Source organism: Ramlibacter sp. WS9 (genome assembly GCF_003797765.1).
Classification (GTDB): Bacteria; Pseudomonadota; Gammaproteobacteria; order Burkholderiales; family Burkholderiaceae_C; genus Ramlibacter.
Genome location: NZ_RKMB01000027.1, coordinates 1 through 55,400 on the forward strand (window position 1 = coordinate 1; position 55,400 = coordinate 55,400).

55 protein-coding genes and 1 pseudogene (1 of these 56 running past the window's edge) are annotated in these 55,400 nt (G+C 66.5%); 43 read left to right on the forward strand and 13 right to left on the reverse strand.

The features are described 5' to 3' along the window. From EEB15_RS27175 to EEB15_RS27185, 3 genes and pseudogenes are all read right to left on the reverse strand, one after another. A pseudogene (locus EEB15_RS27175) lies at window positions 1-211 on the reverse strand (electron transfer flavoprotein subunit beta/FixA family protein); the annotation flags it as partial. Between the two features lie 126 nt (window positions 212-337). Continuing rightward, window positions 338-1,387, reverse strand: coding sequence for a lysophospholipase (locus EEB15_RS27180; RefSeq protein WP_141513101.1), 1,050 nt, complete (start codon window positions 1,385-1,387; stop codon window positions 338-340). A gap of 75 nt (window positions 1,388-1,462) precedes the next feature. Further along, on the reverse strand, window positions 1,463-2,359 hold the full coding sequence (locus EEB15_RS27185; RefSeq protein WP_141513102.1) for a LysR family transcriptional regulator: 897 nt from the start codon (window positions 2,357-2,359) through the stop codon (window positions 1,463-1,465). 86 nt (window positions 2,360-2,445) lie between these two features. Between EEB15_RS27185 and EEB15_RS27190 the strand changes: the two genes are divergently transcribed. The 6 genes from EEB15_RS27190 to dmpG all read left to right on the forward strand — a co-directional run bounded on the left by EEB15_RS27190 (window position 2,446) and on the right by dmpG (window position 7,648). Continuing rightward, window positions 2,446-3,420, forward strand: coding sequence for a tripartite tricarboxylate transporter substrate binding protein (locus EEB15_RS27190; protein ID WP_141513103.1), 975 nt, complete (start codon window positions 2,446-2,448; stop codon window positions 3,418-3,420). A gap of 26 nt (window positions 3,421-3,446) precedes the next feature. Then, window positions 3,447-3,971: a heme-binding protein gene (locus EEB15_RS27195; RefSeq protein WP_141513104.1), complete on the forward strand. Its 525-nt coding sequence runs from the start codon at window positions 3,447-3,449 to the stop codon at window positions 3,969-3,971. A gap of 86 nt (window positions 3,972-4,057) precedes the next feature. Continuing rightward, complete coding sequence (gene mhpD / locus EEB15_RS27200; protein WP_141513105.1) at window positions 4,058-4,870, forward strand: 2-keto-4-pentenoate hydratase; 813 nt, start codon at window positions 4,058-4,060, stop codon at window positions 4,868-4,870. Further along, entirely contained in the window at window positions 4,867-5,643 is a 777-nt protein-coding gene (locus EEB15_RS27205; protein ID WP_141513106.1) for a 2-keto-4-pentenoate hydratase, read from the forward strand. The genes mhpD and EEB15_RS27205 overlap by 4 nt, the downstream gene beginning before the upstream one ends. Beyond that, complete coding sequence (locus EEB15_RS27210) at window positions 5,640-6,596, forward strand: acetaldehyde dehydrogenase (acetylating) (protein ID WP_141513107.1); 957 nt, start codon at window positions 5,640-5,642, stop codon at window positions 6,594-6,596. Before EEB15_RS27205 ends, EEB15_RS27210 begins: the two co-directional genes overlap by 4 nt. Next, the gene (gene dmpG, locus EEB15_RS27215; RefSeq protein WP_141513108.1) at window positions 6,593-7,648 is read left to right on the forward strand and encodes a 4-hydroxy-2-oxovalerate aldolase; all 1,056 of its coding nucleotides are present in this window, start codon (window positions 6,593-6,595) and stop codon (window positions 7,646-7,648) included. The genes EEB15_RS27210 and dmpG overlap by 4 nt, the downstream gene beginning before the upstream one ends. A 15-nt stretch (window positions 7,649-7,663) precedes the next feature. Here dmpG and EEB15_RS27220 read toward each other — a convergent pair whose 3' ends face one another. Further along, the gene (locus EEB15_RS27220) at window positions 7,664-8,458 is read right to left on the reverse strand and encodes a fumarylacetoacetate hydrolase family protein (protein WP_141513109.1); all 795 of its coding nucleotides are present in this window, start codon (window positions 8,456-8,458) and stop codon (window positions 7,664-7,666) included. Window positions 8,459-8,676: 218 nt separating this feature from the next. Here EEB15_RS27220 and EEB15_RS27225 point away from each other — a divergent pair, with 218 nt between their 5' ends. From EEB15_RS27225 to EEB15_RS27290, 14 genes are read left to right on the forward strand one after another with little or no spacing between them, the layout of a single operon-like run. Beyond that, window positions 8,677-9,525, forward strand: a complete 849-nt coding sequence (locus EEB15_RS27225) for a branched-chain amino acid ABC transporter permease (protein WP_199236647.1) — start codon at window positions 8,677-8,679, stop codon at window positions 9,523-9,525. Further along, complete coding sequence (locus EEB15_RS27230; RefSeq protein ID WP_141513110.1) at window positions 9,516-11,270, forward strand: ATP-binding cassette domain-containing protein; 1,755 nt, start codon at window positions 9,516-9,518, stop codon at window positions 11,268-11,270. Before EEB15_RS27225 ends, EEB15_RS27230 begins: the two co-directional genes overlap by 10 nt. After that, the gene (locus tag EEB15_RS27235) at window positions 11,260-11,964 is read left to right on the forward strand and encodes an ABC transporter ATP-binding protein (RefSeq protein ID WP_141513111.1); all 705 of its coding nucleotides are present in this window, start codon (window positions 11,260-11,262) and stop codon (window positions 11,962-11,964) included. Before EEB15_RS27230 ends, EEB15_RS27235 begins: the two co-directional genes overlap by 11 nt. Further along, complete coding sequence (locus EEB15_RS27240; protein ID WP_141513112.1) at window positions 11,954-12,523, forward strand: cupin domain-containing protein; 570 nt, start codon at window positions 11,954-11,956, stop codon at window positions 12,521-12,523. Before EEB15_RS27235 ends, EEB15_RS27240 begins: the two co-directional genes overlap by 11 nt. A gap of 23 nt (window positions 12,524-12,546) precedes the next feature. After that, window positions 12,547-13,839, forward strand: a complete 1,293-nt coding sequence (gene eno / locus EEB15_RS27245) for a phosphopyruvate hydratase (protein WP_141513113.1) — start codon at window positions 12,547-12,549, stop codon at window positions 13,837-13,839. 18 nt (window positions 13,840-13,857) lie between these two features. After that, window positions 13,858-14,481, forward strand: a complete 624-nt coding sequence (locus EEB15_RS27250) for an NADPH-dependent FMN reductase (RefSeq protein WP_370283959.1) — start codon at window positions 13,858-13,860, stop codon at window positions 14,479-14,481. Window positions 14,482-14,494: 13 nt separating this feature from the next. After that, a complete protein-coding gene (locus EEB15_RS27255) occupies window positions 14,495-15,505 on the forward strand; it encodes a VOC family protein (protein ID WP_141513114.1) in 1,011 nt (336 codons plus the stop codon). A 21-nt stretch (window positions 15,506-15,526) separates the two neighbouring features. Then, window positions 15,527-16,057, forward strand: a complete 531-nt coding sequence (locus EEB15_RS27260; RefSeq protein WP_141513115.1) for a carboxymuconolactone decarboxylase family protein — start codon at window positions 15,527-15,529, stop codon at window positions 16,055-16,057. A gap of 31 nt (window positions 16,058-16,088) precedes the next feature. Next, window positions 16,089-17,306, forward strand: coding sequence for an amino acid ABC transporter substrate-binding protein (locus EEB15_RS27265; RefSeq protein ID WP_141513116.1), 1,218 nt, complete (start codon window positions 16,089-16,091; stop codon window positions 17,304-17,306). A 60-nt stretch (window positions 17,307-17,366) separates the two neighbouring features. Next, window positions 17,367-18,473, forward strand: a complete 1,107-nt coding sequence (locus EEB15_RS27270) for an alcohol dehydrogenase catalytic domain-containing protein (protein WP_199236648.1) — start codon at window positions 17,367-17,369, stop codon at window positions 18,471-18,473. Beyond that, on the forward strand, window positions 18,470-19,585 hold the full coding sequence (locus EEB15_RS27275; protein WP_141513117.1) for an ABC transporter substrate-binding protein: 1,116 nt from the start codon (window positions 18,470-18,472) through the stop codon (window positions 19,583-19,585). Before EEB15_RS27270 ends, EEB15_RS27275 begins: the two co-directional genes overlap by 4 nt. A gap of 6 nt (window positions 19,586-19,591) precedes the next feature. Further along, window positions 19,592-20,560 (forward strand): C-terminal binding protein, encoded by a 969-nt coding sequence (locus tag EEB15_RS27280; protein ID WP_141513118.1) that lies wholly within the window; start codon window positions 19,592-19,594, stop codon window positions 20,558-20,560. Next, window positions 20,557-21,573, forward strand: a complete 1,017-nt coding sequence (locus tag EEB15_RS27285; protein ID WP_141513119.1) for a phosphotransferase family protein — start codon at window positions 20,557-20,559, stop codon at window positions 21,571-21,573. Before EEB15_RS27280 ends, EEB15_RS27285 begins: the two co-directional genes overlap by 4 nt. Before the next feature lie 30 nt (window positions 21,574-21,603). Next, on the forward strand, window positions 21,604-21,915 hold the full coding sequence (locus EEB15_RS27290; RefSeq protein WP_158290250.1) for a LysR family transcriptional regulator: 312 nt from the start codon (window positions 21,604-21,606) through the stop codon (window positions 21,913-21,915). Here EEB15_RS27290 and EEB15_RS27295 read toward each other — a convergent pair. Then, window positions 21,824-22,888, reverse strand: a complete 1,065-nt coding sequence (locus tag EEB15_RS27295) for a LacI family DNA-binding transcriptional regulator (protein WP_141513121.1) — start codon at window positions 22,886-22,888, stop codon at window positions 21,824-21,826. The genes EEB15_RS27290 and EEB15_RS27295 overlap by 92 nt on opposite strands. A gap of 200 nt (window positions 22,889-23,088) precedes the next feature. Here EEB15_RS27295 and EEB15_RS27300 point away from each other — a divergent pair, with 200 nt between their 5' ends. Beyond that, the gene (locus EEB15_RS27300) at window positions 23,089-24,099 is read left to right on the forward strand and encodes a porin (RefSeq protein WP_141513122.1); all 1,011 of its coding nucleotides are present in this window, start codon (window positions 23,089-23,091) and stop codon (window positions 24,097-24,099) included. 22 nt (window positions 24,100-24,121) lie between these two features. Here EEB15_RS27300 and EEB15_RS27305 read toward each other — a convergent pair whose 3' ends face one another. The 4 genes from EEB15_RS27305 to fdxA all read right to left on the reverse strand — a co-directional run bounded on the left by EEB15_RS27305 (window position 24,122) and on the right by fdxA (window position 27,405). Further along, window positions 24,122-25,309: an amidohydrolase family protein gene (locus tag EEB15_RS27305; RefSeq protein WP_141513123.1), complete on the reverse strand. Its 1,188-nt coding sequence runs from the start codon at window positions 25,307-25,309 to the stop codon at window positions 24,122-24,124. Between the two features lie 279 nt (window positions 25,310-25,588). Then, window positions 25,589-26,269: a TetR/AcrR family transcriptional regulator gene (locus tag EEB15_RS27310; protein ID WP_141513124.1), complete on the reverse strand. Its 681-nt coding sequence runs from the start codon at window positions 26,267-26,269 to the stop codon at window positions 25,589-25,591. Then, window positions 26,266-27,039 (reverse strand): ferredoxin--NADP reductase, encoded by a 774-nt coding sequence (locus tag EEB15_RS27315; protein ID WP_141513125.1) that lies wholly within the window; start codon window positions 27,037-27,039, stop codon window positions 26,266-26,268. The genes EEB15_RS27310 and EEB15_RS27315 overlap by 4 nt, the downstream gene beginning before the upstream one ends. Before the next feature lie 24 nt (window positions 27,040-27,063). Beyond that, window positions 27,064-27,405 (reverse strand): ferredoxin FdxA, encoded by a 342-nt coding sequence (gene fdxA, locus EEB15_RS27320; RefSeq protein ID WP_141513126.1) that lies wholly within the window; start codon window positions 27,403-27,405, stop codon window positions 27,064-27,066. A gap of 174 nt (window positions 27,406-27,579) precedes the next feature. Here fdxA and EEB15_RS27325 point away from each other — a divergent pair, with 174 nt between their 5' ends. From EEB15_RS27325 to EEB15_RS27385, 13 genes are all read left to right on the forward strand, one after another. Further along, window positions 27,580-29,157 (forward strand): 6-hydroxynicotinate reductase, encoded by a 1,578-nt coding sequence (locus EEB15_RS27325; protein ID WP_141513127.1) that lies wholly within the window; start codon window positions 27,580-27,582, stop codon window positions 29,155-29,157. A gap of 14 nt (window positions 29,158-29,171) precedes the next feature. Then, the gene (locus tag EEB15_RS27330; protein WP_141513128.1) at window positions 29,172-30,110 is read left to right on the forward strand and encodes a UPF0280 family protein; all 939 of its coding nucleotides are present in this window, start codon (window positions 29,172-29,174) and stop codon (window positions 30,108-30,110) included. Then, window positions 30,107-30,760, forward strand: a complete 654-nt coding sequence (locus EEB15_RS27335; RefSeq protein ID WP_141513129.1) for an amino acid synthesis family protein — start codon at window positions 30,107-30,109, stop codon at window positions 30,758-30,760. The genes EEB15_RS27330 and EEB15_RS27335 overlap by 4 nt, the downstream gene beginning before the upstream one ends. A gap of 28 nt (window positions 30,761-30,788) precedes the next feature. Beyond that, complete coding sequence (locus tag EEB15_RS27340; protein WP_141513130.1) at window positions 30,789-31,373, forward strand: amino acid synthesis family protein; 585 nt, start codon at window positions 30,789-30,791, stop codon at window positions 31,371-31,373. A gap of 65 nt (window positions 31,374-31,438) precedes the next feature. Then, entirely contained in the window at window positions 31,439-32,665 is a 1,227-nt protein-coding gene (locus EEB15_RS27345; RefSeq protein ID WP_141513131.1) for an ABC transporter substrate-binding protein, read from the forward strand. A gap of 29 nt (window positions 32,666-32,694) precedes the next feature. Beyond that, the gene (locus EEB15_RS27350) at window positions 32,695-34,578 is read left to right on the forward strand and encodes an ABC transporter permease (RefSeq protein ID WP_141513132.1); all 1,884 of its coding nucleotides are present in this window, start codon (window positions 32,695-32,697) and stop codon (window positions 34,576-34,578) included. Then, entirely contained in the window at window positions 34,578-35,357 is a 780-nt protein-coding gene (locus EEB15_RS27355) for an ABC transporter ATP-binding protein (RefSeq protein ID WP_141513133.1), read from the forward strand. Before EEB15_RS27350 ends, EEB15_RS27355 begins: the two co-directional genes overlap by 1 nt. Beyond that, on the forward strand, window positions 35,357-36,115 hold the full coding sequence (locus EEB15_RS27360; RefSeq protein ID WP_141513134.1) for an ABC transporter ATP-binding protein: 759 nt from the start codon (window positions 35,357-35,359) through the stop codon (window positions 36,113-36,115). The genes EEB15_RS27355 and EEB15_RS27360 overlap by 1 nt, the downstream gene beginning before the upstream one ends. A 40-nt stretch (window positions 36,116-36,155) precedes the next feature. Beyond that, a complete protein-coding gene (gene pncA, locus EEB15_RS27365; RefSeq protein ID WP_141513135.1) occupies window positions 36,156-36,881 on the forward strand; it encodes a bifunctional nicotinamidase/pyrazinamidase in 726 nt (241 codons plus the stop codon). Between the two features lie 9 nt (window positions 36,882-36,890). Then, complete coding sequence (locus EEB15_RS27370; protein WP_141513136.1) at window positions 36,891-38,036, forward strand: ABC transporter substrate-binding protein; 1,146 nt, start codon at window positions 36,891-36,893, stop codon at window positions 38,034-38,036. Continuing rightward, window positions 38,033-38,527, forward strand: coding sequence for a (2Fe-2S)-binding protein (locus EEB15_RS27375; RefSeq protein ID WP_141513137.1), 495 nt, complete (start codon window positions 38,033-38,035; stop codon window positions 38,525-38,527). The genes EEB15_RS27370 and EEB15_RS27375 overlap by 4 nt, the downstream gene beginning before the upstream one ends. Beyond that, a complete protein-coding gene (locus EEB15_RS27380; RefSeq protein WP_141513138.1) occupies window positions 38,524-42,165 on the forward strand; it encodes a molybdopterin cofactor-binding domain-containing protein in 3,642 nt (1,213 codons plus the stop codon). Before EEB15_RS27375 ends, EEB15_RS27380 begins: the two co-directional genes overlap by 4 nt. A 97-nt stretch (window positions 42,166-42,262) precedes the next feature. Continuing rightward, complete coding sequence (locus EEB15_RS27385; RefSeq protein ID WP_199236649.1) at window positions 42,263-43,447, forward strand: acyl-CoA dehydrogenase; 1,185 nt, start codon at window positions 42,263-42,265, stop codon at window positions 43,445-43,447. 4 nt (window positions 43,448-43,451) lie between these two features. Here EEB15_RS27385 and dhaK (EEB15_RS27390) read toward each other — a convergent pair whose 3' ends face one another. Both dhaK (EEB15_RS27390) and EEB15_RS27395 read right to left on the reverse strand, forming a co-directional pair. Continuing rightward, window positions 43,452-44,435 (reverse strand): dihydroxyacetone kinase subunit DhaK, encoded by a 984-nt coding sequence (gene dhaK / locus EEB15_RS27390; RefSeq protein ID WP_141513139.1) that lies wholly within the window; start codon window positions 44,433-44,435, stop codon window positions 43,452-43,454. Between the two features lie 49 nt (window positions 44,436-44,484). Beyond that, complete coding sequence (locus EEB15_RS27395; RefSeq protein ID WP_158290251.1) at window positions 44,485-45,513, reverse strand: LacI family DNA-binding transcriptional regulator; 1,029 nt, start codon at window positions 45,511-45,513, stop codon at window positions 44,485-44,487. Window positions 45,514-45,864: 351 nt separating this feature from the next. Here EEB15_RS27395 and EEB15_RS27400 point away from each other — a divergent pair, with 351 nt between their 5' ends. From EEB15_RS27400 to EEB15_RS27440, 9 genes are all read left to right on the forward strand, one after another. Beyond that, entirely contained in the window at window positions 45,865-47,196 is a 1,332-nt protein-coding gene (locus EEB15_RS27400) for an ABC transporter substrate-binding protein (RefSeq protein ID WP_141513141.1), read from the forward strand. Window positions 47,197-47,324: 128 nt separating this feature from the next. Then, complete coding sequence (locus tag EEB15_RS27405) at window positions 47,325-48,332, forward strand: carbohydrate ABC transporter permease (protein ID WP_233259641.1); 1,008 nt, start codon at window positions 47,325-47,327, stop codon at window positions 48,330-48,332. Further along, complete coding sequence (locus EEB15_RS27410) at window positions 48,329-49,276, forward strand: carbohydrate ABC transporter permease (protein ID WP_141513143.1); 948 nt, start codon at window positions 48,329-48,331, stop codon at window positions 49,274-49,276. Before EEB15_RS27405 ends, EEB15_RS27410 begins: the two co-directional genes overlap by 4 nt. Continuing rightward, the gene (locus tag EEB15_RS27415; RefSeq protein ID WP_141513144.1) at window positions 49,273-49,464 is read left to right on the forward strand and encodes a hypothetical protein; all 192 of its coding nucleotides are present in this window, start codon (window positions 49,273-49,275) and stop codon (window positions 49,462-49,464) included. The genes EEB15_RS27410 and EEB15_RS27415 overlap by 4 nt, the downstream gene beginning before the upstream one ends. 87 nt (window positions 49,465-49,551) lie before the next feature. After that, window positions 49,552-50,661 (forward strand): ABC transporter ATP-binding protein, encoded by a 1,110-nt coding sequence (locus tag EEB15_RS27420; RefSeq protein WP_141513145.1) that lies wholly within the window; start codon window positions 49,552-49,554, stop codon window positions 50,659-50,661. After that, window positions 50,654-51,664: an ABC transporter ATP-binding protein gene (locus EEB15_RS27425; protein ID WP_141513146.1), complete on the forward strand. Its 1,011-nt coding sequence runs from the start codon at window positions 50,654-50,656 to the stop codon at window positions 51,662-51,664. The genes EEB15_RS27420 and EEB15_RS27425 overlap by 8 nt, the downstream gene beginning before the upstream one ends. A 25-nt stretch (window positions 51,665-51,689) precedes the next feature. Then, window positions 51,690-52,328, forward strand: a complete 639-nt coding sequence (dhaL, locus tag EEB15_RS27430) for a dihydroxyacetone kinase subunit DhaL (protein ID WP_141513147.1) — start codon at window positions 51,690-51,692, stop codon at window positions 52,326-52,328. After that, entirely contained in the window at window positions 52,325-53,308 is a 984-nt protein-coding gene (dhaK, locus tag EEB15_RS27435; protein ID WP_141513148.1) for a dihydroxyacetone kinase subunit DhaK, read from the forward strand. Before dhaL ends, dhaK (EEB15_RS27435) begins: the two co-directional genes overlap by 4 nt. A gap of 28 nt (window positions 53,309-53,336) precedes the next feature. Then, entirely contained in the window at window positions 53,337-54,482 is a 1,146-nt protein-coding gene (locus tag EEB15_RS27440) for an ABC transporter substrate-binding protein (protein ID WP_141513149.1), read from the forward strand. On the opposite strand, the gene EEB15_RS27445 is transcribed toward EEB15_RS27440, so the two are convergent. Together EEB15_RS27445 and EEB15_RS27450 are read right to left on the reverse strand one after the other, a co-directional pair. Continuing rightward, window positions 54,475-54,753, reverse strand: a complete 279-nt coding sequence (locus EEB15_RS27445; protein WP_141513150.1) for a hypothetical protein — start codon at window positions 54,751-54,753, stop codon at window positions 54,475-54,477. The genes EEB15_RS27440 and EEB15_RS27445 overlap by 8 nt on opposite strands. Before the next feature lie 69 nt (window positions 54,754-54,822). Beyond that, window positions 54,823-55,400 carry the final stretch of a sigma-54-dependent Fis family transcriptional regulator gene (locus EEB15_RS27450; RefSeq protein WP_141513151.1) on the reverse strand. The gene runs 1,315 nt beyond the window's last position, so 578 of the gene's 1,893 nt are visible here — the last part of the coding sequence; its start codon lies beyond the right edge, outside the window; it ends in the stop codon at window positions 54,823-54,825.

Sequence of the window (55,400 nt, forward strand, 5' to 3'; positions counted from 1 at the left end):
TTTCCTGGCATTGGGCCACGCCGCAGGAGACGGCGATGACCTCGGTGACGACGCCTTTTTCTCTGAGGCGCACCGCCTCTTCGACGGCGATTTCGTCAAAGGGGTTCATGCTCATCTTGACGTTGGCAATGTCGACACCCGTGTTGTCCGACTTGACCCGGACTTTCACGTTGAAGTCGACGACACGCTTGACTGGAACCAGGACTTTCATCGGGGACTCGTTTCGGCAGGGAGTGATTGAAGGTGCGCCCTGGAATCTAAGGCGAGAGTCCGTTCGCCGCAACCGATGATTTCTCACCCACTTGTGCACGATCCGCACAAGTGACGGGGTGCGGATCTACTTCAGCGCGCCCCGCAGCCAGTCGAGGATGAAATCGGCGACCTGCAGGTTGTTCTTGTCCTGCATCATCATGTGGGAGTTGCCCTTCATCCCCGCATCGGGCAGATTCTTCAGCACCGCCATCCCCCCGGGCTGGCGATTGATCCGGTCGACCACCGCTTGCCGTGCCTGCAGCCGCGGTCCGGCGGTGAACACCGGCGCGTCGAGGTGGTCGCCGAACAATTCGAGCACGGGCACGCCGCTGTACGCCGCCACTTGCTTGTCCGACGGCACGACGTTCTGCGCGCCCTCGATGTTGACGACGGCGCGGACCAGCTTCGGGCGCAGGTCCACCAGCGCATCCGCGAAAGGGCCGGCCAGGGAATGCACGATGATGATCGAAGGCCCGATGCGATCCAGCAGTTCGGCCAAGGCGCGTGGCACCGACTGCATCGGGCTGCCTTCGTAGAACGCCTCCCCGAATGGCACGACCTGTGCGCCGAATGCGGGCATGGCTTGCACCGGGTATTGGGTGTCGGCGTAGGGCGTCCCATAGCTGGGCCCGAAGCGGAAGAGCGGCCACGCCAGTTCGCCCGTCACCAGCAGGACGTTGGGCGGCAACACACCGGCGTCGTTTTCCTTCCTGGCTCGGTTGACGGCGGTGGAGTCGAAGCCCGCGCGGCCGCGCCCCGGGGTGTCGACCACGTAGACCGGAAAACCCTTGCGCGCGAAGTATGTGGCCCATCCCTCGCGGCCGTCCGGCGTGGTCTCATAGCTGGCACCGGTGAGCCCGCCACCATGCACAAGCACGATGGGCGTCTTGCCGGCACCTGCGGGAATGCGGTAGTGAACGTACATCTGGTCCACCATCACGGTGCCAGGAGGAACGGGTCCCGCTGGTGACGCACCCGGGAACGCGGATGTCTTGGGCCTGGCCCCGACGAAGAAAATGCCTTCGTCTGCCAGTGTCAGCGGGCTTCCGAGCGCGGCGGCGGCAAGGCCGTGGGCCGCGAGCAATCCGAGCAGCAGCGCCATTGCCCCGGTGCGAGAGAATTTCTTCAACAGCATGAGTGTCTCCTGTGTAGTCGTCGTTCCAGTATCGATGGCGATCCTGCCGGCGTCCAACGAAGAGAACTCATGAACTCATAGGCGCGCTTCATCAGTCGCGGCGATGAATTCCGCGAAAGCCTGGGCTGCCGGCGACAAGGACGCCGCTGACCTGTGCACGAGCGACACTTCGCGGTCGATCACGGGCTTTTCCAGGCGCAGCCAGCGGATGCGCGACTTGTCCGTCAGCCGCACGGCGTAGCCTGGGAGGATCGCGACGCCCACGCCGGCATCGACCAAGCCGATGAGCGAGCCCGCGTAGTTGGCTTCCATCGCGGGCTTCAGGGCGACGCCCGCCGATGCAAAGCCGGCCTCGGTCAAGTCCCGGAACACGCTGCCGCGCCGCAAGGCCAGCACGGGTTGCGCCGCCAGGTCCGCCCACGCCAGCCGCCGCTTCGCACTGAACGGATGCGCCGCCGGGAACACCGCGACCATGGCTTCGGTAAAGAGCAGCGTCCGCTGCAGCTCCGCTTCATTCGCGGCAAAGGTGCCGATGCCCACATCGGCCTGGCCGCTCGCCACGAGTGGCAGCACCTGGGCCGGGAGCGTGTCCTGCAGCATCACCTCGATGCCGGGAAATTTGACGCGGAAGGCCGCGAGGATGGGGGGCAGGTACACGCTGGACAGGAGCAGCGGCGCGGCCACGATCACGGTACCGCGCTCCTTGGCAAGGAACTTGTCGACACCGGCAAGCGCGGACTCCAGTTCGCTCAGGATGCGCTGGGCCTGTGGGAAGAACTCGCTGCCGGCAGCCGTCAAGGCCACGGCCCGTGTCGTGCGATCAAACAGGCGTGTATTGACTGCGCCTTCAAGTTCCCGCACCAGCAGGCTCAACGCGGACTGCGTCACGTGCATCGCCTGGGCTGCCCGCGTGAAGCTGCCAAGCCGGGCCACCAGGACGAAGGCCCTCAGCTGGCGTAGCGTCACATTCATGAGCGGGGACTATCAGTTGATTGAAAAGTTTCGTTTGAATGATAACGCCCGGCCCCTTCTAATAACAGCAACCAGAAGGACGAGACATGAACCGACGTGAACTGCTTGCTTGCCTGCCCGTTGCCCTCGGCGCCGTGCTCCCGGCGGCCGCCCTCGCACAGGCCGCCTACCCCGCGGCACCCGTGAAAGTCCTCGTCGGGTTTCCGCCCGGCACCGCCACCGACATTGCGGCCCGCGCCGTCGCCGAACAGATGGCACGCCGCCTGGGCCAGCCCTTCGTGATGGACAACCGCCCCGGCGCGGGAAGCAACATCGCGGCCAAAGCCGTGGCCACGGCGCAACCCGATGGCTACAACCTCTTCGCCATCACGGTGGCGAATTCGATCAACGCCGCCTTCCCGAATTCCACCGCCGTGGACCCGGTGAAGGACTTCACGCCGATCACGCTGATCGGAAACGCGCCGAACGTGCTGGTGGTCCATCCGTCGCTGAACGTGTCGACTGTGGCCGAGCTGATCGCCCATGCCAAGGCCAAGCCGGGCGGCTTGAGCTACGCCTCGTCGGGGATCGGCACCTCGCCCCACCTTTCGGGCGAGCTGTTCGCGCAGATGACGGGCGTGAAGCTCCTTCACATCCCCTATCGGGGCAGCCTGCCCGCCGTGACCGATTTGCTGGGCGGCCAGGTCCAGATGATGTTCTCGCCGACATCCACCGTGCTGCAGCACGTGCGCGCCGGCAAGCTGAAGGCGCTCGCTGTCACCAGTGCCAGACGGACCGCGGCCGCGCCTGAGATCGCGACGCTCGACGAACTGGGCCTCAAGGGTTTCAACACCTCGGTGTGGATCGGCCTGGTGGCGCCCGCCGGTACGCCCGAAGCCGTGGCGGCCAAGCTGCGCGCCGCCGCCCATGCGGCGCTGGACTCCGCCGAAGTGCAGGCGACCTATCGCACCCAGGGCCTGGACGCGATGAAGAACAGCGGCGAGGAGTTCACGCGCTTCCTGCGCGCCGAGTCCACGCACTGGTCCGCGTTCATCCAGGCCGCAGGCATCAAACCCGAATAGACATTTTCAAGAAAAGGATTCAAGACATGGCCAAGCTTCTCGCAACCGAATGCCGCGAGTTCATCAAGGCGGTGACCGAAAAAGCAACCGAAATGGGCGTGCCGGTCTCGATTGCCATCGTCGGGCCGGAAGGCCACCTCATCGCTCTCGAGCGCATGGACGACGCCGGCTTCATCACGCCCGACACCGCGCGCGCCAAGGCCTTTACCGTCGCGGCTTTCCGTTCGATGAGCCCGCGCTTCACGGACGGGCTGGTGATCCAGCAGTGGTTCAAGGAGCGCAACCCGCAGATGCTGGTGAACGCCTCCGTGCTCACGAATGGCCAGGTGACGGCCTCGGGCGGCGGCGCCCCCGTCTTCAAGGGCGATGAGATGGTCGGCGCGTACGGCATCAGCGGCGCGACCGGCGACCAGGACGAGGAAATCGGCCGCTACGCGCGGGCCAAGGTGGGCTGGGCTCACATGCCCGCCAACGACACCACGCCCGAAAGCGTGAAGCAGCACGTGAACGAAATCTACGCGAAGGTCGGGATCAAAGACCGGTCTCTCTAATGCAACCGCGGCGAGTCCTTCCGCCGCGGCGCTAGCCCCCAGCAATCGAATTGACATGCCCGTCCGCGGGCATGAATGGAGAACCCATGCCCACTCATCCCGCCACGCTGGCGGAAGCAGCCAATGCGCTCTGGCGCGCCGGCGAAACCGGCGGCTTCATCCCGCCCCTGCGCGAGACCTATGCCGGCCTCGACTCAGAGGATGCCTATGCGATCCAGCGCATCAACACCGAACGCAAGGTGGCCGCGGGACGCCGCATCGTCGGCTGCAAGATCGGCCTGACGGCGCGTGTCGTCCAGGAGCAGCTCGGCGTCGACCAGCCGGATTTCGGCATGTTGTTCGACGACATGGGCTACGGCGACGGTGAAACCGTCCCTCTGTCGAAGCTGCACCAGGCGAAGGTGGAAGCGGAGGTCGCGTTCGTTCTCGGGCGCGACCTCGACATGTCCCATCCCGGCCATGTGGACGTGCTGAAGGCCGTGGACCATCTGCTGCCGGCGATAGAGATCGTCGGCAGCCGCATCGCCAACTGGAACATCCGCCTCGTCGATACCGTCGCGGACAACGCTTCCTCAGGTGCCTACGTGCTGGGCGGAACGCCCCGCCTGCCGCGCGACATCGACCTGCGGCTCGCCGGCATGGCGATGACGCGAGGCGGAGAGCCCGTGTCGGTGGGCGCGGGTGCTGCATGCCTGGCGCACCCGCTCAACGCGCTGGTCTGGCTGGCCCGCACCATGGCCCGCGTAGGGCGGCCACTGCGAGCCGGCGACCTCGTGCTGTCCGGCGCGCTGGGCCCGATGGTGCCGGTCAACGCCGGTGATGTCTTCGACGCACGCATCAACGGATTGGGCAGCGTGCGCGCCGTTTTCGAAACCACGGCCGCAAAGGCACCTACATGAACCATATTGAAGAAACGGCGGCACGGCTGGACACCGCCGCCCGCGCCGCACACGCCATCGCGCAGGTCGATCCGGACAATCAACTGTCCCTGGAGGAAGCCTATCTGATCCAGTGCGCAGTCGTGCAGCATCGCGTCGCCCGCGGCAACGCGCGCACTGGCGTCAAGATGGGATTCACCAGCCGAAGCAAGATGCTGCAGATGGGGCTTGCCGACGTGATCTGGGGCCGGCTGACCCAGGACATGAACGTCGAGGAGGGCGGCGCCATCTCTTTCGCGCGCTACGTGCACCCGCGCGTTGAGCCCGAACTGGCGTTCATCCTGAAGAAGCCGATCCCGGCCCACGCCACGGCGCCCGAGGCGCTGGCCTGCGTCGAAGCCATCGCACCGGCGCTCGAGATCATCGATTCGCGCTACGTCGATTTCAAGTTCACGCTGACCGACGTCATCGCCGACAACGCTTCGTCCAGTGGGTATGTGATCGGGCCGTGGTGCGATCCCTCGGTGGATTTCAGCAACCTGGGCCTGACGCTGAACATCGACGGCCGCGTGATCCAGGTCGGGTCGACGGCCGCGATTCTCGGCCATCCCCTGCGTTCTCTCGTCGCCGCGGTGCGCCTGTCGGCAGCCTCCGGCGAGCCGCTGCAGGCCGGCGCGGTTGTCATGGCGGGTGGCGCCACGGCGGCCGAGTGGATCAAGCCGGGCAACGCCGTGAGTGTCGAGATCGAGGGCCTGGGTCAGGCCGCCTTCCGCGTGGAAGGAGAAAAACAGTGAGCGAGAAAGTCAAGGCCGCGATCATCGGCCCGGGCAATATCGGCACCGACCTGATGATCAAGGTGATGCGGCACGCCAGGCACCTGGAGATGGGCGCGATGGTGGGTGTCGATCCGGCGTCGGATGGCTTGGCCCGTGCGCAGCGGCTGGGCATTCCCTCGACGGCCGAAGGCGTCGAAGGCCTGCTGAAGATGGACGTGTTCCCATTCATCGACGTCGTCTTCGACGCGACTTCCGCCGGCGCGCACCGGCATCACGACGAGATCCTGCGTGCGCACGGCGTGCAGCTCATCGACCTGACGCCGGCGGCGATCGGCCCCTACGTCATCCCGGCCATCAACTTGGAGGACGAGGACGCGCCGAACATGAACATGGTGACCTGCGGCGGGCAGGCGACCATCCCGATGGTGGCGGCCATCTCGAGCGTGGCGAAGGTCCACTACGCGGAAATCGTCGCTTCGATCTCCAGCAAGTCAGCAGGCCCGGGCACGCGAGCCAACATCGACGAGTTCACCGAGACGACGCGCTCGGCAATCGAGAAATTGGGTGGCGCCGAGCGGGGCAAGGCCATCATCGTCCTGAACCCGGCCGAACCGCCGCTGATCATGCGCGACACGGTGTTCGTCCTGTCGGAGGACGCGGACCAGGAGACTGTGGAGAACAGCATAGCGCGGATGGTGGCGAAAGTGCAGGCCTACGTGCCCGGCTACCGCCTGAAGCAGCGCGTGCAATTCGAACGGATTCCCGCCGATCGGCCGCTCAACGTGCCGAAGCTCGGGCCCCGGCACGGGCTGAAGACCTCGGTGTTCCTGGAGGTCGAAGGCGCAGCGCACTACCTGCCTTCTTATGCCGGCAACCTGGACATCATGACCTCCGCCGCCCTGGCGTGCGGCGACATGATGGCGCGCCGCCGGCTGGCCGCCGGCACCGCACGCGGAGCGAGACTCTCATGAACAAGAAGATCTATATCTCCGACGTCACGCTGCGCGACGGCAGCCATGCCGTGCGGCACCAGTACAGCGTTGCGAACGTGAAGGCGATCGCCGCGGCGCTCGATGCGTCCGGCGTCGACAGCATCGAAGTCGCGCACGGCGACGGCCTGGAAGGCTCCAGTTTCAACTACGGCTTCGGCGCGCATACCGACGTCGAATGGATCGCGGCGGTCGCGCAGACCGTGCGCCATGCCAAGGTCGCAACGCTGCTGCTGCCCGGCATCGGGACGACCCACGACCTGCGCGTCGCCTATGACGCCGGCGCCCGCATCGTGCGCGTGGCGACGCACTGCACGGAAGCCGATGTCTCGAAGCAGCACATCGCGTACGCGCGTGAACTCGGCATGGAAGCGGTCGGCTTCCTCATGATGAGCCACATGATTCCGGCCGCGATGCTCGCGCAGCAGGCCAAGCTGATGGAGAGCTACGGAGCGGCATGCGTGTACGTCGTGGACTCCGGCGGCGCGCTGAACATGAACGACGTGCGCGACCGCTTCCGGGCGTTCAAGGACGTGCTCGATCCGGCCACGGAAACCGGTATTCACGCCCACCACAACCTGAGCCTGGGCGTGGCGAATTCGATCGTGGCGGTGGAGGAGGGATGCGACCGTGTCGATGCCAGCCTGGCGGGCATGGGCGCGGGGGCAGGCAATGCGCCGCTCGAGGTGTTCATCGCGGCCGCGGCCCGCCTGGGCTGGAACCACGGCACCGATCTTCTCAAGCTGATGGATGCCGCTGACGACCTGGTGCGCCCGCTGCAGGACCGCCCCGTCCGCGTGGATCGTGAAACGCTGGCACTCGGCTACGCCGGCGTCTACTCCAGCTTCCTGCGGCATGCGGAAGCCGCCGCCGCGAAGTACGGGCTCAAGACGGTGGACATCCTGGTGGAACTCGGACGCCGTCGCATGGTGGGCGGCCAGGAAGACATGATTGTCGACGTCGCACTGGACCTGCGCAAGGCATGCGAAGCGCAGGAAGCGGTCCACCACTCGGCCGCCTTCGCCAGTTCATGACCGGCGACCCGTATGTCAACGCCCCGGCCGCGACTCGAGCGTCACATCGTTGCTGAGCACGCCGATCCCGGGGATTTCCACTTCCACGGTATCGCCTGGTTGCAGCAGGCCGACGCCGGCCGGCGTGCCGGTCATGATCACGTCGCCCGGCAGCAGCGTCATGAAGCGGCTCAGGTAGGCGATGAGGAAGGGGACGGAGAACACCAAGTCCGCCGTCGACCCATCCTGCCGCATGGCGCCGTTGACGCGCGTGATGACCCGCTGCTTCGATGGATCGAGTCCGGTCACGATGTGAGGCCCGATCGGTGCGAAGGTATCGTAACCCTTGCCGGCCAGCAGGCACCCGAACGCCGATTCGCGGCGCTGCACCACCCGGTCGCTCACGTCGTTGCCGCAGGTGTAGCCCAGCACATAGTCCAGCGCATCCGCTTCGGTCACGTAGCGCGCGGTCTTGCCCATCACGGCGCAGAGCTCGCCCTCGTAATGGACGATCTCGCCGTCCCAGGGGTACACGATGGAGTCGCCCGGCCCCACGGCCGCTGTGCTCGGCTTCATGAAGATCACGGGCGCCTCGGGCTCCTTCTTGCCGGACTCTTTCGTGTGTTCGCGGTAGTTGTAGGCCGCACCGAAGATGCGCGGCCGCTCGATGGGCGCCAGCAGCTTCGCTTGCGCGAGCGGGTCGATATCGCCGGTTTCGACCAGGCCTTCGAACGGCGGTGCCGCCAGCCGGCGCAGCCGGTCGCCTTCGACGATGCCGTAGTGGATGCGGCCCTGCAGCGCGTAACGCGCGATGTGGGTGGTGTTGTTCATCTATGCGGCTCCGTGGCTAAATTAAGGCTAACGTTAGCTCAAATTGACTTCGCATGTCAATCGATTCTGGTTAGTTGCAATAGGGGCTATCAGAGAGCTTGACAGCTATTCGCTTCCACGCCAGAATTGCGCAAACGATAGCACAAAGGAGACGGAAACATGCACAGATCCCCGGCCGCGCCGGCACCGGCGAGCCCCACCAACGAGAGGTGTCCGCAGTGAGCTTCAGCCTGCTTGCGCAAACCGCCATCGGCGGCATGCTGCTCGGCGGCATCTACGGCCTGCTGGCCTTGGGGCTCAGCCTCAGCTGGGGCCTGCTGCGCCTGGTGAACCTCAGCCACTTCGCGCTGGCGTTCCTCAGCGCCTACCTCACATACCACCTGGGCACGCGGTTCAACGTTGCGCCCTGGGTCGCCGTGTTCGGCATCGTTCCGCTGTTCTTCGCGGTGGGTGTCGCACTGCACGCGCTGTTCGTGCGCTTCAAGGTCAGCGAATTCGCTTCGATGCTGGTGACCTTCGGCATCACCGTGCTGATCGAATCCGTCATCCAGTGGATCTGGTCGGCCGACTATCGCAAGTTCGAAACGCCCTACGCGCTGGAGTCGCTGAAGATCGGGCCGGTGTTCGTGCCCAAGCTGGAACTGCTGGCGTTCATGTGCGCCGCCGTGCTGGCGGTATCGGTGTGGGCCGCGTTGCACAAGACGATGCTGGGCCGGGCGCTGCGCGCTGCCGCGCATGACGGACCCATTGCCGCTGCCTTCGGGGTCAACGCCGTGCGGCTGTCCTACCTGCTGGCCGGCGCGTGCTCGGCGTTGGCGGGCATCGCAGGCATCTTCATCGCGCTGACATCCACCCTCGCGCCGTCGCAGATCGAAGCCTGGATCGGCGTGGTGTTCGCGGTGGTCATCATCGGCGGCCTCGCCAACCCCATCGGCGCTCTCTGTGCGGGCGTGCTGATCGGCGTCTCCGAGGCCATCACCATGGCCGTGGTCAACCCGGCGTGGGCGCCCCTGGTGGCCTTCTCCATCCTCATCGCCTTGCTGCTGTGGAAGCCCAAATGGCTCTGAACATCCGAACCTTGGCGCCGATCGCCGGCATCGGCCTGGTGGCCCTGCCTTACCTGGGCGCGCCCGACTTCTACCTGTCGTACCTGTACGTCATCTTCTTCTGGGTGGCACTGGCCACCAGCTGGGGCATCCTGAGCGGCTACGCCGGCTACTGGAGCTTCGGCCACGCCGCCTTCTTCGGCGCCGGTGTCTACACGACGGCAACGCTTGCGGCCAAGTGGGGCCTGCCGTTCCTGCTCACCATTCCGCTGGCGGCCGGGGTGTCGGCGCTGCTGGCGCTGGGCATCGGGCTGGTGGTGTTCCGTATCCATTCGCTGCGCGCCGAATTCTTCGCACTGCTCACGCTGTCGGTGACGTACGTGGTGGCGGCGATCATCTCCAACACCCCGGTCGACGGCGGCGCCGGGGTGTACTTGAGCAACGTGCCGCTGCCGACCTTCGGCACGTCGGTCCCCGGCGCGATCTACCTGCTGGGCCTGGCACTGGCCGCCGGCGCGTTGGGCATCTCGCGCTGGATCCAGCACTCGCGGTTAGGCGCGGGCTTGTTGGCGATTCACGACGACGAAGACGTGGCCGAAGTCAAGGGTGTGCCCACGCTGCGCTTCAAGTTGGCCGCATTCGCCATCTCGTCGGCCATCGCCGGCGCGGCGGGCGCGATCCAGGCTGCCTATGTGGGCTACGTGACGGTAGCCGATACGTTCGCGATCACCGTGCCGCTCTACGTCGTGCTCATGAGCATCCTGGGTGGCGCAAGGCACTGGGCCGGTCCGGCGATCGGTGCCACGCTGATCACGATCGCGCTCAGCCTGGTGGTGGGCAGCGGCCACGCCGAGGTGGGTCGCGCGGGCGTCGCGCTGGCGCTGATCATCGTGATCCTCGTCCTGCCCGAAGGCATCGCGCCGAGCCTGCTGGGATGGGTGCGCAGGTTCGCCGGTCCTGCGCCAGCGCCGCGGCCGTTGCCGCGGGCCAAGCTCGCGCTGGCGCCGACGCCTCCTGCGGCGCCGGGCGCCGACACGGTGCTGCTGCAGTGCCGGGACGTCGTCAAGAGCTTCGGTGGCATCCAGGCGCTGCGTGGCGTGACGCTGGACGTGCACGAGGGCGAGATCCTCGCGCTGGTCGGCCCCAACGGTTCGGGCAAGTCGACTTTGATCAACATGATCAGCGGGCACTTCGCGCTGTCCGGCGGCTCGATCTCACTGAAGGGCAAGACCATATCGGGCCAGCCGCCGCATCGCATCGCCCGCGAAGGCATCGCCCGCACCTACCAGATCCCGCGTCTCTTCGAACACCTCACGGTGCTGGAGAATGTGCGCCTGTGCGCGGCCTTTGGCCCAGCGCTTCAGATCGGCGACGAGGACCCGGACGTGATCGCGCGCCGCTGGCTCGCCTTCACCGGCCTGGAAGCCAAGGCCAACTTGCTGCCGCGCGCGCTGAACCTGCACGAGCGCAAGTTCGTCGAGTTCTCGCGCGCCCTGGCGGCGCAGCCCAGCCTGCTGCTGCTGGACGAAGTGTTGTGCGGGCTCACGCCATCGGAGGTGGACCAGGCCGTGGCGCTGATCAAGCGCATCCGCGCCGGCGGCACCACCATCGTCTTCGTCGAACACCTGATGCGCGCGGTGGTCGCGCTCGCCGACCGCATCGCGGTGCTGGACCAGGGCAAGCTGCTCGCGCTGGGCGCTCCGCGCGAAACGATGCAGCATCCCGAAGTCATCGGCGCCTACCTGGGGACAGCCCATGCTGCTTGATGTCCGCAACCTGAATGTTGCCTACGGCGACGCCCCGGCGGTGTGGGACGCGTCGCTCTCCATCGGCGCCGGCCAAGTCGTCTCGGTGGTCGGCCCCAACGGCGCCGGCAAGAGCACGCTGATCAACGCCATCGCCGGCGTCCTGCGTCCCACCAGCGGGGACGTTCTGTTCAACGGCACCGATCTTTCGCGCCTGGCGAACCACCGCGTGTGCGAGCACGGCGTGGCCATCGTGCCCGAGGGCCGACGCCTCTTCACGCACATGTCGGTGCTGGAAAACCTGGAGCTGGGTGCCTATGCCCAGCGACGCGCGCAGCTGCAAGAGTCGCTGGAGGAGGTGTTCACGCTCTTTCCGATCCTGCGCGAGCGCAAGCACCAGGTATCCGGTTCGATGTCCGGCGGACAGCAGCAGATGGTGGCCATCGGCCGGGCCCTGATGGCGCGGCCGCGTCTGCTGTTGATGGACGAGCCCTCGCTCGGCCTGTCGCCCGCAATCGTCGACGACATGTTTCGCATCATTGCCACGATCAACGAGCGGGGCGTGGCCGTACTGCTGGTGGAGCAGAACATCACCAAGGCGCTGGAGCTGGCGCATCACGCCTACGTCATCGAGCAGGGGCGCATCGTCACCTCCGGCTCGCCGCGGGATTTGCTTGCCAACCCCAAGATCAAGGAGGCCTACCTTGGCGTCTGATCACTCATTCGGCAAGGGCGTGCCAGCGGCCATCCGCCGTGTGGTCACCGGTCACGACGGTGCGGGCCGTGCGGTGGTCGCTGCGGATGGCGCACCGCCGCGCACCAGCGTGTTCCAGCACATCCCAGGCATGGTGTCGCGCCTGGTGTGGGCGACGCCTGGCGTGCCCGCATTGCCGCACGACGGTGGCGATCCGACATCGGCGATCGCGAACATCGTGCCGGGCCCAGGCGAGAGCCGTCTGCTGATCGTCACGTTTCCGCCGGACAGCGTGTTCGCCTCGCCGGACTTCGACGGCGCCGCCGCGCAGCGCGAGAACCTCTCGGTCAGCCCCGGCCTTGCTGAGCGGTTCGAGCCCGATGGCATGCACGAAACACCAACGGTCGACTACGGCATCGTGCTCGACGGCGAGGTCTGGCTGGAACTGGACGACGGCTGCGCCGAACGGCTCGTCCAACACGACGTGGTGGTGCAGAACGGCACCCGCCACGCCTGGCGCAACAAGAGCACGCGGCCGGCGACGCTGGCCTTCGTGCTGATCGGCGCAGCGCGCCGGTGAATCAACCATCAACGGAGACTAGTTTGACCGATACCAGCATCTCGAAAGTCAGGGGCCGGCGCGTCTGGGACTCGCGCGGCCGCCCGACCGTCGAGGCGGAAGTGCATTTGCAGTGCGGCGCCGTAGGCCGCGCCATCGCGCCGGCCGGCGCGTCCATGGGCAGTGGCGAGGCCGTGGACCTGCGTGACGGTGGAGGCCGCTTTGGCGGCATGGACGTGCAGCGGGCCTGCGCCTCCATCAACGGCGAGATTGCCAAGGCGCTGGCCGGGCGCAACGCCTGCGACCAGATCGGTGCCGACGCCTGCATGGTGGACCTGGACGGCTCGCCCAACCGCGGCCGCCTCGGCGGCAACGCCATCGTCGCGACCTCGATGGCGGTTCTGCATGCCGCCGCGGCGGCGATGCACCAGCCCGTGTGGCGCTACCTGGCCGGAGATCGCGCGGTGCGCCTGCCGCTGCCCGAGATCCAGATTTTCGGCGGTGGGGCCCATGCCGAGCGCCGCGTGGATGTGCAGGACTTCATGGTCATGTGCCCCTGCGCAAGCAGCTTCGGCGAAGCGCTGGACTGGACGGCGGAGATCTACCGCGCCGCCGGCGCGCGGCTGCGCGCCGCGGGCAAGCTGCAGGGCGTGGCCGACGAGGGCGGCTACTGGCCCGTGTTCAAGTCGAACGAGGAAGCCCTGGACGCGCTGGTCGAGGCCATCACGGACGCCGGCTTGAAGCCCGGCCGCGACGTGGGCATCTCGCTGGACATCGCCGCGTCGGAATTTGGACGCAACGGTCACTACGAACTCGCGCTGGAGGGCCGCAAGCTTGACACGCAAGGCATGGTCGACATGCTGGGCCGCTGGCTGGACAGCTACCCCATCCTCTCGGTCGAGGACCCGGTGGCCGAGGACGACGCCGAAGGCTTCCGCATGTTCACCGAGGCGCACGGCAAGCGCTGCCAGGTGATCGGCGACGACTTCCTCGTGACCCACGCGGGCCGGGTGGAAGCGGCAGCCAAGGCTCGCACGCTCAACGCGGTACTCGTCAAGCCGAACCAGGCCGGCACCGTCAGTGAAGCGCACGCCGCGCTGCGCGCGGGCAAGGCCGCGGGCTTCGGAACCATCGTGTCCGCCCGCTCGGGCGAGACCGAAGACACCACGATCGCGCACCTGAGCGTCGGCTGGGACGCCGGCCAGTTGAAGGTGGGTTCGTTCACCCGATCCGAGCGAATGGCCAAGTGGAATGAGGTGCTGCGCATCGAAGAGGCGTTGGGCAGTGAGGCGAAGTTCGCCGGCTGGAGCGCCTTGCCGTTCGCGCGTCATGACTGAAAGCAAAGGAACAGAAAGATGAAAGACATGAGTGTCATCAAGCTGGCGGCCATTTCTGGCAGCCTCAGGGCCGCATCGGCCAACACGGCGGTGCTGCGCACGCTGCAGGACCTGATGCCCGCGGGCGTGGAGATGGACCTGCTGCCGCTGGACGGGCTGCCGCTCTACAACCAGGACCTGGACGGTACGACGCCGCCGACCGAGGTGGCCGCGTTCAAGGCGGCCATCACCGCCGCGGATGGTCTGGTGATCTGCACGCCCGAATACAACTTCGGCATCCCCGGTGTGCTGAAGAACGCGCTGGACTGGACATCGCGGCCCGCCTTTGCGTCGCCTTTGAAGCACAAGCCGGCCCTCATGATGAGCTGCTCGCCGGCCTTCACCGGTGGCGCGCGTGCCCACGCGCAATTGCGCGAGACCCTGACCGGTGCGCTGTCACGCGTGGTGGTGCGCCCACCGGTGGTGATCGGTGGCGTCCACACCAAGATCCAGCAGGGCCTGCTTGCCGATGAGGCCAGCCTGAAGTTCGCCCTCGAGGCCATCGACGACCTGGTTGCCGAGATCCACGCGCAACGCCATGCGGCGGTCTATCGCCAGACGCGGCCAGCCGCATCGTTGGCCGCCGCCGTCCCCCAATCCTGAGAGGAGTCCATCCATGCTGCCAGCCGTCGACCTGAAGCCGCCGTTCAACATCACGCGCGCGAGCCACATCGTGCTGCACGTGTCCGACTTGAAGAAGAGCCGCGACTTCTACGTGAAGATCATCGGTCTCGTCGTCAGCGACGAAACCGCGACCGAGTGTTATCTGCGCGGCCTGACCGAAGCCGGCCACCACAGCCTGGTGCTGGTGCAGACCCAAGGCGAAGCCACCTGCAGGCGCATCGGCTTTCGGGTGTACTTCGACGAAGACCTCGACGTGGCGTTCAAGTGGTTCAAGGACCAGGGCCTGCCGGCCGCGTGGGCGGAGGTGCCATACCAGGGCCGCACGCTCCACGTGGAGGACCCGTTCGGCACGAAGCTCGAACTCTGCGCGCACATGACCGTGCGCGAACGCATGTTCCTGAAGTTCGAACAGTTCACCGGCGCCCACGCCCAGCGCCTGGATCACTTCCAGATCTTCGCACCGGACACCTACAAGTCCTGCGAGTTCTATAGCCGGCTCGGCTTTCGCAACTCCGAATACCTCGCGCACGGCGACAAGCTGCTGGGCGCATTCATGTACCGCAAGGGCACCTGCCTGGACTTGGCGATCGTCGAGAACACCGGGCCGAAGATGCATCACTTCGCCTACATCATTCCCGAGCCGCAGCTGATCTTCACCGCCTGCGACCTGGCCGGCAACTTCGGCTACGGCGGATCTGTGGACCGCGGCCCCGGCCGGCATGGCCCGGGCGGCATGTTGTACGTGTACCTGCTGGATCCCGACGGTCACCGCATCGAGCTGTGCGACGGCCACTACCAGACCATCGACACCGAGGTGGAACCGGTGCGCTGGGAAGCCGCGTCACTCAGCACCAACGTGCGCTGGGGCCTGCCCGCCACCGAGCGCTGGTATTCCCACGCTTCGCCGTTCGAGGGCGCTGTATTGAACAAGCCCGAGAAGGCACCGAGCCCCCTGACGCTCGAAACCTACATCCAACAGCAGATCGCGGCCAAGGCCGCCTGAACCCCAAGCGAAAGAACACACATGGCACGAGTCAAATACCTTCGGCGCGCTGAAGCCGCCAACCAGGCGATCTTCGACCGGCTGGAAAAGGAGCGCAAGCTCCCCACCGCCAACATCTTCCTGGCGCTGACGCAGACGCCCGATCTGCTGGACGGCTTTCTCACCTACGCCAACGCGCTGCGCGGCTCATCGCTCAACCCGAAGCTGCGCGAGCTGGCGATCCTCACGGTGGGCTACTGCACCGGCTCGCAGTACGAGATCGCGCACCACCAGTCGCATGCCGAGAAAGCCGGTGTGTCGCGCGAACAGTTGAAGGCCGTGGCGCAGGTTGACACCTCGGCGCTGTTCGACGAGCAAGAGAAGGCAGTCATGGCCTTCGCGCGCGAATCGACCCATCGTGTCGACGTGAACGACACGGCGTGGGCTGCCGTCGCGAGCTTTCTGAGCGAGCCCGAGCTGATCGCATTGACCCTCACCGTCGCTTGGTACAACTCCGGCGTCCGGATCATGGGGGCGCTCGCGATCGACCTGGAACCCGGCTACACCAGCTGACCACCCCGTCCGTCATTCGAGGAGACAACACATGAAGAAGATCGCGAGCCTGCAAAGGCGTTCCCTTGTCGCGGGTGCCGTCGGCGCCGCGGTAGCAGCCGCAGTGCCCTCGTGGGCGCAACAGCCCTCGGGTGCGCCGATCCGCGTCGGCGGCACGCTGCCCCTGACCGGCCCGCTGGCCGGCGTGGGCATGATCCACAAGATCGCCGGCGAGGCATTCGTTGACGCGGCCAACAAGCGCGGCGGCCTCTTGGGCCGCAAGCTCGAATGGGTGCTGCTGGACGACCAGTCGCAGCCGGCCAACACGCGCACTCTGTACGAGCGCCTGATCACGTCCGAGAAGGTGGACCTGCTGATGGGCCCCTACGGCACCAGTTCGATCATCGCGGCGATGGGCGTGGCGCAGCGCTTCAACAAGCTGTACATCCAGAGCAGCCTCGGCGACCCGGCGTTGGCGCCCTACGAGTTGCAGTTCCCCGCGTTGCCGCTGGGCGCCGACCCGCGCATCGCCGACACCGAGGTCATCCTCGACGCTTACGCCAGCACGGCCAAGCCGCCGAAGACGATCGCCTTCGTTACGAGCAAGTTCCCCTCGGCACTCGATCTGGCGAAGGGTGGCCAAGAGGTCGCGGCCAAGCGCGGCTTGAAGACCGTGCTCTCGCTCGAATACGAATTCGGCACGCGCGACTTCGGCAGCATCGCCGCGCGCATCAAGGACGCCAACCCTGACCTGCTGTGGTCCGGCGCCATCGGCCTGGAGGCCGCGCAACTGCTCGACGCCATGAAGCGCATCGAGTACCAGCCGCGCGATCACTTCTACCTGTTCCCCGCACCCGGCCCCACGGCCGCGCATCCGGCGGCCAATGGCCTCACCAGCCTCACCTGGTTCGAAGACCATGCGCCGTTCACCGACTACCCCGGTGCGACGGAGCTGGTGGGCCTGTACGTCGATCGCGCCAAGGCAGCCGGTCTGCCCTACACACGCGTCGACTACCAGGCCGCCGCCGAATACGCGGCGTGGCAGATGCTGGCCGCCGCCGTCAAGGCCGTGGGCCGCATCGACGACAAGGCGATGGCCGCGTGGCTGAAGGCCAATGCGGTGGAGACCGTGCTCGGCCCGCGGCGCTTCGACGGCAAGTTCAACAGCGGCGTTGCCGACACCAAGCTCAAGCAGGTGCAAGGCGGCAAGTGGGTCACGGTGTGGCCACCCAAGTTCCGCCCACCGGGCATTGCGCTCCTCGCGCCTTGAAGGCATGGATTGCGGATCAAGTCCGCAATGACAACCGATTTTGACAAAGGAAACTCACACATGAAGACCATGGTTGCAGCGCGGCTGCATGAGCTGCACAAGCCGATGACGCTCGACACCATCCCCGTCCCCAAGCCCCGGCCCACCGACGTGGTGGTGCGCGTGAAGGCCTGCGGGATCGTGCCGAACATGGCCAATGTCATCAACAACTGGCCCAGCTGGTTCCCGCACCAGCCACTGCCCAAATTCCCCGCCATCTTCGGCCTGGACCCGGCCGGCGTGATCGAGGAAGTGGGCGAGGCGGTGATCAACGCCAAACCCGGCGACCGCGTGTACGTGAGCCCGCTGCGTTCGTGCGGGTCGTGCAAGGCCTGCCGGTCGGGGCAGCGAAGCCAGTGCCGCTACTACACGCTCAATGGCTACTTCAGCACCAGCCGCGACGGCCAGAAGATTTTCGACCTGTACCCCTATGGCGGCTTCGGCGAATACATGACGGCACCCGAGTATTCGCTCGTCAATCTGCCGGACAACATCAGCTTCGAGCAGGCGGGCCGCTTCGGTTACTTGGGGACTTCGTACGGCGCACTGAAGAACGCAGGCGCGGGCCCGGGCCAGGTCGCGTTGATCGACGGCATCACCGGCACGCTGGGCGTCGCCGCCACCGTGCTCGGCCTGGCAATGGGTCTGTCCCGCATCCTGGGCACTGGGCGTGACGAGGAACTGCTGCGCCGCGTGAAGGCGCTGGCACCGGATCGCATCGAGGTCATGCGTTTGGGCGAAGGCTCCAGCGGCGAGTGGGCCAAGGCGATGACGGGCGGCGACGGCGCGGACTTCGCCATCAGCGCGCTGGGCGCGAAGGCGCCCGTGGCCACCATGCTCGATTCGATGAAGGGCGTGCGCCGCGGCGGCAAGGTGGTGAATGTGGGCGGCGTGGCGGACGATCTGCCGATCGACGTGAAGTGGCTGATGGACGAGCAGATCCAGCTGATCGGCTCCAACTGGTTCACCACCGCGCAGGGCCAGGAGATGGCGGACATGGTGGCAACCGGCACGCTGGACCTGTCGTACCTGCAGCATCGCAAGTTCCCGCTGTCGCAGGTGAACGAAGCGATCTCCGGCCTGAAGGACCGCGAGGGCGGCTTCAGCAACTACGTTGTGCTGCCGTGAACCGTAGACGCACGTTCGCCGTGATGCTGGCCGCGTGGGCGGCCGGCATCTGCATGGCTCAAGGCAGCGACCCCATCGTCGTGGGCCAGACCGCCATCGCCAGCGGCCCAGTCGCCGGTTTTTCCCGGGAGCCGGCGCTGGGCATCCAGGCCATGCTGGCGAGCGTGAATAAGGCCGGTGGCATCCGGGGCCGGCAAGTCGTGCTGCGGCAGCTGGATGACGCGAATTCGGCGGAGAAGGCCGAGGCCAACGTGCGTGCGCTGGTGCAGCAGGGCGCTGTGGCGATCCTGATGCCGATCGGCACTCTGCCGGCGGCTGGCGCCAGGAAGGCGGCCGAGGAGCTCAAGGTCCCGGTGATCGGCCCGTACACCGGCGCGGGGCAGGTCTATGCCGAAGGCTCCAGCGTCTATCCGCTGCGCATCAGCTTCGTTGAAGAGGCCACGCGCATCGTGAACCACATGGCCCTGATCGGCCAGACGCGCATTGCCGCGATCCGCAACGACAACCCGGGGGCCAAGGTGCCCGTCGACGCGGCGCGCAAAGCCCTGCAATCTCGTGGCAGCGACCTGGTGGGCGAGTTCGTGCTGTCGCAGGACGGCAGCGACGCGGCCGCCAAGGCGAAACAGCTGGCCGCGCTGAAGCCGCAGGGCGTGATCATGTCCGCGTCGAACCCGGTGGCGGCGAACTTCATCAAGGCCTACAAAGCCACGGGCGTGAGCTCGCAGTTCTACAGCACCTCGTTCCTGAACGGCAACCAGTTGCACAAGGACCTGGCGGATGCCGCCGCCGGTGTCGTGATCATGCAGGTGGTGCCGTCGCCCCGGGCGAACATCCGCCTTGCCGCCGACTACCGCGCCGCGATGGCAGCCATCGGCGCGGGCCAGCAGCTCAGTCATGCGAGCTTCGAAGGCTATATCGCGGCCAGGACGCTTGTCGACGCGCTCAAGAGAACCGCTGCGCCCGTCAAACCCGCTGCCCTGCAGCAGGCCCTGCAATCCATGAACGGCTACGACCTGGGCGGCCTCGCGATCAGCTTCCGTGACCAGGCGCATGGCGCGCTGAACTACGGTGAGCTGTCGATGATCGGCCGCCAAGGCGTTTTTGTTCGCTGAATCCCCATGACACACACTGTTCTTCTCACCGACTACGCCTGGCCCGACGACAGTGTCGAGCGCGGCATCATCGAAGGCGCCGGCATGCGCCTCGTCAGCGGACCGGCCGACCCGGCACCGGCGGCGCAGATCGAATCGCTCGCCCGCGACTGCCAGCCCTCGGCCATCCTGACTTGCTGGGCGCAGGTCACCGCCGCCGCGATCGAATCGGCGAAGCCGCTACAGATCGTCGCCCGGCTTGGCGTCGGCCTGGACAACATCGCGGTTGACACGGCCACGTCTCGCGGCATCTGGGTCACCAATGTGCCGGACTATTGCGTCGAGGAAGTCTCGGACCACGCCGTCGGCTTTGCACTCGCCTGGACCCGAGGCCTCGTCCACTTCGACCGCGAAGTGCGTGCCGGCCGCTGGGCACCCTCGAGTGCGCGGCTGCGGCGCCTGGCCGAACTGACTTGCGGCATCGTGGGCTTTGGGCGCATCGGCCGTGCGACGGCGCGCAAGCTCGCCGCGTTCGGGTGCCGCCTGCTCTCCTACGACCCTTACCCAGGCACGCCAACGCCCGGCGTCGAAAGCGTGGATCTCGAATCCCTGATGTCCCGCAGCGACATCGTGATCGTGCATGCGCCGCTCAGCCCCACGACCCATCACTTGATCGATGCGCAGCGCCTCGCGCTCATGCGACCGGGCGGACTGCTGATCAACGTGAGCCGCGGCGCGGTGGTTGACACGGACGCTGTGACCCGGGCGCTGGAGGAGGGCCGCCTCGCCGCCGCCGGGCTCGACGTGCTGGAGTCGGAGCCCGCAGTGCCGCAAGCCTTGCTGTCGCAACCCGGCGCCATGCTTACGCCGCACGTCGCCTTTTCGTCGGACGCGTCGCTGCTGGAACTGCGTCGCCGCGCGGCCGAGGAAGTGGTCCGTGTGCTGAAAGGCGATCAACCGCGCGAACCCCGTAACGCACCCGCAGGCAACCGATGACCGATGCATCCACCGCGCCCGACGCTTCGCTGACGGCGTTTCTCATCGGACAGCGATTGGCCGGCCCCCATGAGCCGGCCCAATGGCATCCGCTGGCCGGCGGAGTTTCGTCCGATATCTGGCAGGTCGAGCTGCCCGGCCGGTCGATCTGCATCAAGCGCGCCCTCCCTCAGTTGAAGGTGTCGGCCGAATGGCTGGCGCCGGTCGATCGCAACGCTTACGAATGGGCGTGGATGCAATTCGCGGCGCAGCACTGCCCCGGCAACGTGCCGACGCCGCTCGCCCATGACGAAGCAGCGGGCCTGTTCGCGATGTCGTTCCTCGCGCCGAACGCGCACCCGGTCTGGAAGCAGCAGCTGATGGCGGGGCAGGTCGTGCCCGCGACGGCCAGGGCGTTGGGTGAAGTCCTCGGGCGGCTGCATGCGGCGAGCGCGCAAGAGTGCGGCCTTCCGTCGGCCTTCGAAACGATCGACAACTTCCTCGCGCTGCGGCTGGACCCTTATCTGCTGGCGACGGCTGCGCGGCATCCGAGCTTGTCCTTGCAGCTGTCGAAGCTGGCGGTGCGTACGGCTGGCACGCAGCGCGCGTTGGTGCACGGCGACGTGAGTCCCAAGAACGTGCTGGTGGGCCCAGAGGGGCCGGTGTTGCTGGACGCGGAGTGCGCGTGGTATGGCGATCCGGCGTTCGACCTCGCGTTCTGCCTCAACCACCTTCTGCTCAAGTGCCTGGCGCGACCCGAGGCAAAGGATGTCTTGCTCGATTCGTTCGACATCCTCGCGCAGGAGTATCTGGCGCATGTCAACTGGGAGCCCTCCCACTCCCTGGAAGCGCGCTCGGCTGAGCTGCTGCCGGCACTGATGCTGGCGCGTGTGGACGGCAAGTCGCCAGTCGAATACCTCACCGATCCCGCCGCCAAGTCACTGGTGCGCAGCGCCGCCAGCGCGCTGATCGAGCGGCCCGTGACGCAGCTGGACTCGGTCGCGCAAGCCTGGCGGCGTGCACTGGCCTCGTAGGGAAGCAAGCCCATGGAAGCGGCGCAACGAGTGTCCTTCATCCAAAGGGAGCCGAACCTGGCGCGCCTCGACCTGGTGTCGCTGCGGCTGGTCCTCCTGTGCACGGAACTGGGCAGCCTCTCCCTGGCGGCCGGCGCGTCGAACCTGTCGCTGTCGGGCGCCAGCGGGCGCGTGGCACGCATCGAGCGGGCCTATGGCCGCAAGCTGTTCATCCGCCAGGCTCGCGGGCTCGAGCCCACGGTCGAGGGCGTTATCGTTGCGCGACACGCGCGCCGCGTGCTCGATGTTCTGGGGGAGATGAGCCAGAGCCTGGCCCAGGCGCGGCCGTGCTACCCCGCATGATCAGAGTCGCCGGCGACAACGAGGTGTAGGCGGGCCACGCGGCAGGTTTTTGCTTCAGCTGGTGCACGAACCACAAGCCGCAGGCTGTGGCCAGCTCGGACACGGGGAGGCCGATGGTGGTGAGGCCCGGGCCCCACCACTTGTAGCCGCGCTCGTCGCCGAAGCCGACGACCGACAGGTCGCGCGGGACTTCGATGCCCTGATCCTGCAGTTCGTCCAGCAGGCTGAAGGTGTGATGCACGGCCCCGGTCACGATGGCCGTAGGAGGCTTCTTCACCGCAAGCAGCCGTCGTGCCGCCTGCCGGCCGAAGTCCATGTCACCGGGCGGGCCCAATTCCTCCAGCCCCGCGGCGTGTGCGCCGGCCTCGGTCAATGCGCTGCGAAAGCCTTTCAGACGCGCCGCGCCGGTGGGGATTTCTTCCAGGCCGCCGATGTAGGCGATGCGGCGATGGCCCAGGTCCACCAGGTGCTTCGTTGCCTGGTGGAGCGCCTGCGTGTCGTCGATGCCGAACCATTGCTCGCCCAGCGCCGGGTACCTGCGCAGCAACTGGATGTGGGGCGTGGCCTTGAGCAGGCGCACGGCTTCCGGGTGCGGACGAACGCTCGGTACCAGGATGACACCGGCGACATCGACACCCAGCAACTCACGCACGTGCTTGAGTTCCACCTCGCGGTCGTCGTCCGTTTCCGACAGCATGAGCTGCAGGTTCTCCTTCTCCAGGCATTTGGACAGCGCGTGGGCGATCGTGGAATAGAAGCTGTTGCGGATGTCGGGAACGATCAGCCCCACCAGGTTGCTGGAGGCGCCTCGCATCATCCGCGCCGCGCGATTGGCGACGTAGCCGATTTCGGCGGCCACCTGCGCCACCTTTTTCTTCATGCCATCGCTGATGCGCGGGTCGTCGGCGAGAGCGCGACCCACGGTGGATGCGGAAACGTTCAGGCGGGCCGCGATGTCCTTGATCGTCACCATGGGCAGCGTCTCATGTGAATTTGCATGAACGATAGCATAGCGCAGGGTCGCCGGAAGGCAGCGACTTCCAACATCCACCCTTCGTAAATCCAGAAACCTCATTGACGCATCTGGGGCTGCTCTTCTAGACTTTGCGCTAACGATAGCACCAAGACATCGCCAAGAAGAACCCCCTCGATCAACCCACTCTGGAGACATCAATGAAATTTCGTCTGACCGCGGCCGCCGCGCTCACCGTGCTGGCCGGCCTGGCGCACGCCCAATCTTCCGTGACCCTGTTCGGCGTGGTCGACACCAGCCTGAAGTCCGTGTCCAACGGCGGCGTGAGGTCCACGCAGCTGAGCACCGACGGCCTGTCCAATTCGCGCCTGGGCTTCCGAGCCGAGGAAGACCTGGGTGGTGGCATGAAAGCCGGCGCGTGGCTCGAAGCCGCGCTGAACCCCGACACGGGCAGCATCAATGCCTCGGGCAAATTCTGGCACCGCCGCTCCACCGTGAGCCTGTCGGACTCCTGGGGCGAGCTGCGCCTGGGCCGCGACTTGAACCCGTCGTTCTGGAACCTCTCGATCTTCGATCCGTTCGGCACTTGTGGCGTGGGCTCGGGCTTCAACCTGGTGACCAATCTCGGCAGCGGTGCACAGACACTGCTGCGCACGGACAATGCCGTCGCGTACCTGCTGCCGTCGAACCTCGGCGGTTTATATGGCCACTTCATGCTGGCGCCGAGCGAAGGCGTGGCGGGTAACAAGTACAAAGGTGGGCGCCTGGGCTACCAGAGCGGCCCACTCAACGTCGCCGCGGCGTACGCGACGACCGCCACCGCGACAGCCGACGACTTCAAGCTGGTGAACGTGGGCGTCTCCTACGACTTGAAGGCAGTGAAGCTGTTTGCCCTCAACAACACCGCGAAGTACGGTGCGAAGAAGCAGGTGAACTGGGAGATCGGCCTGACCGCGCCGGTTGGGGGCACGGGCCTCGTGCGCGCGAGCTACCAGCGAGCCGACGCATCAGGCGCCGGGACCGACGCGAACGACGCGCGCCAGATCGCGATCGGTTATGTGCACAACCTGTCGATCCGCACGGCCTTGTATGCGTCGGCCTCGCACGTGCGCAACAGCGGTGCCGCCGCCTACGCCGTCGGCACGCCCCCGGCCGGAGTCCCGGGCAGCACCTCCAGGGGCTACGAGCTCGGCGTGCGCCACACGTTCTGAGCGGCGCCGAGATTCCCGGCGTTCAGAGCACGACCGGGATCTCGGTGGCGGGTGGCGTGTTGCGGCTGCGGCCGCAACGCACGAGGCCGTCGATCATCACCATGCCGACGCCGGGAATGTCGCCGAGTTGCACGCTCTCCAGCAAGCCCTTGCCGGCCGAGTGTTGGGCCTTGTCCATGAAGACGAAGTCGGCGGCACGGCCCGGTTCGATCAACCCGCAATTGAGGTTGCGAATCCTTGCCGTGTTGCCGGTGGCGAAGCAGAACACCAGCTCCGCCGGAATGCCGGCCAGGCTGGACAGCATGGCGACCATGCGAAGGATGCCGAGCGGCTGAACGCCCGAGCCCGCTGGACCATCGGTGCCCAGGATCACGCGGTGCGGGCACTTCAGCTGCAACGCCATCTGCGCGGCGGCGATCGCGACCTTCTCGTTGCCGTTGTGCACGATCTCGATCGCGCGCGAGGAGCGCTCGCACAGTTCGCAGACATGCGCTTCGGGCAGTGACGTATGGCCCCCGTTGATGTGCCCGATGATGTCGGCGTCGGCTTCGAGCACCACGTCCTTGTCGATCAGGCCCGAGCCGGGGATCGAGGGGCCGCCCGTGTGGATGGTGCTCTGGATGCCGTGCTTGCGCGCCCAGGCCACCATGCGCTGCGCTTCCTGGCCGGCCTTGACCGAACCCAGGCCTACTTCGCCGAGCAGCTTCACGCCGGCGTCGGCCAGGTCCTTGAAGTCCTGTTCGACCATGCCCTGCTCGATGACTGGCGCGCCGGCCAGCACCTTCACGCCGCCGGGCCGGAAGTTGTCGAATGCGCGTTGTGCCGTGATGGCCAGCGCTTTCAAACCGACGATGTCCTTGGGCCGGCCGGGCAGATGCACTTCACCGGCGGAGATCATCGTCGTCACGCCGCCGTTCATCGTCGAATCGATCCAGCCGATCTGGTTCTGGCGCGGCGTCCAGTCGCCGAACACCGGATGCACATGGCTGTCGATCAGGCCCGGTGCGACGCAGGTCTGGCGCGCGTCGATCAGCGTGGCGGGTTCGCTCGTGTCGCAATCTGCTGCGCGGCCCACCGAAGTGATGAGGCCATCGTGCACGACGATGGTGTCGGCGTCGAGGATGGGGCGGTCCAGGTCGCCCGACAGCAAGAGGCCGATGTTCTTGATGACGACCTTGCCGGACTTGCCGGTGCTCGTTGCGTCTGCCATGGAATGCTCCAGAATGTGTCGATGAATTTGATGTAGTGAATACTACATTGCCAAAGAGGCGCGGGCAAGAAGAACTAGGGTGACAGCTGGGCGGGATCGGGGTGGCGGGGCACTCTGCGCTGCGAATGTCCCCCGTCGCGGCAAGCCGCTCCCTCCTCCTTTATTTCGCTGCGCAGAGCGCCCCACCACCCCGATCCGGGAACCGTTGTTGGTGTTCGACCGTCGCGCGTCAACCCGGCGTCCGTGGCCGCGCGCTGCGACGCAGGGCATGACTGCCCGCTACGGCTTGACGGTGCGCAAAACCGCTTCGACAACGAACCCCTGCCAATGCGCCAAAGCCTCCGGGCTCTCCAGCTTCTCGCCCAGAAACGCCGACAACGTGTGGCGGTTCGACAGGTAGAAGTAGTTCATCGCGGCGATCATCAAATAGACGTCCCGGGCCGAGACGCCGCTGCGGAAGACCTTCTTGCGCACGCCGCTCTCCATCAGCTGCTCGATGATCTGGATGGCCGGCGAGGAATACTCGCGCGCGCGCAGCGACTTGGAGATGTGCTTGCCGCGGTGCAGGTTCTCGTCGTTCAGGAGCGTGATGAACTCGGGGTTGCGCTGGTAGAAATTCCACATGAAGGCGATGACGGCCTTGAGCGATTCTTCGGGCTGGTCGCTGCTCAGCTCCAGCGCCATCTCAGCCTCGTTGAACTTGCGGTACATGTCCTCCAGCACGGCAATGAAGAGGTCTTCCTTGCTGCCGAAGTAGTAGTAGATCATCCGGTCGTACGACTTGGCGGCCTTGGAGATCTCGTCGATGCGCCCGCCGGAGAACCCGTGCTTGGCGAAGATCTTGGTGGCGGCGCGAAGGATGCTGTCGCGCGTGTCTTGCGCTGCGAGTTCGCGCACGCCGGGCTTGCGCGCCAGCGGAGACTTGTTGGCGGGGTTGCGGCGCGGAGTGCTCGTGGTCATTGTTCGGCGAAGGCACGTTCTATCACAAATGCGCCGGGCCGCGAGGTGCTGCCTTCGGCGAAACCTTTGGCCTCCAGCATGTGCTTCAGGTCCTTCAGCATGCCGGGGCTGCCGCAGATCATGACACGGTCATCGTCGGGGTTGAGGTGCGGCACGCCCAGGTCGTCGAACATCTTGCCGTTGGCCATCAGGTCGGTGACGCGGCCCATCGTGCGATACGCCTCGCGCGTGACGGTGGGGTAGTAGCGCAGCTGGCCCGTGACCAGGTCGCCCAGGAATTCATGGGAAGGCAGATGTTCCACCAGCAGGTCGTGATAGGCCAGTTCTTCCTTCTGCCGCACGCCATGCACCAAGATGACCTGTTCGTACTTCTCATAGGTCGCGGGGTCGCGCACGATGCTCATGAAGGGTGCCAGGCCGGTGCCGGTCGACAGCAGGTAGAGCCGCTTGCCGGGCAGCAGGTAGTCGATCAGCAGCGTGCCCGTCGGCTTGCGCCCCACGATGATGCTGTCGCCCACCTGGATGTGCTGAAGCCGCGAGGTGAGCGGGCCGTCCGGCACCTTGATGCTGAGGAACTCCAGGTGTTCCTCGTAGTTGGCGCTGACGATGCTGTAGGCACGCAGCAGCGGCTTCTCGTTGACGCGCAGGCCGATCATCGTGAAGTGGCCGTTGGAAAAGCGCAGCGACTGGTCGCGTGTGGTCTTGAAGGTGAACAGCTTGTCGGTCCAGTGGTGGACTTCGAGGACCTTCTCTTCGTTGAATGCACTCATGGTGGTTGAGACGGAGTTGATGTTTCAGTTCGAGGCGGCCGGAGCGGACTCCAGGCCCGCCAGCTTGTTCTTGGCGTCTTTCCACAGCGCGGCGTCGGGCAGCGCTTCCTTGTGCTTGAGGATCAGCGGCCACTCTTGCGCGAGCTTCCTGTTGAGGTCGGTGAACGCCGCCATGTCGGCGGGCACTTCGGTGTCGACGTAGATCGCGTTGACCGGGCATTCGGGGATGCACACGGCGCAGTCGATGCACTCGTCCGGGTTGATCACCAGGAAGTCGGGGCCCTCGTGGAAGCAGTCCACGGGGCAGACCTCGACGCAGTCGGTGTACTTGCAGCGGATGCACGAATCGGTGACGACGTGAGTCATTCTGGGGCTCCTTCGCCCACTTCCGGGGCGTGAAAAAAATTCTTGCAACGGGGCGGACAATCGGCTAAATTGCGTTTCATGTAATAAGCACAACATGAACGTTAAGTGAATACTACATGAAACTCGCAACCGGTTCAAGAGACTTCAAGACCCATCCGCACAACGCCTAGCGCCATGACAGAACACACCAAGACCGACGGCCTGCCCGCGATGGATGCCAGCCCGGTGCCGCAAGTGCTGGAGCGCGCGGCGCCGCGCAACGAGCGCATGGCCGGCGACAAGATCGAATGCAACGCCTGCCCGGTGCTGTGTCAGATCTCGGCGGGCAAGACCGGCGCGTGCGACCGCTACGCCAACGCCGCCGGCGTGCTGATTCGCGTGGACCCGGTGGTGTTGTTGCGCAAGACGCTGGACGAGGGCGACAAGCAGGTGGTGCCTTTCACCGCGCGCGACGAGGCCGCAACGAGCGTCGTGCCGTCCGAGGAGCTGTTCGTCACCGGCATCGGCGCCTCCACCACATATCCCGACTACAAGCCCGCGCCGTTCATCGTCTCTTCGCAAGCGCAAGGCGTGGACGTGGTGACTGTGGTCACCGAAGGCATCTTCAGCTACTGCAGCCTGAAGGTGAAGATCGACACCGACCGCTGGCTCGGGCCAGAGCAGGCCAATGTGCGCTGCAAGGGTGAAGTGGTGGGCCACGTCACCACCGCTGAATATGGCTCGCAGATGCTGTCGCTCGGCGGCGTGCACCACCTCACCGGCGGCAGCAAGAAGGAAGGCCGCGTCACCTGCGACATGATGCAGTTGCTGGGCAACAAGCAGGCGGTGGAGTTCACCATCGACGGCGGCGCGCAGGTCGTGATCCAGGCCGGCCGCGCGCCCATCGTGAACGGTGTCGAAGAAGAGCGCATGCGCGTGGGCTGCGGCTCGGCGACGGTGGGCATCTTCGCCAAGCAGTTCTACGGACAGGCCGACGAGGTCGTGGTGGTCGACGACCACATCACCGGCGTGCTGACGCAGCACCAGGCCGGCCGCTGCCTGGGCATGCGGCCGTCCGGCATCCGCATTCGCGGCCGCAAGTCCACGCCCGGCCGCTACTTCCAGGTGGCGAATCCGGGCACCGGCTGGGGCGGTACCGACATCGCCGACCCGATGTCGATCATCGAAGGCTGGGACGCGGAGTCCGCCTGGCCCGGCTTGCGCCTGCTGATGGTATCCACCACCGGCGAGCACTCGGCGTGGTTCGAACTGGACGAGCAACTCGTGCCGCGTTCGATGCCCATGCCCGAGCCCGTCATGAGCACGGTCGCGCGCATCGGCGAGAACTGCGAGCCGTCGCTTTGCACGGTGCTGTTTCTTGGAGGTGCCGGCGGCAGCTTGCGCGCCGGTGTGACCGAAAACCCGGTGCAGCTCACGCGCGCCATCAAGCAGGCGCTGGTGAACGTCACCTGTGGCGGTGCGCCCGCCTACGTCTGGCCCGGCGGCGGCATCACCGTGATGGTCGATGTGATGCGCATGCCCGACAACAGCTTCGGCACCGTGCCCACGCCGGCCATCGTCGCGCCGATCGAGTTCAGCATGCGGCTGGACGACTACCAGGCGTTGGGCGGTCACATGGGCTACGTGCGGCCGCTGGCTGAGGTGCTGGCCAGCGGCGCCTGGCACAACGACGGTGCGCCCACGGGCCGTCGCATCGACTCATTCGTTCCGGCGAACGCGTGGCCGCTCGGCCTGCCGCCGATGCTGGGCTGAGGCAAGACCGACCTATGAATGCGCACCGCAAACCCCTGTCCGGCGGCCGCTGGCACTTCCAGCATGGCCCGATCGACATCGTGATCGGCGCCGACGGCGAGGCGCAGGCGATCGAGGAAGCGCACGAGGCCGCCTGGCGACGCTTCTCCAGCGTGCTGAACGAACTGGTGGCCGAGCTTGCGCTGCTGCGCCAACCGGTGCACGGCGCCTGCCCGTTGAAGGGCGTGGTCGCGCGGCGCATGTGGCAGGCTTGCCATCCCTTCTGCGGCGAGTTCATCACGCCCATGGCGGCGGTGGCGGGCGCTGTGGCGCAGGAACTCATCGCGTTCTACGAGCGGCCCGGCATCGCCCGCGCATGGGTGAACAACGGCGGCGACATCGCGCTGCACCTGGCGCCCGGCGAGTCGCTGCGCGTCGGCCTCTTCGCCGACATCGCGCAATACGATGCGCACGAAGCGATGCAGCCGCTGCTGCGGACCGACGGCAATTTCAGCGTCCACGCCAGCTTGCCCGTGCGCGGCATCGCCACCAGCGGCTGGCGCGGCCGCAGCCTGTCGCTGGGCATCGCCGACAGCGTCACGGTCCTGGCACGAACGGCGGCGCAGGCGGATGCGGCGGCCACCATGATCGCCAACGCGGTGGACATCCAGGACGCGCGCGTCGAGCGCCGCCCCGCCAGCCAGATCAAGGACGACTCCGACCTGGGCGACCTGCCGGTCACGGTGAACGTTCCTTCGCTGGGCGAGACCGCCGTGCGCCAGGCGCTACGCGCCGGACATCGGCGCGCCAAGCAATTGCAGGCGGCCGACCTGATCTGGTCGGCCGTCATCGTGTGCCAGGGCTGGACCGCCACCACCGACAGCGCGCAGCACCAGCCGCTGCCCCGCCCGGATGCGGCCAGGCCGGCCGGCCGGCATCGAACCGCTCTTCGCCTGAAAGCGCCAAGATCATGACGACATCCCTCATCCAGATCCGGCGGATCCTCACGCACGTGGAGGACATCCACCACGAGTCTGGCCCGCCGCCGGCGCAGCCCTTGCGCCGTGGTGCGGTCGCGGCCGTGCTCTCCAACCCGTTCGCCGGCCGCTACGAGCCCGACATCCTGCCCATGATGGAGCAGCTGCAGCCGGTGGGCGTGGAGATGGCAGGGCGGTTGCGCGCCGCGATGGACGTGCCGGTTGAGCGCATCGAAAGCTACGGCAAAGGCGCGATCATCGGCGCAGCGGGCGAGCTCGAACATGGCGCGCTCTGGCACGTGCCGGGCGGCTATGCCATGCGTGAGCTGCTCGGTTGGAAGGGTGACAGGAAGTCCTATGCGCAAGGCCAGGCCGACGCCGCCAAGGGCCAACCGGGCAACGCGCTGGCGATCGTGCCTTCGACCAAGAAGGTCGGCGCGGCGGGCTGCACGCTCGACGTGCCGCTCACCCACATCAACGCGGCTTACGTGCGCAGCCATTTCGACGCCATGGAGGTGCGGGTGCCTGGCGCGCCGCTCGCCGACGAGATCGTGTTCATCCTGGTGATGAGCACCGGTGCGCGCGTGCATGCGCGTGTGGGCGGATTGAAAGCCGCCGAGATCAGCCGCTGGGACGGGCTGCGCTAAAGCGCACACATTCGAAGAAAGAGCAGTCATGACGAGCAAGATCCGAAAAATCGTGGTCCAGGTGGACGAAGTCCTGTACGAGATGGGGCGCCCCATTTCACCGCCGGCGCGCAAGGCGCTGGCCATGGCCGTGATCGAGAACCCCTACGCCGGGCGCTACAGCGAAAACCTGGACGAGCTGATCGCCATCGGCGAGGAGCTCGGGGCGCTGCTCGGTGAAAAATGCGTCCAGGCCCTAGGCATCGCGCCGGGGCAGGCGCACAGTTACGGCAAAGCAGCCATCGTGGGTGAAAACGGCGAACTCGAACATGCCGCGGCGATCCTTCATCCCAAGCTCGGCGCTCCTTTGCGCAAGGCCGTCGAAAAGGGCGCCGCTCTGGTGCCGTCGAGCAAGAAGCGCGGTGGCCTGGGAACGGCCATCGACGTGCCGCTGGGCCACAAGGATGCGGCGTTCGTGCGCAGCCACTTCGACGCGATGGAAGCGCGCGTGTCCGACGCGCCGCGCCCCAATGAGATCGTGGTGGCGGTGGTCGTCACCGACAGCGGCCGGCCGCTGCCGCGCATCGGCGGCCTGCAGGCCAGCGAAATCAAGGGCGAGGACGGCCTGCGTTAGGCCCGACTCTTGCAGCAAGAAGACAACCTCAGTTTCCGTTCACTTTGACAAACCAGGAGCGACCGATGAAGACCTATTGGAACAAGCTGAAGTCCGCCGCGGCGGTGTTCGCGGTAGTGGCCGGAGCGGGCGCACTGGCCGTGCCCGCCCATGCGCAGACCGGCAAGCCGATCAAGATCGGCGAGATCAACAGCTACAAGGCGCAGCCCGCCTTCCTCGAGCCCTACAAGAAGGGGATGGAACTGGCCGTTGAAGAGATCAACGCCGCCGGTGGCGTCAACGGCCGCAAGTTCGAGCTGCTCACGCGCGACGACAACGCCAACCCCGGCGACGCGGTGCGCGCGGCCGAAGAGCTGATCTCGCGCGAGCAGGTCGACGTGCTGGCGGGCTCGTTCCTGTCCAACATCGGACTCGCGCTGACCGACTTCGCCAAGCAGAAGAAGTTCTTCTTCCTGGCCGGCGAGCCGCTGACCGACAAGATCGTCTGGCAGAACGGCAACCGCTACACCTTCCGCCTGCGCACCTCCACCTATATGCAGGCCGCGATGCTGGTGCCGGAAGCCGTCAAGCTGAAGAAGAAGCGCTGGGCCGTGGTGTTCCCCAACTACGAATACGGCCAATCCGCGGCTGCCACGTTCAAGGCCCTGATGAAGGCGGCCCAACCCGACATCGAGTTCGTCGCCGAGCAGGCGCCGCCGCTGGGCAAGGTCGACGCGGGCAGCGTGGTGCAGGCACTGGCCGACGCCAAGCCCGACGCGATCTTCAATGTGCTGTTCGGCGCCGACCTGTCGAAGTTCGTGCGCGAAGGCAATACGCGCGGCCTGTTCAAGGACCGTGAAGTGGTGAGCCTCTTGACCGGCGAGCCCGAATACCTCGACCCGCTGAAGGATGAGGCGCCCAACGGCTGGATCGTCACCGGCTACCCGTGGTACGGCATCCAGACGCCGGAACACAAAGCGTTCTTCCTCGCTTACAAGGCCAAGTACAACGACTATCCGCGCCTGGGCTCGGTGGTCGGCTACAGCACCATCATGTCTTTGGCGGCCGGCATGAAGAAGGCCAAGAGCACCGACACCGAAAAACTGATCACCGCCTTCGAGGGGCTGGAGCTGATGACGCCGTTCGGCAAGGTGACCTACCGCGCCGTCGACCACCAGTCGACGATGGGCGCCTACGTCGGCAAGACGGCCAACAAGGGTGGCGCGGGCACCATGGTCGACTACCAGTACTTCGACGGCGCCAAGTACCTGCCTTCGGACGCCGAAGTCAAGAAGATGCGCGCCGCGCCCTGACGCGACTGTCACACCGACCAGACCCTCTCATGGACATCTCCGGATTCGTGGTCCAGCTCCTCAATGGGCTGGCCGGTGCCTCTTCGCTGTTCCTCGTCGGCGCGGGGCTGTCGCTGATCTTCGGCGTCACCCGCATCGTCAACTTCGCGCATGGCTCGTTCTACATGCTGGGCATCTACATCGCCTATTCGCTCGTCGCGCGGATGGGCGGGGGCGCCTGGTTCTGGCCGGCACTGCTGGTCGCATCGCTGCTGGTCGGTGCCGTCGGCGCGATCGTGGAGATGACGCTGCTGCGCCGCATCTACCGCGCGCCGGAGCTGCTGCAATTGCTGGCCACCTTCGCCCTGGTGCTGGTGATCAAGGACGCGACGCTGTGGCTGTGGGGTTCGGAAGAACTGCTCGGACCGCGCGCGCCCGGCCTCAGCGGCTCGGTGATGATCCTGGGGCGGCAGTTCCCGTCCTATGACCTGTTCCTGATCGTCGTCGGCCCGGTTGTGTTGGGCGCGCTGTGGCTGCTGCTCACACGCACGCGTTGGGGCACGCTGGTGCGCGCCGCCACGCAAGACCGCGAGATGGTGAGCGCGCTGGGCGTCAACCAGGTGTGGCTGTTCACCAGCGTGTTCGCGCTGGGGGCGATGCTTGCGGGGTTGGGCGGCGCCTTGCAGCTGCCGCGCGAGCCGGCCAACCTGGAGATGGACCTGCACACGATAGGCTCGGCCTTCGTGGTGGTGGTGGTGGGCGGCATGGGCTCGATCCCCGGCGCCTACGTGTCCGCGCTGCTGATCGCGGAACTCAAGGCGCTGTGCATCTGGCTGGGCCTGGTCGAAGTCTTCGGCATCAGCATCTCATTTTCCAAACTCACGCTGGTCGTCGAGTTCCTGGTGATGGCCGTGGTGCTGGTGGTTCGCCCGTGGGGCCTGATGGGCCGGCCGCAGGCGGTGAGCCGCTACACCGGCGCGGCCGAAACGCCGCTGCGTCCCGCGGACAAGCCGCTCAAGCTGACGGCGGCTGCATTGGCGGTGGTGTTGATCCTGCTGCCGCTGGCCACCGCCGGTTCGCCCTACATCACGGTCCTGACCATCGACCTGATGATCGCCGCGCTGTTCGCGGCCAGCCTGCACTTCATCATGGGGCCGGCCGGCATGCATTCGTTCGGCCACGCGGCGTACTTCGGCCTGGGTGCCTATGGCGCGGCGTTGCTGGTGCGCAGCATTGGATTGCCGATGGAAGGTGCGCTCGTTGTTGCGCCTATCGTCGCTGCGCTGGGCGCGCTGGTTTTCGGCTGGTTCTGCGTGCGGCTCTCTGGCGTGTACCTCGCCATGCTCACGCTGGCGTTCGCGCAGATCACGTGGGCCGTGGTGTTTCAGTGGGACAGCTTCACCGGCGGCAGCAACGGGCTAACCGGCGTGTGGCCGTCCTCCTGGCTCGCCGACAAGCGCAGCTACTACTACCTCACGCTGCTGCTGGTGGCGGGCAGCGTGCTCTGGCTGCGGCGCGCGCTGTTCTCGCCGTTTGGTTATGCGATCCGCGCCAGCCGCGACTCGGCGCTGCGCGCGGATGCCATCGGCATCGACGTCAAACGCATGCAATGGGTGGCCTTCGTGCTGGTCGGCCTGTTCGCGGGCCTGGCCGGCGCGCTGTTCGCGTTCTCTAAAGGCAGCATCTCGCCCGATAGCTTGCACGTAGGCAAGTCGGTGGACGCGCTGGTGATGGTACTGCTGGGCGGCGTGCAGACGCTCGCAGGCCCAGTGGTCGGTGCCGTCACCTTCACCTGGCTACACGACACCGTGGCCCGCAACACCGACTACTGGCGCGCCATGCTGGGCGCCGTCATCCTGATCCTCGTCCTGCTGTTCCCGATGGGGATCGCGGGATTCATCAAGCAACTGGTCAACCGCAGGCAGGAGGCCTGATGAGTCTTCTCAAAGTAAGCGGCCTGGGCAAATCCTTCGGCGGCGTGCGCGCCGTGGACGGCATCGACTTCGAACTGGCGGCCGGTGAGCTGTTGGCCCTCATCGGCCCCAACGGCGCCGGCAAGTCCACCACCTTCAACATGGTCAACGGCCAGTTGCGTTGCGACGGCGGGTCCATCCAGCTCAACGGCCAGGAACTGGTGGGCCTGAAGCCGCGCCAGATCTGGCGTATGGGTGTCAGCCGAACCTTCCAGATCGCCGAAACCTTTGCTTCGCTCGCCGTGGTCGAGAACGTGCAGATGGCGCTGCTGTCCGCCGACAACAAGCTGTTCTCGATGTGGAAGGCCGCGGCCGCACATCGACGCGACGACGCGATGCGCCTGCTGGACCAGGTCGGCATGGCGGCGCAGGCCGACCGGCCTTGCAGCGTGCTGGCCTACGGCGACGTCAAGCGCGTGGAACTGGCCATCGCCATGGCGAACGAGCCCAAGCTCTTGCTGATGGACGAGCCCACGGCCGGCATGGCGCCCAAAGAACGCAACGAGCTGATGGCGCTGACCAAGCGGCTGGTGCTGGACCGCGGTATGGCTGTGCTCTTCACCGAGCACAGCATGGACGTGGTGTTCGCGTATGCGGACCGGATGATCGTGCTGGCTCGTGGCCGGCTGATCGCGCAGGGCAAGCCGGCGGAAATTCGCGACCACCCCAAGGTGCAAGAGGTCTATTTCGGCAGTGGCAAGACCTTCGAGAAATCCGGTTCGGTGAAGGAGGCCGTGTGATGAGCGCTCCCCACCCTTACGTGCATGTCGGCCCTGAGCCCTTGCTGAAAGCCCAAGGCCTGCAAGCCTGGTACGGCGCGGCGCAGATTCTCTACGACGTGGACCTGCAGGTCGGCCGCGGCGAAGTGGTCGCACTCATGGGCCGCAACGGCGCCGGCAAGTCCACCACGCTCAAGGCCATCATGGGCATGCTGGACAAGCGCCGCGGTGCGCTCACGTTCATGGGGCAAGACATCTCCAAGGCGCCGCCCTATGAGGTGTCGCGCATGGGCCTGGGCTTCGTGCCCGAAGACCGCCGCATCTTCACCGACCTGTCGGTGATGGAGAACCTCGCCGTGGGCCGCCAGCCAGAACGCCAATGGCCCGAAGGCCAGGCCGCGCCGAGCTGGACGCCGGAGCGCCTGTTCAAGCTGTTCCCCAACCTGGGCGAAATGCGCGAGCGGGCCGGCGGGCGCATGAGCGGCGGCGAGCAGCAGATGCTCACCGTGGCGCGCACGCTGATGGGCAATCCTTATCTGGTGCTGCTGGACGAACCCTCGGAGGGCGTGGCCCCGCTGATCGTCGAGCAGATGGCGCAGATGATCCTGGAGCTCAAGGCCCAGGGCGTGAGCATTCTGTTGTCCGAGCAGAACATGCACTTCGCGGAGCTGGTGTCCGATCGCGCCTACGTGCTGGAAAAGGGGCAGATCCGCTACCAGGCTTCGATGGCCGAGCTCGCGGTCAACGAAGAAGTGCGCCGCAACTACTTGAGCGTCTGACTTCCCACTGCAGTCCCCTCAACTCACCAGGAGCCTTGTCATGCAAAGCCTCGATCGAAGATTCTTCCTGCGCTCCGGCGCGATCGGCCTCGCCGCCGCAGCCGTCCCCTTCGCGCCGCTGTTCGCGGCGGGCAAGATCAAGACCGGCGCATCGTCGGCACTGATCGTGGTCGACGTGCAGAACTGCTTCGTGCCCGGCGGCACGCTGCCCGTGGGCAAGGGCGACGAGGTCGTGCCCATCGTCAATCGCCTGGCTCAGTCTTTCGAGAACGTGGTGGTGACGCAAGACTGGCACACGCCCGGCCACGCCTCCTTCGCCAGCGCGCACGCGGGCAAGAAGCCCTTCGAGATGACGAAGCTTGCGTACGGCCAGCAGGTGCTGTGGCCCGACCACTGCGTGCAGGGAACCGATGACGCCGCGCTGCACAAGGACCTGAAGCTACCGCATGCGCAGCTGATCCTGCGCAAGGGCTATCACAAGAACATGGACAGCTACTCGGCTTTCGAGGAAGCGGACCACAAAAGCTCCACCGGCCTGGCCGGTTACCTGAAGCAGCGCGGCATCAAGACCGTGTTCGTCACAGGCCTGGCCACTGACTTCTGCGTCGCGTGGACGGCGATGGACGCGCGCAAGCTCGGCTTCGACACCTACGTGATTGAAGATGCCACGCGCGCGATCGACCTCAACGGTTCACTCGCCGCGGCCTGGAAGCAGATGAGCGCCAAGGGCGTCAAACGCATCCAGTCGGCCGACATCCTCGGCTAGGAGCACGCCATGAACCTCGCGAATATCCGGGCCTTCCTGGCCCCGGCGGCCCTGCTGTTGTCGGCCGGTTTTGCTCACGCGGAACCCGGCGTCACCGACAAGGCCATCCTGCTCGGCCAATCGGCGGTTTTCAGCGGCCCGGTCGCCGAGACCGGCAACAACTACCGGCGCGGCATCGAGCTGTACTTCGAGCAGGCCAACAAGGCAGGTGGCGTCCACGGGCGCAAACTGCAGCTCAAGGCGCTTGACGACGCCTACGACCCGAAGCGCACGGTGGAGAACACCAAGGCCCTGATCGACGAGCACAAGGTCTTCGCGCTGATCGGCTACGTCGCCACCGCGAACCTGATTGCGTCGCTGCCCATCGCCGAAGAAGCCAAGGTTCCGGTGTTCGCGCCGCTGGTGGGAACGACGTCGTTTCGCACCAAGCACAGCCGCTACCTGTTCCACGTGCGGGCCAGCTATCGGGTCGAACTCGCACGCATCGTGCAGCAGCTGGGAACGGTGGGCAGTGACGATGTGGCGGTGGTCTACCAGGACAGCGCATTCGGCAAATCGAACATGCAGACGCTGCTGGAACTGGCGCAGGACAACAGGCTCAGGGTCGTGAAGTCGCTGCCGATGGCGATCAATGCCACCAACGCGGCCGACATCGTGGCCCAGCTGAAACAGGCTTCGCCGAAGGCCATCGTGATGATCATGGCGGGCGCGATGTCCGAGGTGCTGATCCGCGACGTACGGGCGGCCAGCATCGGCGTGCCGTTGTACACCATCTCGGTCGGTGTGGCGGATGCGAAGGCCTCGGCCGCGCGCCTCAACGGCAGCCTGCGCGGCGTGGTCACGGCCAGCATCGTGCCTTCGCCCAAGCTGGAGCGCTACGGCATCGTCAAGGAGTACCGCAAGGCCATCGCCACCTCCGTCAACGGCGCCGACAACTACACGGTGCTCGAAGGCTACATCGCTGGCAAGGTATTCGCCGAAGGCCTGCGCCGGGCCGGCCGCTCGCCCACGCGCGAAGGCCTGATCACCGCGCTGGAAGGCATGGGCAAACTCGACATCGGCGACTTTTTGGTGGAATATGGCCCCACCAACCACAACGGCTCCAACTTCGTGGAGCTGGAGATGTACACCGCAGCAGGTGACCTGGTCCGATGATCCCTGGCGCAGTCAGTCTGAATGTCAACCGGCAAACGCATGTCCTGGAAGTGCCGGGCGACGCGTCGTTGATGGCGGTGCTGCGCAATGACCTGCGGCTCAACAGCCCCAAGTACGGCTGCGGCCTCGGCGAATGCGGCGCCTGCACCGTGCTGGTGGATGGCGTCGCCGCCCGCTCCTGCGTGATCCCGGTGGCGGGCGTGGCGGGCCGCGAGATCACCACGCTGGAAGGGCTGTGCGAGGGCGACGAGCTGCATCCCGTGCAGCAGGCGTTCATCGACGAGCAGGCCGCGCAGTGCGGCTACTGCCTGGACGGCATGATCATGATGGCCGCCGCGCTGCTGGCGCGCAATGTCGATCCCAGCGTGGAAGATGTGCGGCGCGAGTTGTCGGGCAACCTGTGCCGTTGCGGCACGCACCTGGAGATCGTCAGTGCCGTGATGGCTGCCGCGCGGCGCATGAAGGCCGATGCGGCGGGCGCAGTGCGATGACGAGGCGCGCCGACACGCCGCGTACGCGATCCGACTTCCACCAGGCGCAAGGTGTCTTGCTCGTCACGCGCGAGCCGCCTGTGCCAGCAGCGCCGGTGAAGGGCCAGCCCGCGACCGTGCCAAGCAATCCCGCGGAGGGCGTCGAGGTTCTCGTTGCAGTGTGGGACGACGGCAGTGTCACCGCGCTCAACGGCCACGTCGACCTGGGTACCGGCATTCGCACCGCGCTGGCGCAGGTGGTGGCGGAGGAGCTCGATCTCGGCCTCGAGTGCGTGAACATGGTTCTGGGCAGCACGGCGATGGCGCCGAACCAGGGCGCGACCATTGCCAGCGCGTCGATTCAGATCCACGCAGTGCCCCTGCGTGCCGCTGCCGCGCAGGCCAAGGCCTGGTTGATGGAGCGGGCGGCGCAACAGTTGGGTGTGCAGGTCGATGAACTGGCGTCGCGGCACGGCACGGTGCGCGTGGCGGCGGAGCCGGACCGCAAGGTCAGCTACGCCGCGTTGGTGCGCGGCGAGCATGTGGAGTTGCCGCTGAACCTTGGCGCGCCGGTCAAGCATCCGTCCGAATACACCGTGGTGGGCACCAGCATCGGCCGGCTCGACATCCCGGCCAAGGCAAAGGGCGAACTCGCTTTCGTCCACGACATGCGCGTGCCCGGCATGCTGCACGGCCGCGTGGTGCGTCCGCCTTACGCCGGAGCCGACCACGGCGACTTCATTGGCAACACGCTGGAGTCGGTGGACGAATCCTCCATCGCCCACATCCCCGGCATCCGCGCGGTGGTGGTGGTCCGCGACTTCGTCGGCATCGTGGCCGAGCGCGAAGAACACGCCGAGCAGGCGATGCGCGAGTTGCGCGTGACGTGGAAGCAATGGCCCGGCCTGCCGCTCCAGGACGACCTGGAACAGGCGCTGCGCGCCAATCCCTCCACCCAGCGCCGCCTCATTGAACAGGGCGACGTCGACGGCGCCATCGACCGCGCGGCGCATGCGATGCCGCGCACCTATGTGTGGCCGTACCAGATGCACGCGTCCATCGGCCCTTCATGCGCGGTGGCCGATTGGCACGGCGATTCGGGTCGCATCACGGTGTGGGCGGGCACGCAGAACCCGCATGTGCTGCGTTTCGACCTCTCGCGGCTGATGGGCGTGGCCGACACCGCGATCGATGTGGTTCGCATGGAGGCCGCGGGGTGCTATGGGCGCAACTGCGCGGACGACGTGGCGGCCGACGCGGCCTTGTTGTCGCGCGCGGTTGGAGCGCCAGTGCGCGTGCAGCTCACGCGCGAGCAGGAGCACGCCTGGGAGCCCAAGGGCGCGGCGCAGCTGATGCAGGTCAACGGCGGGCTGAACATCGACGGTTCGGTGGCGGCGTATGACTTCCAGACTTCGTACCCTTCGAACGGCGCGCCGACACTGGCGCTGCTGCTCACGCGCACCATCGAACCCGTTGCACAAGCCTACGAAATGGGTGACCGCACGGCACGGCCGCCTTACGACTACGAGAACCTGCGCGTCAGCGTCAACGACATGCCGCCGGTGCTGCGCGCGTCGTGGCTGCGCGGCGTGTCGGCGCTGCCGAATTCATTCGCGCACGAAAGCTACATCGACGAACTGGCGAGCGCCGCCGGCGCCGACCCGGTGGACTTTCGCCTGCGCTACCTGAAGGACCCGCGCGCGGCGGAGCTGCTGCGCGCGACGGCGGACCGCGCGGGGTGGGTGCCGCGCACCGGGCCACGCCAGGAAGCTGTGGAGGGCGACATCGTCAAAGGGCAGGGCGTCGCCTACGCCCGCTACATCCACAGCAAGTGGCCGGGCTTCGGTGCGGCCTGGGCGGCGTGGGTTGCCGACGTAGAGGTGAACCGCGCGACCGGTGAAGTGCATGTGAGCCGCGTGGTGGTGGGCCATGACGCAGGCTTGATGATCAATCCCGAGGGCGTGAAGCACCAGATCCACGGCAACGTGGTGCAGACCACCAGCCGCGCGCTGATGGAACACGTGCAGCTGGCGCCGGGCACGAACGTGGTCGCCAGCCAGGAGTGGGGCAGCTACCCGATCCTGAGTTTCCGCGACGTGCCGGTGATCGAGGTCGTGACCATGGCCCGGCCCGGCGAGCCGCCGCTGGGCGCGGGCGAGTCGTCTTCGGTGCCGGGCACGGCGGCCATCGCCAACGCGATCTTCGACGCGACGGGAGTGCGCTTCCGGCAGCCGCCATTCACGCCAGAGCTGGTGCGCGCGGCCCTGAATGGAGAGAAGGCCGACGCGCCGCAGCAGGCAGAGCCCGCGCCGGCCGCTGCCCCGCGCCTATTGCCCGCCAACGCGCCCTGGCCGAAGCGCATGCCGGCGTGGTCGCGCGCAGGAGCCTTGCTCGCCGGCGTGCTCGGCACCGTCGCCGCACTGGTCGGCTGGCGCCCCGCCATCGCACCCGTGGCGCAAACCACTACGGCAATCTACGCCGCAGCAACGATCGAGCGGGGACGCCAGGTAGCAGCCGCGGGTGACTGCGTGGTCTGCCACACCGCGCCGGGCGGGCAGCCCAACGTCGGCGGGCGCGCGATGGAGACGCCCTTCGGCACCATCTACAGCACCAACATCACGCCCGATCCGCAGACCGGCATCGGCCAGTGGTCGTTCAGCGCGTTCCAGCGCGCCATGCGCGAAGGCGTCTCGCGCGACGGCCGCCATCTCTATCCGGCGTTTCCGTACACCGCTTTCGCGAAGATCCGCGACGACGATCTGATGGCGCTGTACGCCTACCTGATGACGCAGCCGGCGGTCCAGCACGAGCCGCCCGCGACGAAGCTGGCATTCCCATTCAGTGTCCGTCCGTTGATGGCCGGCTGGAACGGACTGTTCCATGACGCAACGCCGTTCACGCCGCAACCACAGCAATCCGCGGAGTGGAACCGCGGCGCCTACCTGGTCAACGGCGTGGGGCACTGCGGGGCTTGCCACACGCCGCGCAATGCGTTCGGCGCGGAGCAGGGCGGCAAGGCCTTCCTCAGCGGCGCCGTGGTCGATGGATGGGAAGCGCCGGCGCTCACCGCGCTGTCGCAATCGCCCGTGCCGTGGAACGCCGACGAGCTCTATCGCTACTTGCGCACCGGCCACACAAAGCACCATGGCGTGGCCGCCGGGCCGATGGCGCCCGTGGTGAAAGAGCTGGCGATCCTGCCGGATGAAGACATCCGCGCGATGGCGACCTACCTGGCCGCTTTCAACACGTCGGCGCCGGACGACGACGCTCTCGCCAAATCGCTGGTGATTCAAGCAGGTGCCACGCAATCCAAACTGCTCGGCACGGGACAGCGCCTGTTCGAAGGCGCCTGCAGCGCTTGCCACCACGACGGCGACGGCCCCAAGCTGCTGGGCGTCAACCTGCCGCTGGCCCTCAACACCAACCTGCACAGCGACCGGCCCGACAACCTGCTGCGCGTGATCCTGGAGGGCGTGCGCGAGCCGGCCGGCAAGGACATCGGCTTCATGCCAGCCTTCAAGTACGCGCTGAGCGATGCCCAGGTGGCAGAGCTGGCGGGTTATATGCGGCAACGGTACGCGCCCGGAAAGCCGCAGTGGGCAGACTTGCCGGCGGCGGCGGCGGCGGCGCGGGTGCGGGCGGCACCCGGAAGTCATTAGTTCGAAGTTCTGAAAAAGCACAAGTCGATGCACAGAAGTCGTTTGCGCGGCTATCGGTGGGGTTCTATAGTTGCCTCATTCCATACCGGGGCTTGAAATGAGTATTTCGAATAAAGCGACTTTCCAATGGGCCGATCCTCTGCTGCTGGACCAGCAGCTCACCGGCGACGAGCGCAGCGTGCGCGAGGCCGCGGCCGCGTACTGCCAGGAGAAGCTGGCCCCGCGCGTGATCGAAGCCTTCCGCAACGAGAAGACGGACGCATCCATCTTCCGCGAAATGGGTGAGCTGGGCCTCTTGGGCTCGACCATCCCCGAAGCCTACGGCGGCGCCGGCCTCAACTACGTCTGCTACGGCCTCGTGGCACGTGAGGTGGAGCGTGTGGATTCGGGCTACCGCTCCATGATGAGCGTGCAGTCGTCGCTGGTGATGGTGCCGATCAACGAGTTCGGCAACGAAGCCACCAAGCAGAAGTACCTGCCCAAGCTCGCCACCGGCGAATGGATCGGCTGTTTCGGCCTGACGGAGCCGAATCATGGCTCCGACCCCGGCAGCATGATCACTCGCGCCAAGAAGGTCGACGGCGGCTACAAGCTGTCGGGCAGCAAGATGTGGATCACCAACAGCCCCATCGCCGACGTGTTCGTGGTCTGGGCCAAGGACGACGAAGGCGCGATCCGCGGCTTCGTGCTGGAGAAGGGCTGGAAGGGCCTCTCCGCCCCCGCCATCCACGGCAAGGTCGGCCTGCGTGCCTCCATCACCGGCGAGATTGTGATGGATGAAGTGTTCTGCCCGGAAGAGAACGCCTTCCCCGACGTGCGCGGCCTGAAGGGCCCGTTTACCTGCCTCAACTCAGCCCGCTACGGCATCGCCTGGGGCGCGCTCGGCGCCGCCGAAGACTGCTGGTTCCGCGCGCGCCAGTACGTGCTGGACCGCAAGCAGTTCGGCAAGCCGCTGGCGGCCAACCAGCTGATCCAGAAGAAGCTGGCTGACATGCAAACCGAGATCACGATGGGCCTGCAAGGGTGCCTGCGCCTGGGCCGCATGAAGGACGAGGGCACGGCGTCGGTGGAGATCACATCCATCATGAAGCGCAACTCCTGCGGCAAGGCGCTGGACATCGCGCGCGTGGCCCGCGACATGCTGGGCGGCAACGGCATCAGCGACGAGTTCGGCGTGGCGCGGCATCTGGTCAACCTGGAAGTGGTCAACACCTACGAAGGCACGCACGACGTGCACGCACTGATCCTGGGCCGGGCCCAGACGGGCATCTCGGCTTTCTAGAGCGCTACCAGCGCAGCGCCGGTGTGATCACCGGCGCATCCCACAGCGACTTGAGCTCGTCGTCCAGCAGCGTGACGGTGAGCGAGGCACCCGCCATTTCGAGCGAAGTGGTGTAGTTGCCGACCAGCGAGCGCACCGGCACCAGGCCCTGTTCGCGCAGGTACTCGCCGGCCAGGTGGTGCAGCAGGTACAGCTCCATGAGCGGCGTGCCGCCGAAGCCGTTGACGTGCAGCAGCACCTCGCTGCCCGGCTTGGGGTTCAGGTCTTTCAGGATGGCCTGCAGCAAGTCCTTCACGATCGCCGCGGCCGGTTGAACGGCGGTGCGCCGGCGGCCCGGCTCGCCATGGATGCCGACGCCGACTTCCATTTCCGCGGGCCCGATCTCGAACGTGGGCACGCCTGCTTCCGGCACCGTGCAACTGGTGAATGCGACGCCCATCGACGCGGTGCAGGCGTTGACCCGGTCGCCCAGGTGCTTGCATGACGACAGGTCGCTGCCGCGCTCGGCGGCCGCCCCCACCATTTTCTCGACCACCAGTGTGCCCGCCACGCCGCGCCGGCCGGCGGTGTGGGCGGCGGCCTCGAACGAAACGTCGTCATTGACCAGGATCGAGGCAAATTCCACGTCCATCATGTCCATGGCCATCTGGAAGTTCATCACGTCGCCGGCGTAGTTCTTGACGATGAACAGCACGCCGGCTTCGCTACCGACGGCCTTGGCTGCGGCCAGCATCTGGTTGGGCGTGGGCGAGGTGAACACTTGGCCCGGGCAGGCCGCGTCCAGCATGCCGACGCCGACAAACCCCGTGTGCAGCGGCTCGTGGCCCGAGCCGCCGCCGGAGATCAGCGCCACTTTGGATGGATTGGGCGTCTTGCGCGTGACGTACAGCGGATCCATGTGAACGCTCACCAACTGCTCGTGGACGGCCGCGAACCCGAGCATGCTCTCGTAGACGAGGTCGCTGGGGAGGTTGCTGAATTTCTTCATCGCCGCGAGACAGGTTGCAAGTTAATTATGGTCACCGCGCGTGGCCGTGTCACGCGAGGTTTTCCGCGGTGATGATCTCGATGCGCGGGTTGCTGACGGCCAGCGCACCGCGCACTTCCTCGCACAGCAGGCGCAGCACCTTGGCGGCCGTCATCACCGCATAGTGCACGTCCTGCTGCAGCACGTAGGAAACAACGTTGCCCACCAGCAGCGAGCGGTGCATCTCCAGCAGGTCGTGCACGACGAAGCCCAGCGAGCTGTCGTAGCCGTATTCCTGCAGGGCGCGCGACAGCCCGTGCGAGCCCGGGCCGATGTTGTACAGCGCGTGCAGTTTTCCTTCAGTGCCGGACGGCGCCAGGTGCTCCTTGGCGAAGGCATAGGCCAGGTCTTCCGCTTCCGGCATGTCGGGCAACTCGATCAGCCGCGCGTCGGGAAAGCGCTCTTCCAGCACCTGCGCGAAGCCGATGCGCCGGTCGATCTCCGCTGCGAAGCGCGTGGCCGGCGACAGCATCGCGCAGCGCCCGGGCTCGCCGCGCGGCAGGCAGCGCCCGAGCAGGATGCCGGCCGTGCGGCCGGCAGCGCGATTGTCGGCGCCCACGAAGGTCTCGCGGAGCGAACCCGGCACGTCGGAGAACAGCGTGACCACGTGCACGCCGCTGCGCGCCAGCTCGTTGATCGCGAGCTTGACCTGCGGCACGTCCGGCGCCAGCAGGGCGATGCCGTCCAGGTCGGTCATCTTGGCCAGTTCCGCTGCGAAGTCGGTGCCGTCCTGGTTGGGCAGCCGGTGCGTGATCTCGGTGATGTGCTGGTGCCGGAAGTCGCCGGCGGCCTGGGCGACGACGCGGTCGATCATGTCGAAGAAGCCGCGCCGCGCCGCCGGCAGCACGAAGCCGAACCGGTAATTGGGGGTGGACCGCGGCCGGCCGCGCGTCGGTGTGGCCGCACCCAGCGCCTGCATGACGGTACGCACGCGCTCGACGGTGGCGGGGTTCACCCCCGGCCGATTGTTCAGCACGCGGTCGACCGTCGCGGTGCTGACGCCCGCTGCCTCGGCTATCTGGTTGATGGTGGCTGCCATGGGATCGAGGAGGCGGCAATCAAATAAATCAATCTTTCCCGCCGCGCTTTCTGGCCCGAATGTAGCGCAGTTTCTGCCCTGCCTCCTATTTTGGCTATGGACTGCTCCCGAACTCCATCTGATGTGATTGCCTGCATTAGGGTTTGTATTGATTGATGTATTAAATGATGTCATTAACATCAATCGCATCAGACAGTCGGTCGACCTGGCGCGAGTAGTTCCAGCTGCGGGCCGCGGGCAGTGGGCTGATCGGCGATGAGCCGGGAAAAGAGACAAGCGGACCCATCCCCAACAAGCCGCTTTTTTGTGCAACCCAAGCGTGGCCACCACGCACCGTATGGAGACGAACTCATGAGCAAACCCAAATCAAACCTCTGGCGCCTGCTGGCCGGGGCCGCGCTGGGATTGACAGCGCTGGGCGCGCAAGCGCAAGACAAGCAGTTGACGCTTTGCTGGGCCGCCTGGGACCCGGCCAATGCCCTGGTGGAACTGTCGAAGGACTTCACCGCCAAGACCGGCATCACGATGAAATACGAGTTCGTGCCGTGGCCGAATTTCGCGCAGCGCATGCTGAACGAGCTGAACTCCAAGGGCAAGCTGTGCGACCTGCTGATCGGCGACAGCCAGTGGATCGGCTCGGCCGCCACCGAAGGCCACTACGTCAAGCTGAACGACTTCTTCGACAAGAACGCCATCAAGATGGCCGACTTCATGCCCGCCACCGTCGAGGGCTACTCGACCTGGCCCAAGGGCTCGAAGAACTACTGGGCCCTGCCCGCGATGGGCGACGCCGTGGCGTTCACCTACCGCAAGGATTGGTTCGCACGCCCGGAACTGCAAGCCGAGTTCAAGCAAAAGCACGGCCGCGACCTGGCGCCGCCCAAGACCTGGGACGAGTTCAAGCAGGTCGGCCAGTTCTTCCAGAACCGCATGATCGACGGCAAGAAGGTCTACGGCGCGGCCCTCTACACGGAACGCGGCTCGGAAGGCATCACGATGGGCGTGACCAACACGCTGTACGCCTACGGCTTCGAATACCAGAACCCGGCCAAGGCGTACGACATGAAGGGCTTCGTCAACAGCGCGGGCGCCGCCAAGGGCCTGAAGTTCTACAAGGAGCTGTACGACACGGTGGTGCCGCCCGGTCACAGCAACGCCTACATGACCGAAGACCTGGACGCCTACAAGTCCGGCCAGGTGGCCATGCAGATGAACTTCATCGCCTTCTTCCCCGGCATCTCCAAGGATCCGCAAGTCGGCGGCGAGAAGACCGGCTTCTTCGCCATCCCCAAGGGCGACAAGCAGTTCGCGCAGCTGGGCGGCCAGGGCATCTCGGTCGTGAAGTACTCCGACAAGAAGGACATGGCGCTGCAGTACATGAAGTGGTTCGCCCAGCCTTCGATCCAGAAGAAGTGGTGGGATGGCGGCGGCTTCACCTGCCTGAAGTCCATCCTGGAAGCGCAGGGCTTCGAGACCAGCACGCCGTACGCCAAGGTGTTCCTGGACTCGATGAAGATCGTCAAGGATTTCTGGGCCGACCCGAGCTACGCGCAGTTGATGCTGGCCATGCAGAACCGCGTGCATGACTACGTCGTCGCCGGCAAGGGCACCCCGAACGCCGCGCTCGACGCGCTGCTGAAGGACTGGACCGAAGTCTTCAAGGAAGACGGGAAATTGAAGTAAGCAACGAGCCCACCCCCGAAGCGCCTGCGGCGCCTCCCCCTCAAGGGGGCGCAGCCAGCGGCCCGGCAAAGCCGGTTCCGCGGCCACCACGCGAAGGCCCGGGAAATGAAATGTACTTAGGAGCTCATGTGAAACCTCGAGTGTTCATGCAGTGGCCGCAGCCCGAGGCGGCGGCCGCCGCAAACTCTTCGACGCCGGCGGGCAGCCCCCGCCAGGCGGCCGGCCCAGCCCTGGCGCCCAGCACCCTGCTGGCCCGCCAGGGCCTTTCGGACCGGGCCCTGGCATGGCTGTTCGTCGGCCCTACCGTCGTCTTGCTGCTGGCCTTCAACATCTTCCCGCTGTTGTGGACCATCTGGCTGTCGTTCACCAACTTCCGCGCGAACCGGCCCAACGCCGCCGTCGAGTGGCTGGGGATCGACAACTACCGGCGTGTCCTCGGCAACGAGGCGATCTGGGAAAACATGCGCGCCACCGCGCACTTCCTGGTGACGTCGATCGCGCTGCAGCTGGTGCTGGGCTTCGTGCTTGCGCTGCTGCTCAATCGCAGATTCCGCTCCCACAGTTTCTGGAGCACCGCCATCCTGCTGCCCATGATGCTGGCGCCGGCCGTGGTGGGCACCTTCTGGAAGTACTTCTTCGAACCGCAGTACGGCATCTTCAACGCCATCGCCCGCTTCCTCGGCTCGAGCGGCGACTTCACGATGCTCGGCAGCACCCAGCTGTCGCCCTGGGCGATCGTGCTGGTCGACACCTGGATGTGGACGCCCTACGTCATGCTGCTCTTGCTCGCCGGGCTGAAATCGATTCCTCCCTACCTGTATGAAGCGGCCGAGATCGACCGCGCCTCGGAGTGGACCAAGTTCTGGCGCATCACGCTGCCCATGGTCATGCCCTTCATCCTGCTGGCGCTGCTGTTTCGCACCATCGAGAACTTCAAGATGTTCGACCTGGTGGACCAGTTGACCAACGGTGGGCCCGGATCGGTGACCGAGCTGGCGTCGATCCACCTCAAGCGCGAGGCCTTCGAGAAATGGCGCACCGGCTACGCATCGGCCTTCGCGATCATCCTGTTCGTCGCGATCTATGGCCTGTCCATGGTGACGGTGCGCTACCTCGACAAGGTGAAGCAGCGATGAAAACAATTCTCCACTCTCCGCTGGAGCCGAGCGCGGCGTCCAAGTGGTTCGCCGGCACCGTGGTCATCGCGTACGCCCTCATCACGCTGATTCCGCTCGCGTGGATCTTCATGACGAGTTTCCGCACGCCCGCCGATTCCATCGCCTACCCGCCCAAGGTGGTGGCCGAGGCGTCGCTGGTCGGCTACGTCAACCTGTTCACCACCCGCTCGCGCGTGTCGGCCGAGGAACTGGCGGCACTGCCGCCGGCCAAGACCTGGTACGAGCAGCTGGTGCGCGACCAGCAAATGATCCTGGCCGGCCCCTCGCGCTTCATCGACCGCTACAGCAACTCCCTCCTGGTCGGCTTCGGCTCGACGCTGCTGTCGGTGATCCTGGGCACGCTGGCCGCCTACGCCTTCTCGCGCTTTCGCGTGCCGGGCAAGGCCGACCTGCTGTTCTTCATTCTCTCCACGCGGATGATGCCGCCGATCGCCATCGCGATTCCGGTGTACCTGATGTTCCGCGCCTTGGGGCTGAACGACACGCACGTGGGGCTGATCATCTTGTACACAGTGGTCAATCTGTCGCTGGCGGTGTGGCTGCTCCAGGGTTTCATGGACGAGATCCCGAAGGAGTACGAGGAAGCGGCCATGGTCGACGGCTATACGCGCTGGCAGGCCTTCGTGAAGGTCGTGCTGCCGCAGGCCGCCACCGGCATCGCGACCACGGCCATCTTCTGCCTGATCTTCGCGTGGAACGAATACGCCTTCGCCTTGCTGCTCACCAGCGGCACCGCGCAGACTTCGCCCCCGTTCATCCCCACCATCATCGGTGAGGGCGGCCTCGACTGGCCCGCCATGGCGGCCGGCACCACGCTGTTCCTGCTGCCGGTGCTGGTGTTCACCGTGCTGCTGCGCAAGCACCTGCTGCGCGGCGTGACCTTCGGAGCGATCCGCAAATGAAGACGCGCAAATCCACCCCCGCCTGGCTGCGCCGGGCACCCTGGGAGCAGGGCACGGGCGGCCTCATCGGCCTGGGCCTGTTCATGCTGATGCAGCCGTTCTGGATGGAGGCGTACACGTACTCCTTCATCGTGCTGCTGGCCGGCGTCATCGGCTACTCCATCGCCGCGAAGTTACCGGAACACTAAGAATGACTACCCCCACGTTTGCGGCTACGCCGCTGCTCTGCCCCCCGAGGGGGCGATGCCTCCTAAGGGCGGCCTGTCGGAGGCATGATGTCTGAAATAAGAATCCAGAACCTGCAGAAGCGCTTTGCCGACTTCACGGCGGTGCGCGGCTCCTCGCTGGTGCTCGAAAGCGGCAAGTTCGTCGTGCTGCTAGGCCCGTCGGGCTGCGGCAAGACGACCACGCTGCGCATGATCGCCGGCCTGGAATACCCCACCGGCGGGACCATCACCCTGGAAGACCAGGACGTGACCTACCTGCGGCCGCGCGAGCGCGACATCGCGATGGTGTTCCAGCTGTTCGCGCTCTACCCGCACATGGGCGTGCGCGGTAACCTGGAGTTCCCGCTGCGCAACGAAGGCGTGCCGCGCGCCGAGATCGACAGGCGCGTGAAAGAGGTGGCCTCCATCCTGCGCATCGAGCACCTGCTCGACTCCAGCGTCACCGGCCTGGCCGGCGGCGACCGCCAGCGCGTGGCGCTTGGCCGCGCCATCGTGCGGCAACCCAAGGCCTTCCTGATGGACGAGCCGCTGGGCACGCTGGACGCCGAGTTCCGTGAGCTGATGTGCGTGGAGCTGCGCAAGCTGCACGACCGCCTGAAGACCACCACGGTGTTCGTCACGCACGACCAGAACGAGGCAATGGCGCTGGCCGACCACATCGTGGTGATGAACGAAGGCGAGATCCTGCAGGCCGACAGTCCGCACGGCATCTACAGCTTTCCCTCCTGCCTGTTCGTCGCCAAGTTCATCGGCCGCCCGCCGATGAACCTGCTGAATGCCGAAGCGCCCGTGGTGCGCGGCGACAACAGCGTGCGCCTGGCGCGGCGCTCGATCGACGTTCCCACCGTGGACGCGCCGGCCGCTTCGATCGTGTTGGGCATCCGCCCGGAACACGTGCGACTGCTCGGCGCCGATCAGGGCAGCCTCGGCGGCACGATCGAACACGTCGAGTACTTCGGCTCGCACTGGGTCGCCGAAGTGCGCACCGAGGCCGGCGCCATCAAGGTGCTGGCTGACAAGTCGGTTCGCCCCGTGCTGCAGGACCGCGTCGGCCTGTCGTTCGACACGCGGCACATCGTGCTGTTCGATGCGGCCACCGAAAAGCTGCTGCCAAGCGCGACCACGCGCACCCACACACCGAGCATGCGCCATGGCTAGCATTTCACTTCAAGGTATTTCCAAGAGCTTCGGCGAGACCGACGCGCTGTCGGACGTTCGGCTCGACATCGCAGACGGCGAGTTCTTCGTGCTGCTGGGCCCCAGCGGCGCCGGCAAGACCACCACGCTGCGCGTGATCGCGGGGCTGGAGCAGCCCGACACCGGCCTCGTGCGCATGAACGGTGAGGACGTCACCACGGCGGCGCCGGCCCAGCGCGACTGCGCCTTCGTGTTCCAGCAGTACTCGCTGTACCCGCACCTCTCCGTGTTCGACAACCTCGCGTTCCCGTTGCGCGCGCCGATGCGCCGCATCGCCGAAGACGAGATCCACCGCCGGGTCGAGCGCGTCGCCGCCACCCTGCACATCGAAAGCAAGCTGCAGCGCAAGGCCACGGCCCTGTCGGGCGGCGAGATGCAGCGCGTCGCCATCGGCCGCGCGCTGGTGCGGGAACCTCGCGTCTACCTGATGGACGAGCCGCTGTCTTCGCTGGACGCGAAGCTGCGCGAGGAACTGCGTGTCGAGCTCAAGCGCATCCAGCGCCAGAGCGGCGCCACCGTGGTCTACGTGACGCACGACCAGGTCGAGGCGACGACCATGGCGGATCGCATCGCCATTCTGGAAGACGGCCGCATCCAGCAGGTCGGAACGCCCGAGCAGGTCTACGCGTCGCCGGTCAACGTGCAGGTCGCGCAGCGCCTCGGTTCGCCGCCGATCAACGTGTTGCCCGCCAACTGGTTCACCGGCCAGCACACCCCGGCCGCGGCGAGCGTCGGCATCCGCCCCGAGGACGTGGAACTGGCGGGCGAGGGCGAGGGCTTCGAATGCACCGTCGTCGAATCGTCGCTGCTCAAGCACCACGTCATCTGCGAGTACGCCGGCGTCGAAGTGCGCGCCCGCCTGATGCAGGACGTGGCCCCCCATCCCCAGAGCCGCATCCGCCTGCGCTTTCCGCCCGCGCAGCGGCTGCTGTTCGACCAGGCCGGCCAGCGCCTGGCCGCGTGAGACACCACCCCCAAGGAAATCACCCATGAACACCCGTGACATCATCGCCGCAGTCGAAGCGGTTCAAGCCGCCATCCTGGCCAACGAAGCCCAGATCGAATCGCTGGACCGCGCCATCGGCGACGGCGACCACTTCATCAACGTGCGGCGGGGCTGCGAAGCCATCGCGACGCTCAAGCCCGAACTTGCACCGCTGCCGCCTTCGCTGGCGTTCAACCGCATCGGCATGAAGCTGCTCAGCACCATCGGCGGCGCGTCGGGCCCGCTGATCGCCAGCTTCTTCATCTCCATGGGCAAGGAGCTGGAAGGCCTGACCGAGCCGGACGCGAGAAGTTTCGCGCAAGCACTGGCGGCAGGCGTCGAAGCGATCAAGAGCCGCGGCAAGGCCGACCTGGGCGAGAAGACCATGCTCGACGTGCTGATCCCCGCGTCGCGCCTGCTGGTGCGGTTGGCGGAAGAGGGCAGCGACCTGGAAGTGCTCTGCTCCAAGCTCAAGCAGGAAGCCGAATTCAATATGCTGGCCACGCGCGACATGATCGCGACCAAGGGCCGCGCGCACTTCCTGGGCGAGCGGGCACTGGGCCACATCGACCCCGGCGCCAAGACCAGCCAGGTCGCGCTGTTTGCGGTGTGCGACATGCTGACCCTGGGAGCGACTTCGTGAAGAAATTCGTCAATGACGTCGAGTCGCTGCTCGCCGAATCGCTGCAGGGCATGGCCGCCGCGCACGGCGACCTGCTGGCGCTGCACCTGGACCCGCTCTACGTGACGCGCAAGGTACTCAGCAAGTCCAAGGTCGCACTCATCTCCGGCGGCGGCGCGGGTCATGAGCCGCTGCATTGCGGCCTGATCGGCAAGGGCATGCTGGATGCGGCCTGCCCCGGCCAGGTGTTCACTTCGCCGACGCCCGACCAGATGATGGCCGCCGCCGCGGCCGTGGACAGCGGCAAGGGCGTGCTGTTCATCGTCAAGAACTACGCCGGCGACATCATGAACTTCCAGATGGCCGCCGAGATGATGCAGACGCCTTGCGCCACCGTGCTGGTCAACGACGACGTGGCGGTGGAACGTTCCACGCACGGCACCGGCCGGCGCGGCGTGGCCGGCACGCTGATCGTCGAGAAGCTGGTGGGCGCCGCCGCCGAATTCGGCGCCAGCCTCGACCAATGCAAGGTGCTCGGCGACCGCGTCAACAGCCGCACGGCGTCGATGGGCGTGGCCTTCACCAGCTGCACCGTGCCGGCGGCGGGCCGCGCGACCTTCGACATCGCCGACAACGAAATGGAATTCGGCGTGGGCATCCACGGCGAGCCCGGCCGCCGCCGGGGGCCGGTGCGCCCGGCGCAGGAACTGGTCGACGAGCTGATGGCCGCCATCCTGGGCGACTTGAAGCCCAAGGCCGGCTCGCAGGTACTGCTGCACGTCAACGGCTTCGGCGGCACGCCGCTCATCGAGCTGTACCTGCTGTATCACAACGCGGCCCAGTTGCTGGAAAAGCAAGGCATCAAGGTGGTCCGCTCGCTGGTGGGCAATTACACGACCGCTTTGGAGATGGCCGGGGCGTCGCTCACGGTCACGTTGATGGACGACGAAATGACGTCGCTGTGGGACGCGCCCGTGCACACGGCCGCGCTTCGCTGGTAGGGGAGTTTTCTTGCGAAGGAGACACATCATGGAGACGATGCGAAGGAGACTCTTGCAATGGGCCTGCGCCGGCACGGCAGGGCTCGCGTTCCCCGCCCTTGCGGCAAAGAAGCCGTCCGGGGACAACGTGATGCGATTGGGCCAGTCCACGGCCCTGACCGGCAACAACGGCGCCGTCGGCCGCCAGTTTCGCGATGCGGCGCTGGCTTGGTTCGAGCAAGTCAACGGCCAGGGCGGCGCCGGCGGTTTCAAGATGGAGCTGGCGACGCTGGACGACGGCGGTGTGGTGGAACGCGCGACGACCAATGCCAAGCTGCTCACCAGCACGCATGGCGCCGCCGGCTTTTTCGGCTTCGCCGGCCCCGGCGCCAACCGCGAGGGCATGCAGGTGGCGCTGGCCGAAGGCGTGCCCTTCATCGCGCCCGTCAGCGGCATGGACGTGCTGCGCCAGCGCGAGAACGCCAATGTGTTCCTGCTGCGCGCCAGCCACCGCGACGAGATCCGCCAGATCATCCGCCACACCAGCTCCACCGGCATCACGCGCGTGGGCCTGCTGTTCGAGTACGAATCGGCGGGCTGGGAAATCCGCGACTCGTTCGCGCAGGCGGCCGACGCCGCCAGGCTCGCGAGCAGCGTCAGCTCCAGCGTGTCGCGCGGCAGCGCCGACGTCGCGGCCGCCGTGCCGGTGCTCACCGCCGCCAACCCGCAGGCCATCATCCTCGCGGCCAATCCGAGCGCCAGCGCGGCGTTCGTGCGCGCGGCACGCAAGGCCGGCTATGGTGGCGGCTTCTACACCGTGTCCACGGTGGGAGGCCAGGTGCTGCTCGACCAGCTGGGCCCACTGGCCGTCGGCATCTCGGTGGCGCAGGTGGTGCCGTTCCCGTGGGGCGGCGGCTCGGTCATCTCCCGCGAATTCCTCGCGTTCTGCGGTGACAGCAAAATCACGCCCGACTTCGCCAGCATGGAAGGCTACATGGCCGCGCGCTGGCTGACCGAGGCGCTCAAGCGCGCCAAGCCGAAGGAAGCCACCCCCGCCGCGCTGGCTTCGGCGCTCGAGAAGATGCCGCCGATCAACCTCGGCGGGTTCCCGCTGGCCTTCAGTCCCGACACGCGCAGCGCCTCGTCGTTCGTCGAGCTGACCGTGGTGTCTAACGCGCTCAAGTTCCTCAAGTAGCCGCTACCCCTGGCAGCATGTGCAACGGCGAGTCACCGTCACCGTATTGGTGCAGCAATTGCAGGAACAGCCGGGCCCTCCTCTCGACGGCTTCGAGCGCCAGGCGATAGCTGCCCTGGGGCCGCGCGCTGATCTTGTCGATGGCCTTGCATTGCCACACATCGACCGGCGTGTGGGTGCAGAACTTGGCGTAGCCCACGTACCCTTGATCCGTCGCGACCGCATACGCCGCGACGTAGTGCCCCAAAAACGGGCCTGAAATTCTTTCCATACAGCCCCAACTCGTCCTCTTTGGGGGAGTTGAGCAAGTTGGATGCCAGCCAGGGCCTGTTAACAGGCCTCACTTGCCGAGCTTTCGATACAGCGTCGAGCGGCCCATGCCGAGCAGCGCAGCGGCTGCCGTGACGTTGCCACCGGTGCGTTGCAAGGCTGCGGCAATGGCCGCTTGCTGCGCCCGCTCCAAAGACAGCTCTTCGCCGTCTGCCTCCGCGCGTATGCCGCCGGATGCCGGGGGTGGGCCTGACTCCTCGAACTGGAAGTGGTGCCGCCCAAGCGGCTCATCGACGTCCGCCAGCGCCAGGGCCAGCCGCAACGCATGCCGGAGCTGGCGCACGTTGCCGGGCCACGGGCGCTTCTTCAAGAAACAGCGCAGCTCGGTGCCGAGGCGCCGCGATTCGCAGGCTGCTTCCGCCAGCAGGGCCTCGAGCACGGCACCGAAGTCGCTCCTCGCGCGCAGCGGCGGCACTTCCAGCGCAAAGCCGCTGAGGCGGTAGTACAGGTCCTCGCGAAAGCGTCCCTCCTTGACCAGCTCGCGCAGGTCGCGATGAGTGGCGCAGACGAAGCGAACATCCACCTTCGCGGCTTGCGTGGCACCGACCCGCACGACTTCGCCGCTGTCGAACACCCGTAGCAGGCCGA

What these genes read in the sequence shown, in the direction of transcription:
- EEB15_RS27315 (WP_141513125.1), bottom strand. Translation starts at nt 27,039, where the DNA reads ATGAGTGCATTCAACGAAGAGAAGGTCCTCGAAGTCCACCACTGGACC.
- EEB15_RS27420 (WP_141513145.1), top strand. Translation starts at nt 49,552, where the DNA reads ATGTCTGAAATAAGAATCCAGAACCTGCAGAAGCGCTTTGCCGACTTC.
- EEB15_RS27190 (WP_141513103.1), top strand. Translation starts at nt 2,446, where the DNA reads ATGAACCGACGTGAACTGCTTGCTTGCCTGCCCGTTGCCCTCGGCGCC.
- pncA (WP_141513135.1), top strand. Translation starts at nt 36,156, where the DNA reads ATGCAAAGCCTCGATCGAAGATTCTTCCTGCGCTCCGGCGCGATCGGC.
- EEB15_RS27330 (WP_141513128.1), top strand. Translation starts at nt 29,172, where the DNA reads ATGAATGCGCACCGCAAACCCCTGTCCGGCGGCCGCTGGCACTTCCAG.
- EEB15_RS27400 (WP_141513141.1), top strand. Translation starts at nt 45,865, where the DNA reads ATGAGCAAACCCAAATCAAACCTCTGGCGCCTGCTGGCCGGGGCCGCG.
- EEB15_RS27345 (WP_141513131.1), top strand. Translation starts at nt 31,439, where the DNA reads ATGAAGACCTATTGGAACAAGCTGAAGTCCGCCGCGGCGGTGTTCGCG.
- EEB15_RS27445 (WP_141513150.1), bottom strand. Translation starts at nt 54,753, where the DNA reads ATGGAAAGAATTTCAGGCCCGTTTTTGGGGCACTACGTCGCGGCGTAT.
- EEB15_RS27255 (WP_141513114.1), top strand. Translation starts at nt 14,495, where the DNA reads ATGCTGCCAGCCGTCGACCTGAAGCCGCCGTTCAACATCACGCGCGCG.
- EEB15_RS27340 (WP_141513130.1), top strand. Translation starts at nt 30,789, where the DNA reads ATGACGAGCAAGATCCGAAAAATCGTGGTCCAGGTGGACGAAGTCCTG.
- EEB15_RS27180 (WP_141513101.1), bottom strand. Translation starts at nt 1,387, where the DNA reads ATGCTGTTGAAGAAATTCTCTCGCACCGGGGCAATGGCGCTGCTGCTC.
- EEB15_RS27235 (WP_141513111.1), top strand. Translation starts at nt 11,260, where the DNA reads ATGCTGCTTGATGTCCGCAACCTGAATGTTGCCTACGGCGACGCCCCG.
- EEB15_RS27250 (WP_370283959.1), top strand. Translation starts at nt 13,858, where the DNA reads ATGAAAGACATGAGTGTCATCAAGCTGGCGGCCATTTCTGGCAGCCTC.
- EEB15_RS27325 (WP_141513127.1), top strand. Translation starts at nt 27,580, where the DNA reads ATGACAGAACACACCAAGACCGACGGCCTGCCCGCGATGGATGCCAGC.
- EEB15_RS27265 (WP_141513116.1), top strand. Translation starts at nt 16,089, where the DNA reads ATGAAGAAGATCGCGAGCCTGCAAAGGCGTTCCCTTGTCGCGGGTGCC.
- EEB15_RS27385 (WP_199236649.1), top strand. Translation starts at nt 42,263, where the DNA reads ATGAGTATTTCGAATAAAGCGACTTTCCAATGGGCCGATCCTCTGCTG.
- EEB15_RS27205 (WP_141513106.1), top strand. Translation starts at nt 4,867, where the DNA reads ATGAACCATATTGAAGAAACGGCGGCACGGCTGGACACCGCCGCCCGC.
- EEB15_RS27260 (WP_141513115.1), top strand. Translation starts at nt 15,527, where the DNA reads ATGGCACGAGTCAAATACCTTCGGCGCGCTGAAGCCGCCAACCAGGCG.
- EEB15_RS27280 (WP_141513118.1), top strand. Translation starts at nt 19,592, where the DNA reads ATGACACACACTGTTCTTCTCACCGACTACGCCTGGCCCGACGACAGT.
- EEB15_RS27185 (WP_141513102.1), bottom strand. Translation starts at nt 2,359, where the DNA reads ATGAATGTGACGCTACGCCAGCTGAGGGCCTTCGTCCTGGTGGCCCGG.
- EEB15_RS27440 (WP_141513149.1), top strand. Translation starts at nt 53,337, where the DNA reads ATGGAGACGATGCGAAGGAGACTCTTGCAATGGGCCTGCGCCGGCACG.
- EEB15_RS27195 (WP_141513104.1), top strand. Translation starts at nt 3,447, where the DNA reads ATGGCCAAGCTTCTCGCAACCGAATGCCGCGAGTTCATCAAGGCGGTG.
- EEB15_RS27300 (WP_141513122.1), top strand. Translation starts at nt 23,089, where the DNA reads ATGAAATTTCGTCTGACCGCGGCCGCCGCGCTCACCGTGCTGGCCGGC.
- EEB15_RS27285 (WP_141513119.1), top strand. Translation starts at nt 20,557, where the DNA reads ATGACCGATGCATCCACCGCGCCCGACGCTTCGCTGACGGCGTTTCTC.
- EEB15_RS27360 (WP_141513134.1), top strand. Translation starts at nt 35,357, where the DNA reads ATGAGCGCTCCCCACCCTTACGTGCATGTCGGCCCTGAGCCCTTGCTG.
- EEB15_RS27310 (WP_141513124.1), bottom strand. Translation starts at nt 26,269, where the DNA reads ATGACCACGAGCACTCCGCGCCGCAACCCCGCCAACAAGTCTCCGCTG.
- EEB15_RS27415 (WP_141513144.1), top strand. Translation starts at nt 49,273, where the DNA reads ATGAAGACGCGCAAATCCACCCCCGCCTGGCTGCGCCGGGCACCCTGG.
- EEB15_RS27410 (WP_141513143.1), top strand. Translation starts at nt 48,329, where the DNA reads ATGAAAACAATTCTCCACTCTCCGCTGGAGCCGAGCGCGGCGTCCAAG.
- EEB15_RS27380 (WP_141513138.1), top strand. Translation starts at nt 38,524, where the DNA reads ATGACGAGGCGCGCCGACACGCCGCGTACGCGATCCGACTTCCACCAG.
- EEB15_RS27270 (WP_199236648.1), top strand. Translation starts at nt 17,367, where the DNA reads ATGAAGACCATGGTTGCAGCGCGGCTGCATGAGCTGCACAAGCCGATG.
- EEB15_RS27220 (WP_141513109.1), bottom strand. Translation starts at nt 8,458, where the DNA reads ATGAACAACACCACCCACATCGCGCGTTACGCGCTGCAGGGCCGCATC.
- EEB15_RS27230 (WP_141513110.1), top strand. Translation starts at nt 9,516, where the DNA reads ATGGCTCTGAACATCCGAACCTTGGCGCCGATCGCCGGCATCGGCCTG.
- EEB15_RS27375 (WP_141513137.1), top strand. Translation starts at nt 38,033, where the DNA reads ATGATCCCTGGCGCAGTCAGTCTGAATGTCAACCGGCAAACGCATGTC.
- fdxA (WP_141513126.1), bottom strand. Translation starts at nt 27,405, where the DNA reads ATGACTCACGTCGTCACCGATTCGTGCATCCGCTGCAAGTACACCGAC.
- EEB15_RS27335 (WP_141513129.1), top strand. Translation starts at nt 30,107, where the DNA reads ATGACGACATCCCTCATCCAGATCCGGCGGATCCTCACGCACGTGGAG.
- mhpD (WP_141513105.1), top strand. Translation starts at nt 4,058, where the DNA reads ATGCCCACTCATCCCGCCACGCTGGCGGAAGCAGCCAATGCGCTCTGG.
- dmpG (WP_141513108.1), top strand. Translation starts at nt 6,593, where the DNA reads ATGAACAAGAAGATCTATATCTCCGACGTCACGCTGCGCGACGGCAGC.
- EEB15_RS27355 (WP_141513133.1), top strand. Translation starts at nt 34,578, where the DNA reads ATGAGTCTTCTCAAAGTAAGCGGCCTGGGCAAATCCTTCGGCGGCGTG.
- EEB15_RS27350 (WP_141513132.1), top strand. Translation starts at nt 32,695, where the DNA reads ATGGACATCTCCGGATTCGTGGTCCAGCTCCTCAATGGGCTGGCCGGT.
- EEB15_RS27395 (WP_158290251.1), bottom strand. Translation starts at nt 45,513, where the DNA reads ATGGCAGCCACCATCAACCAGATAGCCGAGGCAGCGGGCGTCAGCACC.
- EEB15_RS27370 (WP_141513136.1), top strand. Translation starts at nt 36,891, where the DNA reads ATGAACCTCGCGAATATCCGGGCCTTCCTGGCCCCGGCGGCCCTGCTG.
- dhaL (WP_141513147.1), top strand. Translation starts at nt 51,690, where the DNA reads ATGAACACCCGTGACATCATCGCCGCAGTCGAAGCGGTTCAAGCCGCC.
- EEB15_RS27425 (WP_141513146.1), top strand. Translation starts at nt 50,654, where the DNA reads ATGGCTAGCATTTCACTTCAAGGTATTTCCAAGAGCTTCGGCGAGACC.
- dhaK (WP_141513139.1), bottom strand. Translation starts at nt 44,435, where the DNA reads ATGAAGAAATTCAGCAACCTCCCCAGCGACCTCGTCTACGAGAGCATG.
- EEB15_RS27305 (WP_141513123.1), bottom strand. Translation starts at nt 25,309, where the DNA reads ATGGCAGACGCAACGAGCACCGGCAAGTCCGGCAAGGTCGTCATCAAG.
- EEB15_RS27295 (WP_141513121.1), bottom strand. Translation starts at nt 22,888, where the DNA reads ATGGTGACGATCAAGGACATCGCGGCCCGCCTGAACGTTTCCGCATCC.